Below are 54,880 nucleotides of genomic sequence, written 5' to 3'. Positions count from 1 at the left end.
TCACCTGCCTGGCTCCAAGGGCTAGCTACAAGTTGGTTAGTTAGACCTTGTCTTGACCGGACTCTCACCGGCTAGAACATATGCCATTTCCCGGCCGCACTACACAAATAACCGCGCACTCCCCATTGCCACACACAAAACAGTCTTTGTAGCCACCCATTTTTCCCATAATGGTGGAGTCATGCACCAAGAATTAGAGAACATCCTTACCCCGGCGGGATTCTGTGTGACAACCTTACCCGGTATACTTTGCCTTGTATGTGATTTCTGTCCGTCAGACCAGAGATTTGCCTCCGACTTCCTTCACATTCCACCTCGCGATGAACACCCTTGTCTTCAGCTATACACTTCGTACAGCAGGGCGTGTCAGGAACTTGCACCCGCTAGACTATACCCATGCAGCGCACACCACAGGTTACGGACGGTAAATACTAACCGTCCGTAACTTGAAGACTCTTAATCACCTACTGGTTCAACTAACAGCCACTTCGTCTGACCCATCTGCATCTGGAAAACATATTCGGTTGCCTTCTCTGCTAGAGTAATACCGGTGAACGCATCCTTAACCGTACTCCATAGGGGCAGCTTAAGAATCTTCTCGCCGCTGCTTGATGCATGAATCGTGAAGAACCTACCATCTGTATGTAGTACGTCATCGCTATCCATGTAGACAAAAACTCCAAGTTCTGTGGCTATGGCCCGGATGATTTCACTGGGTAACTCCAAGGAACCGTAAAAGACTGAAGTCCAATCGGTGAACTTCTTTAGCGCAAAGCCAATCTCCGATGTGCCCCGGTAGTACCCTCGCACCTGCAGGTCCGGTTCATCCTCTACGGCAAATACAGGGATCCCCCGTAAATCCTTACCACAAAGAGTCCCCGCAAGCTCCCCGTCGGATATCTCCAACTGGGCGCGGGTCCGCCTATTACTAACTGGGGTTAGCCCAAAACCGGTCAATTCCTTGGTACTTGTCCCGCTTAGGAAATCCGCACCATACACCCAAAGGAGAACATTATCGTCTTTTTGCAGGTTCCGAAGTCCCGATGTTTTGCTCTTCATTGTTACCAGTAGCAAATTTTCTTCCGGCCTCAAATAAATTATCCCAGGTCCACTCACTACTAGGATAGCCAACTCCCGCCTCATTGAAGACTCGTTCATTGTAATACAGTGCAATTACCGACATGTCAAAGGGCAAACCGTGTAGATTACCATCCAGTGACATTGCCTCGATCTGGGCCGGCCACAGATCATGTCGTTCGATACCGCTTTCGGCAATAAAGGGCTCCAGATCAAGAGTGTATCCCCGGTAATGGTAGGGAGCTGCCTTAGAATCGTGAAGGTAAAAGACATCGGGCCCAGCAGATCCAGCCATACTCATCGCTAAGCGATCATAGTATATAGATGGATCGATAGTATTCAGATTAATTTTGATGTAAGGATTTCTCGCCTCAAACACCTCAATCACCTGGCAAAATCCGTCTCAAAAGTCGGGGGTATGATCATCCCACCACCACTTCCGTGGCCGATGCCACCGAAAGGCAGATTAGAAACAGACTAGTCACGACAAGACCAACAGATCGCACTTTCTTTTCGCCTCCTTATTATGACGTGTCTGGAATGCTAAATCCATCACCATTTCTAGAAAATACTACGTTCACATCACCGTTACCCCAATGACACAGGAAGAAGGTCTTTGACTCCATGAGACGAATTGACTTTAATAAGGATTATTTTGACCTCGAACCATAGTTCAAGCACTATCTTGAGGTGACTAACAGTGGCAAAGGAGCTTGTTGTTAAGTCCACCGGCTATATCCCGGATCACTCCCATTACTGGCGGTGTAATGACCACAGTAACCCCCATTGGGAACTAGTGTTGGTCCAAGGTAACAGTTTGCATTTTCAACGGGGTAATCAGTATCTTCTTCTCGATGAAGGACACTTCTTGTTGCTCTGGCCCAATGAGGTACACCGTTCCTACGGCGATACGCCAAGTTCCGGGGGTTTTTACTTTGCGCAGTTTGCAGCCAATATGGAGACCATCGGGAGTAGAGTCCATTGCCGCATTGCAGATGAAAGCATTGCTTTGCCAGCCCATGGACTTGCCCATTCTCATAGGGTACTAAAGCTTTTTGAGCTCATCGTCCAAGAAGCCGCAGAGCGTAAACAACACTATAGACTACAGGTGACAACACTGTTTGTTGAGATTCTTATCGACCTAACCCGGCAACACAAGCCCTTCGATGATCAGGCAGAGACCATTCATGTCACCTCTCCGAAAAAGGCCGAAGTGGTACATCGTATTCGCCGCTTCATTGAGACAAACTATCGCAAGAGACTATCTGCAAAAGACATCAGCCAAGGTGTCAATCTAAGCTATGAATACGCCTGTCGGACCTTCCGTCAGGCCATGGAAATGACGATTGTAGAGTACACTAACTACCTACGGATCGAAGAGGCCCGCATTCTCCTTCTGGAGCTGAAAGAAGGTCAAACCATAGCACAAATCTCGGAGATCCTAGGGTACAACGATCCATCGTACTTTTCGCGGGTCTTCCGCCAAATGGTGGGTTCCTCCCCAAGCGAATATATTAGGCATGCCTATGGGGGGACGATGCAAAGAGATTCTGGGAAACAAAGGTCAAAAAACACAGACAGGACGAAGCAATGATGGAAACGGGGCCACCACCTTTACTTCGTCCTGTCTGTATAGTCTCACTGACCTTCACTAATTTCAGTTATCTGCCTTTGCACTCGATAGACTAATTAACGCAAAGACTCCGCCCACAGCTAATAAGATACCTGGCCACAGGAAGGAACCTTTTGCAATAATCCAACCGATAATAGCTGCAATAAGCATTATAATACCAGACCACTTCGGAGAAGACATAGCAAGACATGCGCCTACAAAGCCTGCTATGGAAATAAGAACAAGCAGCCATCTCAGTGTCTCAACCTGCACAAACATACCCCAAATAGAACCAACCAAGCCTAAAAGAAGTCCTGCAACTCCCATTCTGGCACCTCCTTTCCTAAATGTCCCCTTCCTGGAAACACCGGCCCCGGGTGCCCGCCTAGGACATCAAAAGTATCGATCCCCTTCCAATTCCCACCTTACACCTTACTGCGCATTTTGTCAACCGTTCGGTCGGCATCGAACAAGCTTGTTCCAAATAACCTGTTCCGGTTATAAATCATATATTAACCTCATTGCGTTAACTGCTCCGGGAGGGTACCTAGCAGGAAATACCCGGTGAAAGGGCGAAGTTAACGTCATAATGTTAAACTTATATTCTCAACCTAATACGGTTAACCGACAAGAGAGGAGAACCCATCGTGCCTTCACAGGTAATGCCGACATTGCTTCTGATTACCCTTTGTGTGTGGACTGAATACGGCCTCAAGCAATGGTTTGAGCCAGTATTCGCCTCTAGAACCGTAGGATACGCTCACTATGTCTGCTATCGTATGGCCCATGCTGCGGTGCTCGCCATGCTGTTGTTCTTTGTGTATCAGCCAAGTTTGTGGTTCCTCCCGATAATTCTTCTCGCCTTTGCACTCGGCAGCATAGAACTAGTAATAAGTCCTGTGCAACAGCTGTTCCAGAGCCAATATGGTATTCGCTGTCGCTGGTTGTATCTGCTGCCGATGATCTGGATTGTCCTCCTGGCATTAAGCATGGCACAGGTGGCGCAACTTCGCCTGTCTCCCACCATGGAGCAACTCCATGCTTGGCCGGGATCTGCCCCCATGATCTATCTATGTACATATATTCTGCTATCCCAACCTACGAATTTTGTGATTCGCTGGCTTGTGGATAAGGACGATGACCTGTTGTTATCCGAGATGATCCATAGACCTTTGGACTGGCAAGTAGGACAAAGGGAAATGGCCGCTGCCTCTGAACCTGCGGGGATTAGCACATTACAGGCCGGAAGGGTCATTGGTATTTTGGAGCGCTGGATTATTTTCACCTTGGTCGTCATCTCCCAGTACAGTCTCATCGGGCTTGTCTTAACTGCCAAGTCCGTAGCCCGGTTCAAACAGATCCAGGATGATGCCACCTTTGCGGAGTATTTCCTGCTAGGAACACTATACAGCACTCTCATCGCCCTTGTTGCCGGTATCCTAGTATCAGGTCTTCTTGGAGGGTGAATACATTGACTTGCTTTATTGCCATTAAACTAGACTTAGTGGGGTCCCGCCGATTGCCCAACAGAGGTCAAACCCAGGAAAAGCTCATCGCCGGAGTGGCCCAAGTTAACCGGATGTTTACTTCATCCATAGCGGCAGAGTTCATCGTCACCCACGGGGATGAAATTCAAGGACTTCTGTTCCCCACTGCCTACAAAGCTTCTTTTGCCATCGTGGAGTACTTTATAGATTTTCTTTTGCCCATTGATGTCAGATTCGGTATTGGCTATGGCGCTTTAAGTACCAAGCTTCAAGAACAAGCCATCGGTATGGACGGCCCAGTCTGGTACAACGCGCAACGGGCAATGGTGAATGCCAAGAAAAAACGCAACACCATTGAGCTAATAGGGTTTGGCAAGCCCTGGGATGAGATAGCCACAGCATTGGGCAACTTACTTTGCCGATTACGGACAGGTTGGACCGCTCAACAACGCCGGGTTGTCAATCTGCAAGAAGACTATAGCACCCAAAGTGAAGTGGCACAGATCCTTGGTATTTCAGATGCCGCAGTCTCAAAACACCTTTCTGCAGCCGGGTGGCGTCATTACGAAGAGGGGCGGGAGGCGCTCTTGCTCCTTTTAGCACAGAGCATTAGCGGAAAATCAGGGGGTATACACACACCCCCTGATGACTAGTTGACCACTAGAACCGTGCACTAAGATCCGCCGTGATTGCCCCCACCAGTAGTTGGACACAGGCATCAAAGTCATTTAGATCAATCATCTCCGAAGCCGAGTGTACATAACGACAGGGAACGGAGATGGCTCCGGTGGGTACACCCTCCCGCGTTAGGTGAATCGGGCCCGCATCGGTGCCTCCACCGTCTAGAATCTCAAACTGATAGGGAATGTCATTAGCCGAGGCAATCTCTGTTAGAAACGCTTTTACTTTCGGGTGCGTTACAATGGTGGAATCCTTAACCTTAATAGCGGCACCCTTACCCAAACTCACACTCATACGATGGGCCTCAGGCGTATCTCCTGTGGGAGTAACATCAATGGCAATACCAAGATCGGGATCAATTCCAAAGGCAGCTGTTTTGGCACCCCGGGTACCTACTTCCTCCTGGGTTGTAAATACGTAGTAAATCTCATTATTGGTCTTTGGTGCTTTTTGGGCGGCAGCGACTAACACCGCACAGCCTGCACGGTTATCCAACACCTTAGAGGTAAGACGACTACCTAGAAGGTCTACTCCCTCATGAATGACCGCCGTAGCACCAATAGAAACCTTTGCCTCCGCCTCTTCCTTGGTCGAACATCCAATGTCTATATACATCTTTCTCAGATTAAGATCCCTGATGTTATCTAGTTTCTCATGATGAATCACCCCGACGGTCCCGTCTGCAAACCGCACTCGCCGCGCAATGAGGCCAAAGGGGTTTAACCCACCAATATTGGAGAACCGAAGGAAACCATTCTCATCGATATGGGTTACAATAACGCCGATCTCATCCATGTGGGCAGCAAGCATAATCTTTTTGCCCCCATTGCCCCGTTTGATCCCAATTAGGTTACCTAGATTGTCGTGATGGACTTCATCTACATAGGGAGCGATCAATTCCTTCAAAACAGACGCAATATCATCTTCATACCCCGACGGTCCAAAGGCATTCACTAACTTTTCTATAAGCTCTTTCACAGTTCAAGACCACCTTCCTGCAAACTTTCAATGAAACCACGTACAAGGGCAACAGTCCGACTAAAGTCTTCCAGACTCGCAATTGAAACAGGGGAATGGATATAGCGGCAGGGCACAGAAACAACTGCCACGGACATCCCCGTTCGTGTCAACCTAATCTTCCCAGCATCGGTACCACTAGCAGTACTCCGCCTCATCTGATAAGGTATGTCCAGTTTCTTTGCCACTTCGATTAACCTGTCAACAACAGGACGGGAGGAAATAACAGAACCGTCCATAAAGGTAATCGCCGGGCCCTGACCAACGGTGGTGGCATGCAAATGGGGATCGATCCCAGCCACATCGGAGGCAGTGGTACCCTCCAGAACAATGGTAACATCAGGGACCACATCATAGGCTACAACCCCCGCCCCCCTACCACCGACCTCTTCTTGTACCGTAAACGCGCCGTATACAGGGAGGGTGAAATCATGCCGGAGCACCTCGGCGATCACCGCACAGCCTACCCGGTTATCAAAGGCCTTGCCCTTGATCAGACCTCCTTGGAAGGCTTCATACTTTGTGGCAAATCCCGCACAATCCCCGAGCTTTACCTTCTCCTTAGCAGCGGCTTCATCCTTTGCCCCAATATCAATACACATATCTTCGATTTTTATCGGATGGGTTCTTTCATCGGGCTTTTGCAGATGAATCGGTTTGGAACCGATTACCCCTGGTATCTTATCCTTGCCCACCAGCACTTTTTTTGCGACCAACACCCGGGGATCAATGCTGCCAACCGAGCGGAATTTTAACATGCCATTACTTTCAATACCGGTAATCATCAGCCCCACCTCATCCATGTGGGCTGATAACATGACCTTTGGCCCCGTTCCTTCTTTGTAGGCGATTAAATCACCTAAAGCATCAGTGCGTATTGAAGCGTATTGGCCAACTTCCTCCCGTAGAATATCCCGCACTTCATCCTCCCGGCTGGATACGCCTATGGCCTCAGTAAGTCTTTTCAGTAGCACCGCAATCCCTCCACAAATTCAGCATCCACTTCACTAATAAACAGAGCCATCAACCTGCCAGCCTTATCAATATCTGCCAGGTCCAATGTTTCAACCGGAGTGTGCATGTATCGTAAGGGGATCGAGATCAAAGCCGTCGGAATTCCCGCTGCTGTCACTTGGATGGCATAGGCATCAGTACCCCCTGGATACGGCGAAGGATCAACAGCATAATCGATTTTCCAATCGTCTGCCACAGCCTGTAGCTTGGCAAACAGTTTGGGGTGCACATGGGGTCCAATACCCACCCCTGGGCCACCACCTAGTTTTAGCGTCCCGGATACGCCAGCCATGTCTCCATGGCCAACATCAACGGCAATGCCAATTTCCGGTAATATACCAAAGGTACTAACTGTGGCACCCCGGACACCTACCTCTTCCTGAACAGTGGCCACAAAATAGACATCGGCACGATGCTGGATCTTCTTCAGGGCCAGGCAACAGGCAAAAAGGGCAGCCACTCCCGCCCGGTCATCCATGACCTTCCCGGCCAATTTGCCGTTCATCTCTGTGGGCTCCTGTCTAATGGTGATCATATCACCTACGGAGACGACTTCCTTGGCCTCATCTCCACTTAGACCTATGTCGATAAATAGGTCCTGCATTTTAACCGCTTTGTTTCGCTCATCAGGCTGTTGAACATGAGGTGGTTTGGCACCGACGACACCTAATAGCTTCTGCTTTCCATGTACAATCACCTCGGCTGCAGGAAGAATGCGCTGATCCACTCCACCCATACTAGAAACCCGCAGGAAGCCATCATCCTCGACCTTGGTGACCACAAGGCCAATCTCATCCATGTGGGCGGCTAACATGACCTTCGGTGGGGAATCCCCTGTACCCCTTTTCAGCATGATCACATTGCCTAGGGCATCTTGCCTAATCTCATCCACATGGGGCGCAAAGGCTTTTTTCACCACCTCTGCTACAGCATCTTCATATCCCGAGACCCCCGTTGCATTTGACAGCTCTATCAAGAACTCTTTTACATCCATCTCTTCCCACCCTACCATTCTGATTGTTTCTGTTACCATACTGATATATTCCCTAACGAACCGTGATACCCTGCATAAATAGCAAAAAAAGGCTATCGTAGGCAGAATGTATCCATCTTAATATTGACTTTTCCACCCAAAATATTAGTAAACATCGAAATGGGGGTCACGGCCCCGCAAGGTTGTTAGCCTAAACTAGGAAATCCCTTCATATACTTAAAGGAATGATGTGACCTGAACGGTTGGCCCTTGACTCCACAAATTCATTCTTCATGGTATACTAGGAAAGGTTAAAAAGTAATTGGGGAGGGTTACTTGTGAAACGAGTCGGTATCTTAACCGGAGGAGGAGACTCCTCGGGAATCAATAAGGCCATCGTAACTACAGTAGGTATGCTGGTCAACGCGGATATTGAGGCCGTTGGCATCCAAAATGGTTGGCAGGGACTCCTAGACGAAAAATGGGACACGCTAGAGCTAGAATCCTGTAGGCAGTGGGAGTATCAACCGGGAACCTTGCTGGGCACAGCCAGGACCAACCCCTTTGCCAGCGGACAAGAGCAACAACTATTAACCAATCTTGATCGGGCACAGCTTGATGGTTTAATTGCCATTGGCGGTGATGACACCCTCTCGGTGGCCCAAAGGCTCTCATCTTTAGGTGTTCCCATTGTGGGTATCCCCCAGACCATTGACAATGATGTCTACGGAACAGAGCGTTGTCTAGGATTTGATACAGCTTTACACGCTATTGCCCAAAGCGTCAACTCTGTTCGCAACTCAAACAATGCCCATGAACGTGATATGTTAGTGGAAGTCATGGGCCGGGAAACCGGCTGGTTAGCCATTTTGTCTGCACTGCTGATCGGTGCGGACTATGTACTATGTCCTGAGCTAAACACATCGATTGATGGACTGATCGAGAGATTCCGGCAGCGCAGCAGCCAAGGATGTCACAGCTGTGTTGCTGTTGTAGCCGAGGGATTTGACATCTCCTCCCGGAGTAACATGGAGATCGCCGATGATTTTGGCAATTTCGAACTGGAGGGTATTGCTTACTCCATTGCCCAACTTGTGGGTCAGCGAACCCGTAAAAAACCCCGGGTGCTGGTAATGGGTTACCTGCAGCGGGGGGGAAATCCTACTCCAACGGATTTGCTACTGGCCACGCGGTTTGCCGCCCGGGCAGTCTCTTCACTAGTCCAGGGAAACACCGGGACAATGACAGCCCTACGACAGGGTGCCATTGTTGACGTACCTCTTACCGAGGTCATTGGCAAAAAGCAGTATGTTACCGACCAATGGCTGCAGCTTACTTCCCTAGAACTTGACTTATAGGGTGATCAAGAAGAACCGCCTTTCTTTGTCCAAAGAAAGGCGGTTCTTAGTCTATAGACTCAAATTCTTGGCTGCATCAACGTAGGCACCCACAATCTCCCCGAAAAAGAAGGTATGAGAGGTAAGGGGCTCCGCCGAAGCGGTATGAATCACCCGACAGGCATAATGAAGATTCGCCTGTTCAATGCCCGGAGTGGCAATTCCCGGCAACTGCACCGGCACAAACCCCCGCTCGACCCACTTATCCGTGTCCCTTCCCGAACGGGTACCGCAGTAGTTGGCATCGTCATCCATAGTGGGAGGCTGGATCGATACTACAAATTCCCCGGTCTTTGTGATCAAAGGATGACTAAACCGTTCAGTGCGAACCGGTACAATAAACACCGGTTTAGACCATTGGAATCCAATAAATCCCCAGGATATGGTCATAACATTGGGGTTTTTGCCCTCCTGGTTAGATACCAGCAAAACACCCTTTTCCAGTCTTTTTACCGTGTAATCTACATACTCCATAGGTGCACATTGGCGCAGCAAGACTATCCCTCCTTGAACTAAAACTCCACCAACAACGTCTTGATCTCAAAGGGTTTCACTTCTACTTCCACCCTCTGCACATTGCTTGCTATGGCCACTGGGTTTTCCTCTACATGATTTGTGGTATAGACTTTCTTCGCCTTAGCAGGTAGTGTCAGTGATATTTGACTACGTTTTCCTACCAGCTCACCGAAACGCACGATGACTCCAGGGGAGTTCTCCGCTTTTTTCACCGCATGTAGGAAAACCTGACCCCCTTCGAGCTTTAGCATTTGGTACAGGGAGACATTTACCTCTTCGTCATCATTATGCTCGAGTGTATAGGGAACATTAAGCTCATGGGCGTGACGTACAACCTCCGCCTCCTGTAGGCTTCCTACATGGGGTAAGAAAGCATAGGTAAAGACCTGCACCCCTTGATCAGCATGCAAATCCGGCCCAATAGCTGATTTAAGCAGTGTTAGTCGCAGCTCGTTTTCAATGGTCTCATAGCCGTACTTACAGTCATTCATCAAAGCCGCCCCGTAACCCTGTTCGGCGATATCACACCACTTGTGACCACATACCTCGAATCGAGCCTGATCCCACGATGTGTTCCCGTGGCTTGGACGGGTGATATACCCATTTTGGATTTCGTAGTTGACTTCGCGGCTGAAGACATCCACCGGGAAAGCTACCTTCAGCAGTCTGTGGGTCTCATGCCAGTCAACCTTCGTCTCAAAGTCAATCCGCTTGCTTCCTGCATGAAGCACAATGTCCTGTACCCAGTTTGAGCCACTGCCAAAGGTGCGAGATACCCGAACACGGGCTTGCAGGGGTCCCTCTTCAATTAGCTCGAGGGTGCCACCTGTCACTTCCTTAACGGCTTCCCGGTAGTACAGATCAATATCCCAGGCGTCCCAGAACATCGGCAGGTCTTCCGCGAGCAGGACAACATTACCCCTTCGGCCCTTAGGTAGCACCTCACGGTTTGCTTGCTTATCATATACCGACAGTAACTGGCCACTGCGATCCACCTCTACCTTAATCAACTGGTTTTCTAAGAGTGCTTTTGTCCCATGCATCTTAACGGAGACCGGATCCTCCGGTTGAACTGGAGAGCGACCTTGCTTGATATGATAACTGCGCAGACTCATCCCTGAAACAACCGGGGCAAAGACTAACCGTTCCTGACTCCATTGGCTTGGTACTGGCTTGCCGTTTTCGTCGGTAACATACACCGGTTCATCCTTCGGGAGCACAACGTCGTTTACTACACAACTTCCAATTCGGTTGAGATCTGGATCAATCTCCTCTACGGGAATCGTCACCGGATCCTGCCGGGTCCAGTTAAGAGTGTTAACCAATACCATTTGTTTATCCTTAGCGGGCTTTGTTCCAAAATGCCGATAGATCGACTCCTTTGCCTGCTCCTTGAGTTCTAGGGCTTTACCTGCGACCTCACCATAGATTCGATGACAATCATCATAGACCCGCTCAATTGAAGAGCCGGGTAAGATATCATGGAACTGGTTCGTAAGTACGGGCTTCCAAAGCTCGGTGAGCTCTTGGGCCGGATACTTACCGGTGAGCAAATAGGCGACAGTTGCCAACATCTCCGTCTCTCTTAGTAGGAATTCGATCTTGCGGTTGTTGCGTTTGGTCCAGGCTTGGCTGGTTAGTGTCCCCCGATGCAGTTCAAGATATAGTTCACCACACCACACGGGATAATTCTCCTCGTTTTCCTCGAGCTTACTCATTAGGTCACTGATCTTCCCAAATTCAGCCTTCGGACACCCTTCCAGATCGGTGACGCGATTAGCAAACTCCAAGTTCTCCATGGTCATACCGCCACCACCGTCGCCAAAGCCTACAGCGTGCACCACTGTGTCGGTGAGCTCCTTTGGCTGAAATTCACGCCAATGGGCCCATAAGGATTTGGGATTAATCATACCATTATATGTTAGCTTAATGTAATGTGATAGGACCGCGGTGCCATCGATACCTTCCCACCTGAAAAGATCATAGGGGAAGCGGTTGACCTGGTTCCAACCGATCTTGGAGGTGATGAAATAATCGATTCCACATCCTCTAATGATCTGCGGCAGGTTACCATTATAACCAAAAACATCGGGCAACCAGAGGGTATCGGGGGTGGCATTTAGCTTTTCTTTGAAATACTGCCCGCCCACCAAAAACTGACGGATCAAAGACTCGGTACTGGGCATATTCGTATCAGCCTCTACCCACATACCCCCATTGGCTTCCCATTTACCCTTTGCCATTGCTTCCTTGATCCTGTCAAAGACCTCAGGATAATACTTCTCGGCATACTCATAGGCTTGGGGCTGACTCTGAAGAAATATATAGTTAGGGTACTCCTCCATCATCCGCAACTGGGTGGAGAAGGTGCGCCCGCACTTACGCATGGTCTCTGCCAGGGGCCATAACCAGGCAATATCGATGTGGGCATGGCCAATCATGTTCAACGTTGGTGTAGTTGGAGCGTTCTTGCAGCTAAGCAATGGTTCTAGTTTCTTTCGTGCCGCGGCAAACTGCGCATTTCTCGTTTTTACATCACTGGTATCCCATGTGATCCCATCGACGACTGCAGAAAGGGTATCTAGAATCCGGGCCCGCCGAAGACTATCCTTAGGTAGCTCCATCGCGGTTTCGAACAGGGTCATCATGTCAAAATGTAGATGCCAAGCATCCTCATTTCTTCTAACTAAGCGGCAATGCCGATATACCGGAGGATGCCACTGGCCTCTGGGAGCCTCCTGCGGTAGGGAGTCCATACTTGGTACTAGATGTCCTGCATAGGACTCAATAAGAACACTATGCTTTCCTAACGAAAGCTCAGCAGCAGACAAGGGGATCTCATGGTGCTCCCGATCAATGGCTGCCGTTGCTTTACCATCGATATATACCATGGATTCCCCACCGGTCTCCACCTGCAGAAATAGCTTACCACTATTTGCATCGGTAATCTCATAATCCGTCCTAAACCAAGCGGATCCCCATTCTTTCCCCCAAGAGGAGCCCGGGCTAATGGGCGAAAATTGCAGGTCATCAACCTGTTGGTGTCTAATATGTTCCATCGTTGTCGCTATTGTTACATCCAATTCAGCCACTGGCTCGTAGAACCCGTAGCGTAACCACCGGCACCGTTTTTCAACCTTCTTCACGTCAATCTCAGAAAACATGTCCTTATCCTACCTTTCATCATCCAGATTCAAAATGAAGGACCTTAGAACGGGATCTGCTCCACAACTGAGTCTTTGGAAAACCCCACTTTGTACTATCCAGTATTCCCAGAACCACGCTTACACTGCATATACGATTCTAATTGTTTCTATTTCATCCTGCTAAGAAAAGGCGATGCCTAGTTGACACCTTTCTTTCCTTCTTCGCGAACACCCCCTGATGCATGTTACCTGCGGCCAAAGTGCAATTCCGATCAGCTGTATGCGTATACACCATGCCACCGGCCATTGTTAATAATTATACATCGACACAAGAATTTCCTTCCGTGCCCTATGGATTCTCTCGGGTTTTGATACTCACCCCTACGGGAAAAGGAAAATACCGTTGTCCTGGAGAGAAACAACATAGTCTGCACCGCCTCTTTCAGCTCGCTCCGCCATTGTCTTACACCAAGGAGCTCGTTGGCGTTGTTTGTAGCACTCATCCGGTTCCAGCAATCCTACAACCCTGGGTTTTTTGTCTTTGGACATCTAATTGACTTAGGCTGATCTGCTTGAATATGGGTTCCGATCGATGTTAATCAACCCTTTGATATTCCACCCAGACATCGGGCATAGTCCCACGAGCAGTAGCTACGACTGATTCATCCATCCGCTTGCTCTAGTCAGCATGCACAATTAAGACCCGACATCGACAAGGTCAGGGATGACGTAATGTATGTCACCCCGTTGGATGCAAGACAAGATAGACTGTAAGCTTTACCGAGCAGTTGTTCATTCATGGGAGATTGTCATGATTGCCGAGATTTTTAGCTATTTTTGCGCTACGATACCTACCGGCTAACAACGAATCATGTTGCGCTGCCCTGTGAATGGGCAGTGCGGCCACATAATAATCGCATCGGAGCTTTGTTCCAGTTTCATGCAACTTTTGTCCTCACGACAGACACGAATGGAGATGCAGTTCTCACATACTCGCCGCTTTCCCAGTAGGCGTAGCAGTTCTCTTCTGTTTGACCGACATTCCCCCGGCACTCCATGACCCGTTGACGGACAGAATCGACGACTCTTAGCGATCAGGGGTGATTGGTTTCAACATCCTTATGGCGCCCCTTCCCGCCAGGCAGGTCGGATAGCTTTCCGTGTTCTTCTTTAGGACCGGTTTGTGGTTCTGCTCTTACCCCAGATGACCTGCAAATACCGGCGGATATGTCAGCATGCGGTCTATCACCACAGTCAGCACCAATTTTAGGCTTTTGGCCTACGCCGCGAAAGCACCTTGCTCAGTGGATTTTCCTGGATCCTGGTTCCTTTCTGTTAGAGCATAGATGATCACTATTTCGGCATATACGTCTCAAAACGTGATAACGCCTTAGCCCCACATGATTGGCGCACCACTAGCTGCGGTGTAAGGACATAGTTCAGCGGCAGCTTTCCGTCGATATGTTCGAGCAGCATCTTGACCGTTAAGCCACCAAGGTCCGCCTTAGGATGGTGTATGGTTGTCAGCGCAGTGGGCAGTAGTTCGGCGATGGCCACATCATCATAGCCGGTGATAGCCACATCATCAGGTACCCGTAGGCCATGGTCCATTGTGGCTTGCATCGCGCCCCAAGCGGACATATCGTCACACGCCACCACTGCCGTCGGCGGGTTGGGCAGGGCTAGTAACTGTTCCATGGCTTCATAGCCGCTGCGCCAGTCATAGCGGCACGGTTTCACCAGTTCTGCATCATAGGCTATTCCTGCCCCCTTAAGGGCCAGCATATACCCAGCATATCGCTCTTCGCCGTCCCTAGTGGTGCTCTCATGAAAATGGGCAATCCGAGTATGTCCTAGGGAGGCCAGATGCCTAGTGGCAACATATCCGCCGGCTTCATTATCTATGATGACGTAAGGAGTATCGATCTGGGGGTAATTGGAACACATTTGCACTATCTTGGCTCCCTGCGCAATAATCCCCCGTAGGTACCTCTTCCCTTCGTTACTAGTACAAAAATCCGCGGCCCCCGGCATATAGATAATACCGTCAACCCGCTTCCGCCTAAGTGCCTCAAAACACGCCTTCTCCTTAGCAACATCGTTGTAGGTGCTATAAAACAGGATACTATAGTTGTGTTTATCCGCTTCATCTTGAATACCTTGTACTATATCCGAAACAAAGGACACAACCAATCTGGAAACCAGCAGCCCGATTAGAAATGTGCGCTTCTTGACCAAGGCCCGGGCATTTAGGTTCGGTTCATAGTTGAGCTTCTTCATCGCCGCGTATACCTTTTTTCGTGTGGCGTCGCTTACTTTGTGCCGATAGGTATCGTTAATCACCCGTGAGACTGTACAAACTGATACACCAGCTTCCTGTGCAACGTCTTTCAATGATACAGACATCGATTAACCTCCAGACACATCTAAGTTCAACTTCGTTACGCCAGGATTAGAGGGAACCCAAACCTCTGCAAAACACAGGGACCGAGGATCACCTCGTTCGGCCAAAGACGTGGCTATGGCTTCGATAGTACGCGGCACAATACCTTCAAAGATCACATCATCGCCCCGCGTAATCCGAATTGGCCGATCAAGGTCCATCATCTGATCATGTAGCCGGATCCGTAGCCGTCTTACCGCACAACGCTCAATCCGAATCTCTTGACCTGCGTAGGAAGCCACCACTGTACCACCGGGAAAGCATTCCGCTTCTTTCGCCCCTAGCCAGTAAAACCGCGTATGGATCACGTCATCCTGTTTCCAGACCACCCGTGTCGGATAGGGATCCCGGGTGAACTGGGCCATCCAGCGTAGGGCGATCCGGTCCGCCCCATTCATCCAGTGACCATACTCAGGATAAATCTGTACCCAGTGTTCATACCCTTCGGGATCAGCCGCCTTCAGTTCGTCCAGCCACTCGCCCCACTGGGCGGCCACCATGTTCCGGTTATAGGCTGAGTCTTGACCACCCATCTGGATTGTAAAACCGATGTTTCGCAACCCATGGGGCTTGGCATCGTTAGGGTGTCCTGCCATCATCGCTGCAGCCGCGAAGCGATCGGCCATGCGAGGAGCAAGTTGGTATACCCCATCCCCTCCAGCCGAGTAACCCGTAAGGTACACGCGATTGGGGTCCACCTTCTCGAATACAATCATATTCTCAATGAGAAGATCCAGCAAGGGATCAACGTGTAGTCTGTGCCACATGTTCCAGCAATTGCTAGGAGCACGCGGCGCTAAATAGATCCCCTCTTCCAACTGATAGAGTCTCTTTTGATTCTCCCATTGCTGATCATTAGATTCAACACTAGTAGACCCACCACCGTGTAAGGAAATGTAAAGACTACGCATCCCATTCACCGGTTCACCAAAAACCCTATAGTAGAAGGGCATATCAATGCGAAGCTTTCCCGTTCCAATGTAGACGACCCGCTCATCCATCATATCCTTTCGTTCGGAAACGATCTGCTTTGTCCAGGCGTCCCATAGCAAAGCCGCGGCGGACTGAGCTTCCTCTTTGCTCAAGGGCTGCTGTGCAAAGGGCTGTTCGGCTAGTGCAGGTCGCTGTGTGGCATCTTTGTTTAGGTGTTCCCTAAGTGCCTCAATTGGACTACTGTCCTTTATTGCAGCCTGCACAGAACCTGCCATGATGAATGCGAAACAAAGAAGCATGACTGACATCCGCACATCTTGTACCCCCTTTATTTGCAGAGGTATATACGCTTATCCTTACATAGTATAGTTTCGAGGTCATTTGCACAACTCCTGCCTCGAGTGCGTGAAAAAGCAATGCGCCACTATCCACAAACGGGCGGGGTTAACCATGAAGGGTACGTACCTATCCAGCACCCGGTCTCATATAGCTTTAAGAAAGGGAAACCAATCAATTCATGGACGATTTTAGACAATCTTGATTGAGAGCCGCTCGGATCTAGAACATTAGCTTTGAGGAGGAAATGAAGATGTACTGCAGAGGATGCGGTAGTGAACTGGCATCAAGTAAGAAAGCCTGCAATGAATGCGGGGTCCACCCCCTAAACAGCAGCAATTACTGTCAGAATTGTACTAGTCCGACTAAACCCAACCAGGTAAGATGCACCCACTGTCCGGCCTTGCTAGTTGGCCAAGGTGCCCCCCTCGGTACAAGAATTGTCTCTTTATTAGTGCCTTTGTTTGGAACCTTCCTATACTTCATGTGGTACTATAAGCGTCGCCAAGCCGAAACAACCGCGGCTGTGTCGACCCTGTAGGAATAAGGACCCGGGTAGGGGAGCTGATCATAAGCCCCCGAACGGGTTCCATAGCCCGGCATTGCCTATCCAGCAATCCGCCTTTCCTTACGAAAAACGCAATTACTCAAGAACTCTTCTTTGACTGCCACTCCAACCCCCGGTCCCATAGGCACATCGATGGCACCATTCTTGAGCTTTAGCGCAGGTCTAACCAAGTCCTCAACATAGAAACGATCTGTCGGCTCCACATCCGCCGGATAGACAAAACCGGGTAATGAGGCTAAGGCCAATCCGAAACTTTGTCCTAGACCCGATTCTGGCATGGTCCCGCACCACAGGGGAATGCCTTTTCCTTTACAGTAATCATGAATAGCCAAGGCAGGTCCCAAACCACCTACCCGCTGAATCTTGATGTTGACAATGCGGCAGGCTCCGATAGCTATGGCTTGCCGAGCAGCGTCTAAAGACGTAATCGATTCATCTAGACATAGAGCAGTATTAATTTTGCTCTGTAGGTTGGCATGATCGATCAAGTCTTGCCATCCTAAGGGCTGTTCGATCATGGTCAGTTCATACTGATCCAGTGCTTGAAACACGGACACATCCTCTAGGGTATAAGCGGCATTGGCATCAACCTGAAGGGGGAAATCTCCAAATCTCTGTCGTAGATACCTGACAGGTTCCACATCCCAACCGGGTTGGATTTTGATCTTCACCCGGCTGTATCCTGCCTGTAGACATTGCTCCACCCGATCACCTAGTTTCTCGGGATCTGAGAATATGCCCAGGGCTACACCAGAGGGGATCCTCTTGCGGACTCCGCCCATCACTTGAGAGAGTGACTGTCCTCTCATCTTTGCCCAAAGATCCCAAATAGCAGTTTCTATTCCAGCCTTGGCAAAGTTGTTACCCCGGATTCCTGTAAGATGCTTATCCACTTGCCGGGGATCTTCTAGGTCCCATTTTAGGGCTGCGGGAATAATGAAATCCTTTAACATATGGGTGACAGTCTCCAGGGTCTCAGGATTATAGAATGGTCCTGGCATGGGAGCACTCTCTCCGTAACCAACCCACTGTCCTGAAGTGACCTTTACAACAACAGACTCCCGCGCCGAAAGGCTTCCTGAACTAATAACGAAGGGTTCCTGCATCCCAATCTTTACGTGATATAACTCGACAGAGTCTATTCGCACATCTCTTTCCTCTTTTCCGTTTATAGTCCGAAATTGGCTATGTGTATCCAAGGACGATATCCCTTACTATAGGGACTTTCTCATGGTAATGGCGCCATGGGGACAAAGGGCAACACATAGCCCACAATTAACACAGTGATCGTTGGGAGCAACGGATCCCCCAGATCCATCCAGCCCCCGATGGATGCAACGGGAGATACAGATTCCACAACCGGTACATCGATCCTGGTCTATGTATGGTTCGTAGCACGTAGTGCGGTCCACTTGATCCATGCCCTTAATCCGATCACATACCATTCCCCGGATCTCTTCGAGATTGCCAATCTTCTCTTTTTCCATGTACCGCTTTAGATCAGCGGTGATTTTGCTAATGATCGAATACCCCTGCAGGTAAATGGCACTGCAAACCTGCACCGTCCCTGCACCAGCAAGAATGTATTTCACTACATCCTCAAATCCGCTGACCCCACCGCTAGCACTGATCTCCACTGGAATCTGTGGTGAGATCAAGCTAATCCAGCGTAAGCCATAGTGAAGAGACCACATGCCGCCAAAGCCAGCATATCCTCCGTGCATAATGGAAGCTTTGCTGTTGATGTCTATCTCTAGCCCGGTAAATCGGTTGAAAAGGGTCACGGCTCTAGCACCCACATCATGTAGGCTTTGGACCACCTGGAGAGGTGATGTCAACTGGGGACTTAGTTTCACGATCAACGGTACTGTGGCTACATCCTGGATAGCACAAACCACTTCCACCAGCTCCGTCTCCACCGACCCTCCTAGGAAACTTAATGAACCATGGGGACAAGATACATTTACCTCAATGCCATCAATTCCCGCATCCTGCACACACCGAATATAATCGGTCCAGTTTTCCTGATCCAAACAATCGACGTTAGCAAACACCGGGATGCTTAGGCGTTCCTTCGCCCTAGCTAGCTCTTTGGCATATTCCTCCGGTCCCAAGCCCGCTGCCTGTTCATAGGAATACAAAGTGGTACTTTTCATGTTCGCCAGATTCCTCTGCAGTAGAGAAAACCGAGGTGAGGGAGATTTGCGCATAAGGGCTAGATCACTTAATCCTTTGGCGATCACGGCACCTGCGCCATGGTCTTCAGCCCGCATCATTTTATCTACTGTGTCAGTAATCCCTGCAGAACCCACGATTATGAAGGATGATAGTCTCTTACCTAAAAAGCTCACTTCCAGGTTAGCCATCTCAATCACCTACATCGCAATTCCGTATATTGTCCTTATAAAACAAAAATAAAAACTCGCTACCCGAGCATCAGCTTGTAAACCCTACGGGGCCTACCTCTCCCCGCTGGTTGCTCTTCCCCTACCACCACTGCCAGTTTGGCCTCTTCCAAAGCTGCCAAGATCCTGCGAGCTGAACGGATCGTAAGCCGCAAGCCTGTACTAACCTCATTGGCCGTTAGCGTATCCTTTCCCAACATATCCTGCAAAGCCATAAGCTTACTTATCGTCGCCACACTTAAACCCGCCTGATCTGCGGCGGCAATAACCAGTGGATCTTCGGTACGGTTAGAGTATCTCAGGGCACTGGCATCAGCTAAGGGACCGATGGTTGAACCATCCTCTAGCATCACATAGACTGTGCCATAATCTTCATGCAAGGACTTAGCCAAGGCCGCCTTGGCGTTTGTCTCGGCATCCAAAATGGTCATGCCTGTGCCTAGCCCCACAGCTAACACTACATCCACTTTACTGCGAACATCCTTAATCATGGAGACAGCCCGATCGAAGTGTTCATCCCCTAGTGCTCCCCTGGTTACATAAAGGGTATACTCCCCTGCACCATCAAAGGCTACAGAACCTTGCATGTACTCAGCATGTTGCAACAAGGCACCGTGCAACTGCAGACTCTTTCGCTTATTTAAGTAGTCAGCTACATCGTCAGTACTTTGCCAATCCACAATTTTAAAGATCCCAGTAGCAATTTGGGCAGCCTTGCTCCGTTTGGTTTCGAAGAGAATCTCCGCCGTTTGCAGGGCTTGAACGATGGAGTTATAGGTTGGCGTAATCCGGTATACATTAAGGCCTGCCCTTTTTAGATGCTCATAGGCAGAACTTAAACAGGTGATCGCCACAGAAGTCTTGCCTTCCCTATGCAAGGAGCTGTGAAACTCGAGCAACTCCTCCATGGTAGCACCATCTTGGCTGGCATGGCAGTACACTGAATCGAAGGATAAACCTAACTCCGCGTACAGAGTTTTTACCTTGTCAAAGGCTAAGGTGTCCAAGCTAATCTTGGTGATGTCCCCTTTTCCATAGTAGAGGATCTGGATTAAACAGCGCATCAGTCCCGTTCCATCGTAATTAATGTACACCGACGGTTTGGTGCTTAAGCCAAGACACAGCTGGTAGGGAATAGGTCCGGTAAAAAGCAAGATATCGGCCTGTTGATGGTTCTTGCGTACAATATCCACTGCCTCAACCTCACGGGAATAGGGCAACGGAAGCACGCTAAAGGACCATCTACTATCTAAACAAACCTTTTGCACTTTTTCTACAAGATCAAAGGGACCAATAATGGCTAACTTTCCCGGCATAGACCAAGTTCACCTCAAACATTTGACCGTAATATGGGTTTAATTCGACAAAGACAGACTCATTCCCTGCCTAATCCTCCAGGTCACAATACATTCATCAAATCCTGCAAGGTTTTATTTAACAATGCTTTCTCGGCATCATCTAGCTGATAGCCCGCTGGATCATAGACGCTCTCCGCTGGAATAATCCCTTCGAGTGATAAAATATGGAGCAATCGAATGATATATTTTTCCACTGGGTCTCCAAAAACAACCTGTGCAAAATGATCGATAGCATCAGAATTACGCATAAACCGATCAAAGTCGCCAGAGATATGATCCTTGAGCATATCCACCTGAATCCCTGTACAGACTGCGCCAAGACCAATAAGGGCAGCCGTTGCACCAAGCATGATAGAATATCCCAAGAACCGGTCTTCTCCAGTTATGACTAACTTGTCAGGGTGTCTTCGGTGCAGATGAAACACCACATTCTGATAGGTAACCACCGAGTCTAGGGTGGCCATCTTAATCCCAATTATCCTCCGGTCGGCCATAAGCTCATCTAGCAGAGCAAGACTGTAGGAGACTCCACCGGCCGTCTGATACAAGTAAAACAGAACCAAAGGTAATCCCACATCGGCAATTTCCCTGTGATAGTCAATGATCTCTTCCTTTGTCGTAGCAAAATTAGGTGGAAACACCAATAGGGCATCTGCTCCAAGCTTTTTAGCATGCGCGGCCATGGCCCGGGCCTCTGCTACCTTAGTGGTAAAGGACCCGGAGCCTGGTGAAGCACCGGCTCCACAGATGATGAGTCTATTGGGAAGGGCATCCTTCCAAGCTGCAAACACTTTCTCCCGTTGCTCCTTGGAAAGCAACAAGCCTCTCCCTGTGTGTACCCAGAGGGCCACACCACCAATATCCTGCTTACTCATCCACCTTACGTAGGACTGCTGCCCCGCCTCGTGAATGTCCCCTTGGGAAGTAAAAGGCACAGGCACCGCAGGTATAATGTGATTACTGATCATGTATCCTATCTTATTCCTTTGTTCAGTCACCCCACAAACCTCCTAAAAACATCTATGTCCTTTAATGGTCCCTTAATAGTTTCGTCACATCTGTGGCAGATTCCTGCTTGGTGGATTTCGGATATTTAGTCTACTCCCATGAGCACCGGGTATCGAAGGCTAGACTCTTGTTCTCTTAAGGGAATCGAGAAACTTGGCATCCCCGCGGCATAGGGAGCAATCTCATACAGACCAAAAAACACCACCAAGTTTCCTTCTTTCAGGTAGAAAGGCTGGGTTCTATCGAGATCCTTCGCCTTAAACTCCGTGATGAAATATCCATCGGGATGCTCGGTCAGCTCCTGAGTAATGCGCTGTGCGATGGACTCCTTAAACTCATCTGTCATGAACAGGTCTTCTAAGACTAGTATTCTACCTGTAACCAACTCAATGTTATATGCCTGTCGGTAAGTCATCCCATGGGCTCCCCCGGTATACTCATAGAACGTAAGAACCAGACTGAGAAATCCCTCTTGGTTGTGCATCACTTCATAGTCGGCCACCGCCTCGTAGGGCCAACAGGGCAAATCCGCCTGGGATGCTTCTTCATGCCATTTCTCTGCTTCATCTTTGAGGGTTACTACATACTCCCGGGACCGGGCAAACAGCCGGTTCATCGCATCGATCCAGGGGAAATCACCCACCAAAACCGGAATCTTCAAGCTGATTTCAATGGTTGGTAACTCCTCCTCAATACATTCTGTCTTGACTGTTACCCCTTGACCATGGACAGCAAATGTGGACAACAAGAGAATAATCAAAGCGGCTGCAAATATCTTACTTTTCATGGTATGCCCTCTTTCCTTACGTTAGCCGATCACAGATAGCCACAGGATGTCTTCTCCGCTAGATAGGGCAATCCCTTCGTTATTCAGTTTAAAATAACATGTCTTTGATAGGTGTGGACTCGGTGGGATAGCATATAGAACTAAGAACCGGGGAAATACGGCCACCCGGTTCGTCTTAAGACTTGCTTCTTCAAGGCTCCCATCCATTGCTTTGTTGAGCCTTTATTGATAATTGGCGCCCCGCGTTTACTAGTTGCAGTCCGCGGTAAGGGGACCAGCCAACTCCCTTAAGAAAAACAGCTTTCCCGGCAGAGTGGGCATAAATGTGGAAGGTATCCACATATCCGGGCCATACCGTAAGGTCGTCCACAGACTCATCCCTTGCCACTGCATCCCCCTAGACAATGCACCGTCACAACCACCAATAATATAATCGGCCTGTAGGAAAATGCCCGGTCCAATGGTGTTAGCTCTGCAGGGAACAAGGGTCGTTCGGCTTTTGAAACTGGTAATCGCGTTCTGTTCAATGGTGAGGGGATGAAGCTTCGCCCCCAAACGGTAGGTTTGCTCTTTCCATTGCTGCATACTGACAAAGTCCTCAGCAAAATGGGGCTCCCAGAAAGCAATGTGGCACATGCGACCAATCCCGAAGATCAGTACGACTTTGGCTTGTTCTTCCCTCAGGCGCGCTATCTTCTCCCCATACTGGGGCAGACCCTCTTGCGTGGCAAAGTTCCGTTGACTATTTGGAACTGTAAGGGCGCCTAAGGGACCATAGAAGGCCTTGTTCATTGCGTTTTGGAACGCCCCTGGGTTATCCGAAGGTAAGGTATTCCCCTGGGCATCGCTCCACTCATCCATGTTAAATCCATAGACGTGATCGCACTTCACATCCCATTCCCTAAGGAAAAAGGTAGCCCATCGATACATCCCCATAGGTCCTACTGGGAGTATAAGCACAAGCTTCCTGCCCTCCTCCCTTGCTTTTCTGATCTGCGAAGCAATCTCGTGACCCATGTAGACATTGAAGTCAGCTACGTTCTCACACGCCAAAGGGCTAAATCCTTCATGCCAGAAGGACTGTCTTTCGAAAATGCGCTCTGGATCATTGGCACAACAACGATCGATCTTGGCCATATCCCAACCCTTTGGGTAAAACCCATCCAACATAGAATTCTCGACTGTACGCATAAAATCCATTCTAAACATCCCTCCTCTTGACACTGCTAATTTTGAATATTCTCACCGGACCTACGAAGTATTGTCACTTAACCACTTACCCCTAGGGAAGCAGTCTTTTTGTTGTTAAGCGCGGCCAAGCATGGCACTGGGTGAAAGCCTCGGCATACCCCACTCCGCATTGCAGACCCCGGAATCTAGCACATGTGCGCACAAATTCAAGGAAATCAATGTTGTCGTGGACCTGCATCCATTTTATCTGACTTTCGTGGACGGCCAACATCTGTAGTTTCAGCTCGATTGTACTGGTGATATCCACGTATTCCGTGGGATTGAAGTTCACCCCTGCCAATGTATCCATGTAGTAAATTGGGGTTAGGGCGGCACTGGACTTGACCTTCGTCTGGTAATGGGAAACGCTTGCCGCAAAGGTGGCGTCAAACACTAACCTACTAACAGCTAGATGATCAGGCATGTAATCGGTGGGACTATGGGTAATAATCACGTCGGGCTGAATATTTCTTATGACATCGACTACTTTGTCCCGTTGTTCCCTTTGCCCTTCATATACCAGTAGATCACCAATATCACAGGTGATGACCTCCGCACCAATCATCGAAGCGGATACTTTAGCCTCTTTACTTCTAATACTTCTTAGCTCATCCGGTGGGATAACCGCATGCCCTAAATTGCCATTTGCCACATGACACACGAACACATCGTGACCCTGCTCTTTGTACCGAGCCAAGGTCCCTGCACACGTTAATTCTACGTCATCGGGATGACAGCTAATAGCTAGTACACGCATACGTTCAACACCTCCTTGTGAGTATCATAGGGCATATTCCTAGTAGCGTATTTAGACACAAGTACTTTTGTTTTGCACAAAAAGACACTATAATGAAGACAGACAATGTCCGATTGGACAAAAGGGGGTTATCTACGTGGCTACTAGGTATTTCAAGCAGCGACTAAGACAGGTCATATCTATTGAAGCCGTTGTGACCATACATTACTTTGAGTTCACAAAGGACTTTCACTACGAAGGTGAGTCCCATCCCTTTTGGGAGCTTGTTTATATCGATAAGGGCGAAATCGAGGTAACCGCTGGCCAGCAGATCCTGTTGCTCAAGAAAGATGAAATGATATTCCATAAACCCGATGAGTACCATAATATTGTCTGTAACGGGGTCATCGCGCCTAATGTCTTCATCACATCCTTTGATACCTCCAGCCCACAGATGAGGTTTTTCGAGAACCGCATCCTGCAGATATCCCCAGAACAGAAACTTGCATTATCCGAGCTGATGGTCGAGGGCATGCAGGCTTTCAAGGGACCCTTTGATGTGCCCTTTAAATCGAAGATGTACAAAAACAGAAAAGCACCCTTGGGGGCAGAGCAAAGGTACAAAAATCTGCTCGAGCTGTTCTTAATTGATCTAATCCGTCAGAATCTCTGTACGGCAAAATCCGAACGGGTACTCAAGTCATCTGCACAAAGTGTGGCCCACGGGACTATGCCTGAGGTTGCTCGTTTTCTCGAGGATAACCTACAGGAATCCGTAACCATCGCCCAGCTAAGTGAGATCTTCCAGATGTCAGAGAGCACCCTCAAGCAGACATTTCGAGATTACACAGGAAAACCTGTCATACAGTATCACAATGAACTCAAAATCAAAGAGGCAAAACGGTTGATCCGGGAGGAAAAGCATACCATGACCGCCATATCCCAATTGCTGGGGTTTAGCTCCGTACACTACTTCTCCCGCTGCTTCAAAAAACACACTAGCATGTCTCCTACTACGTACCGCTCAAGTCTGAAGGCCAAGCTAGACTCCTATGCTCGGTAACTCATTGTCTCGTCTCGGGAGTACTGGCCGCCACTGCATATTTTGGAGTGACTCAGATCTGCTATTCAACCCATCCATCGCAATACCAAGTGGATCCCTAACCAAAGCATGGGCCCACCGATCATATAGCCTAAGCCTACTATCCTGGCGAACCTAGTTTCCCGTTCTAGTCTCTTGGCACGCATTTGACGGCTATCGACAAAATACACCAAGGCTCCAGAGAACACCGCAATGAACATGGTCCTAAAACCATATGCTTGGGCCAACCGATTGAGCATGTTAATCCCCCTAAGTTTCATCCTTGATGCCAAATACCCAAGAGAACCCAAGCAACAACAAGGGAGTAGCAAAACAAATCGAGACCGCAAGAACCTGTTCTAGTCGGGTTAGCATTTCCGTAGCTATCTCATTGGCCGGAATCAAAGAGATGATGTACAAAAGGGGCACCAAAGCAAAGGTAAACAAGGATTGTTCTTTAAACTGCATCAGTCTGGATAGACCTAGGGATGCAAAGTAATTGTAGAGCATAGTGCTGCTGAACGCCACAGAAACCCAGATGATCATGAATGCTACCTCCAATCGGTCGAAGATCCCGCCGGGCACCTCCACAAACTTGGCTAACATACCCACAGGCCAAAGGAAATCCACGGTGTGCATCCCAAATACCCCGACAGTGGCAACTAGAATCATTAGGCGAAATACCAGGTTCAAGCCTAATCCTAAGACAGCGGCCTTAGGTGCTCGCCCAGGGATCAGCATGAAGGGCAATATTATTAGAAATACCTCATACCCTTCATAGTCACTAATACCGAGCTTCACTCCCGTCCAGACTACATCGCCTACTTTTGTGCCTAATAGAGGCAGGAAGTTTGTCCAATCGATCTCCTTAAGGGAGAATAAAAATACAGCGGTAACAAGCAAGAACGTCAATGAAAAAATGATCTCCAGTATCCGGGCAACTGGTTCGATACCGTGTTTACTGCATAGGCACTAACCAAGAGCATAGTAAGAATGATTACCTCAATAGGGGTATTGGGTAAGACAAATAACTTGAGTACGTCGGCAAAGGAACGGACAACCCGGGCTGATGTAACCAACCAAAGCAGAATGAGTAACAGGCTTAGACAAACGCCGATCCCTTTGCCTACGATACGCCCATTGTACTCCATAAACGTCTGCCCTTCAAAACGTTGACCCAATTTGATCATAATTAGAATCGGCACGAAGACAGCAAAGTGACTGACGATTAGGCTTAGCCAACCGGCCGGACCTACCTCCTGCATGAGAGTCCTCGGTAGCTTAAGTACTTCAGTGGCATTGGCTCCCAAAAACAGCATCAGGGCGACTTGCCAAGTGGAAATCCGATCATTGTCTTCTAGCATATAGAACTCCTATTCCTTTAGTCGACCACACCGATGCGGCGAATCTTGGCTTCAACTGTAACTTGAAAACTAGCCTCTGGAAAATAGACATCGTCCCACTGGTCCTTTACCTGTAAGTAGAACTCAGGTAATTGCTTGCTTAGTGCCCTCCCAAAACCTAGTACATCCACTCGAAACTCAGATTGCAGCTTCCTAATCACATCTAGCACAAGCCCCCGAAGCCTCTCGTTAACCATTTTCTCGATGGAGCTAAGCAGCTGTTGATCCATTAAGCTACCACCACCGATCTGCTCAATGATGTCCCCCTCCACTTGGATATCTAGTCTGAATATCGCTTGCCCATTTCCCTGTGAGGCTTTAATGCTTGTCTTGGCAGTCCGTAGGAAATAGGAAACCTCCCCTGTCGCTTCGGCGCGATTACCAACAATAACGGTTCCGCCCTTAATACGGTTCTGAACCAGTACAGTGGCCGCCGTCTCAACCTCGCCGAGCCATCCTACAAGCTGCCAATTCTTGATCACCGCGGAGCCACCAACTACTGCTTCATCCTCCGCTGGCCGAACCCGCGGGAGAAGAGCATTTCCAGTCTCAACCAATTCCTGCACTACCTCACCAAAGCTCTTTGTCTGAACCCTCCCTGATAAGGTTACAAACTCGATTAGATTGTCTAGATATACTCCTAGCAAAGGTTCTATCGCGGGTTTGACCTCAAGAACATCCTTTGCCTTTCCGTTGGAGATCAGAAGTTTCATTCGCCGAGAGATATCCCGATGTCGATGCAGGTAATCAATCACATCTTTGATACCTTCTCTTGCCAGTTCCTCACCGATTATCACAGCCTTCGTATGACCATAGAATGGCGATCTCCAGATCCGGTGATCCAACAATGAGCTAATCTGGCCCAAACTAGTACCAGTGGACGATAGGACCCACGTAAATCCATCGTCTCCTCCACCCCCGCCTTCTTTGCCTAGTTTCCGCAGCTTCGGGATCTCTAGGGTCATCCGATACATAATTGCTGGACCTTGAAGAAGTTTTTCCGTCTCCGATTCCATTGCTTCTGGCTCCGCAAAATCGATACCAATAGCAATAATATTTGCTCGTTTTTCAATATCTCGCATATCCCAGCAGCCACAAAGAAGCACTGCACAAAAGAGGAACAGGAGATGTAATCTGAGGTTGCTCATGGGTGATCACCAAACTGGTCAGTCCTTCTATCAGAGAGTCGATCAGGATCCTGGGGATGAAGATACCTGGGCCTAGCTTTCATGGCCAACCACGGAAAACGAATCACAGTGTCTTGAAAGGCTCTGATCCGCAAGGGACTCCATGGGGAAAGCATACTGACTCCAAAGCTCTTTAACGTAGCCAAGTGGACTAGGATCACCAGCATGCCCATAGATACGCCGAATAAGCCCAAAACCGCGGCCATGGTCATCAGGAAAAAGCGTAGATTCCTCACTGTAATGGTGAGACTATAGGTGGGAATCAAAAAGCTTGCTATGGCAGTGCTTGCCACAATGATAACCATTACAGGACTTACCAATCCCGCCCGCACAGCGGCATCGCCAATGATGATACCGCCCACAATACCAATGGTTTGACCAATTGGTCCAGGAAGACGGATACCCGCCTCCCTTAGTAGCTCCAACATCAACTCCATCACAAAGGCTTCAGTCACTGCAGGAAAGGGGATGCCGTCTCTGGCTGCGGCAATGGTCAAAGCTAGGGTAGTGGGAATCATCTCCGGGTTATAGGATACTAACGCGATGTAGACAGCTGGTAAGGTCAAGGCCAGAAAAGAACCAACGAATCGAACCATGCGAATGATGGTGCTAGCGGACCAAGATATGTAGTAGTCCTCCGGTGAGTGCATGAGTGTATTGATCGTTGTGGGCGCGAGGATGACGAAGGGAGAGTTATCGCAGATGAGTGCAAATCGACCTTCTAGAAGCCCACCTACCACCTCATCAGGACGTTCAGTTGCCTGAACTGTATCAAAGGGCGACCACCAACTATCCGAGATTAGCTGTTCTAGGTATCCACTATCCGTAAGCGAATCGATATCCACTTTGTCTAGCCGGTTTTGAGCCTCCTCTAAGATCCCAGGATCTATGATATCGGCGATGTAGACTAAAGCAACAGCGGTCCGACTTCTACGACCTAATAGGTACATTTTTATCTTAAGGCTTGGGTCCTTTAGTCTTTGTCTAACCAGCGTTATGTTCGTGGTTACACACTCACAAAAGCTATCCCTTGGACCCCGGATGACCGCTTCGGCCACCGGTTGTTCCACGCCTCGCTGTTCCCAGCCTTGGGCCCCGATAGCCAACGCCTTAAAGACAGTATCAACGAATAAGACTGCCTTACCAGCCAGAAGATAATACACTGCATCGTCGAAGGATTCAATCTCCTTTAGATCACCGATGGTAATCATGCCCTTAATCCTATCCAATAGGTCCGGTTCATCCCATTGCTTGATTTGACGGGCATCTAACATCAAAGTCTTAAGCAGTTGAGCGTTTATGACCTCATTATCCAACATACCACTAATATAGACTACAGCAGCGGAAGTACCCTTTCCCCCGACTTTGAACTCCCGTACGGTGACATCGTCAGCATCCTCGAAAAGCGTTTTGATCGTGTGTAGGTTTTTGGCAAGAACCGGAGAGATCCTTACCCCGATTCTTGAGTTGCGGACAATTGGTTCGCATTTCCTGGAAAATAGTCGTAAAATAAGACGCTTAATCATAGTACTTGCTCCGAGTCATTCTCATTGGGTTTTACTCTTAGTATGACCAGAACAACCCGGACAATTCTCTAGACTCTATTGCCATCCTTGGCACAGAACTCCGAGAATAGAGTTGTTGACATACGCTCATAATGGAAGTAGAATAAGTTATGGGCATATGTCAATAACGTGGCTCTAACACATGAGACTGTCGTAAACGCACACCAGTAACTGGATGAAGAATTCGGGAAGGGGTAAGTCCCAAGGGAGATGATGATCTTGCCCAGAGGAGACGGAACAGGTCCAGTAAGCAAAGGTCTCACCGGACGTAGGAGAGGCGGTGTCCGTGGTGGGACCGCAGGACCGGGTGGATTCTGCGTGTGTCCAAGATGTGGAGCACAGATTCCACATCAACAAGGGACACCTTGTACTTCGACTAGTTGCCCAGAGTGTGGCACTAAAATGATCAGAGGCAAATGATTGTCGGCGGTGTGCATATGCGAAAGGTAACGCCTTCCATTCAAGATTACCTCAAAGCTTTGCTGGAGCTGTCAAAAGGCGGTGAACCCGTCCGCTCCGTAGACGTTGCACGTAAGCTCAATGTGTCACGGGCCAGTGTCAACCGAGCGATGAATGTACTCAAGGATATGGCTTATATCTCCAAAAAACGATACGGCGCAATCTCTCTCACGGACGATGGTAAACAGGCTGCCAAAGAGGTGAAAAAACACAATAGGATTATTAAGGCCTTTTTGGTTGATGTACTGGGCGTTGAGGAGACTATAGCAATCAACGAAGCCTGCCATATGGAGCATACGATCAGCGCAGAGACGGCAAGAAAGCTCGAAGAGTATCTTAAGAATGTATGTAACCAAAGACATTAAGTCTCACTACAGTGTTGCTAGGCCCGGGCGTAGATCGCGATCCACCAATAGGGATTGTCTCCCTCGGTGTCGTAGTATGGATAATTGGCCGTCCACAAATCCATACCACGGCGCGCGGGTTCTATGAAGATGCGGGATTACAGCAAAGGGAGCAAATTCCACGAGTAGATAGGGAAAGCGCACACCTTAATATTTGTCCTATCTGGACTGTTTCAAGTTTGCCTGAACGATTATGTTTTCATGTACCATGATGGAAAAGCCTGTGCAGGAAACGGCAAACCCACAAACTAAGGATAAGCTGGAAGGAAGACCTCAAAACAAAGTGAGACTCGTTAGTATAACCCTTACAAGCAAACCTTGCTACCACAATGGGGGAAACGTCCTAGTGGTATTACGATAATACTTGTGGGCCATACTGATTCCAAATTCAATCGAAGGATCTAGGTGGTATGTGTGAAGGTCTACATATTAGCTGACAACATTGTAAACAAGCGAGGTCTGGTTGCCGAACATGGATTGTCCATTTTTGTTGAGCACCAAGAGTTAAAGATACTGTTTGATACCGGTCAGTCTTCAGTATACTGTCATAACGCCGGTTTGATGGGGATCGATCTCGCACAAACAGACTGCATTATCCTTAGCCATGGCCACTACGATCACTGCGACGGACTGATCCACCTCCCTCACATGGACACATTCCCTATGGTGTATGTACACCCAGCGGCCTTTGAAAAGCGTTTTAACGCTGGTTCAGGAAAATCAATCGGCATTTCGTGGAACATAGATGATTACCCCATTATTAGAAATAGACTGTTCTACAATCAGAAGGAGTTGAGTCCCTATCCGGGAGTGCATTTGCTTACCGAAATACCGATCTCAACAGACCTTGAAGACACGCCCCAAAGTTTTTCCAAGGAAAGCTCCGGACAGATAGTAGTAGACAATTTCATTGACGAACAAGCCCTCATTATTGAGACATCCAAGGGACTTGTTGTCTTTCTTGGATGCAGTCATCCTGGTATTATTAGTTGCCTTGATTACATTCAAGAAATGTTCCCCGACCAATCCATCTATGCCCTATTTGCTGGTATGCATATGGAAAAAGCAACTTCCCTCAGGGTGCAGCTCATAATCCAGTATATGCTAAACTCGAACATAAGCAAGATCGTACCCCTGCACTGTACTGGAATAGTGGCCATTAGTGAGATGAAACGAGCTTTAGAAGAACGTTGCCTGATCCTAACAACAGGGGATGTGCTAGAACTTTAGATTCTCTAGCAAAACCAATCCAGGGCAGCGCCTAAAAGGTGATGATGCCTTCAAAGAGAAGTCAGAGTACCAGACTCAGAGATATTCATGTACCAGGGGAAATAATTAAGACCCATGAAAGGACGTAGACTAATGTGAATAAGATGCCTGCCAACTTTAAATCATGCCTACAACCACGGCCTAACATACTGGTTTCGTGCAAGGGAGTCAATGGAGAGAACAATGCCTTAGCCGTTGCGTACTGCTGCAATTGCAGCTATGACCCTCCTATGGTAATGGTGGGAATAGTCCCTTCCCGTTATTCCTACCGTTTGATCAAGGATTCCGGTTGTTTCGTTGTTAATCTCGTTAGCACCCACAACAAGGCACTGTTTGACTACCTTGGCTCTCACAGTGGCAGAGATGGAGACAAACTAGAGGCCATCAACGCAAGATTAGGCGATGGTATCAGAGTCAATGCACCAATACTTGTGGATTGCCCAGTCAATATTGAATGCCGCGTCGTCAACTCTATCGTAACCGGATCCCACGAAATGTTTGTGGGTAAAGTGGAGTATGTTCATGCAGATCCACATCTAATCAAGAAAAATGGTGATTTGGATTTCAGCATGTTCGAGTTTCTCTAGCCCCTTCTGAGCATCATGCGAAGCGATCACCCCGAAATCGTTTCCGGAGCCGGCCAACTACACCGGCTCCGGGGGTTAGCTTGAAAAACCTATTGCTCAGCTTTTACTTTGGGAGCTAAAGCTTCATCAATATCCTGTTGTATAAGCTTCTGCAAATTATCTAAGACGATCCTTGGCGGTTGTTCCGTACGCCACACCGCGCCAAGTTCGTTGCGAACACGTGCACGGATCTGTTCTAACATGGGCACCGGAGGAGGAGCGTTAATCCGGTCAGCTTCGTCAAACATTGCCACGATTGGAGCTACAACCGGCAGCCCACTAATATCTAGTTCTCTGATTGCCGTCATATTCCCATTGAGATAGCCACAAGCATTAAACATCATCTGAGAAGCTTCTGCCGAGGCAAAGAACTCCATAAGGGCAAAGGATAAATCAGGACGTTGTGCTCCACTAGGAATACCATAACCCCATGGCGCGATGGCTGTAGCTTTATCGCCTGTAACGTTTGGCATCCAAGTATATCCGTACGCTGAAGGATCTACACCAAGTCCCCTAAGCTCACCCGGCAGCCAGTAACCGTTTATTTGCATAGCTAAACGTCTGCTTGCTGCTGCACCAGCCCATCCTCCGGTACCAGCCCCTATGATTAGCTCATAGCCCGGGGTATCATAGATACGTTTGATGTACTCTACGGCTGGTTCGAAACACATCATATCAACTTTGTTAGTAGTGGTGTCGTACCAATCTAAATCAAAGACTGTACTCCAAATGCTGGGAAAGTACGCGGTGCCCATGGCATCAAGGGGTTGAAGTCCCACTTGGGTTACATTGCCCTCGGCACTTAGAATGGTCATTTTCTTGTGAATTTGATAGAGTTCCTCCAGCGTCTCGGGCCCCCGATCCGCCAGTCCAGCTTCCGCAAATAGATCCTTGGAGTAAATAAGACACAGGCCGGGACCCACTTCTAAGGAGGGTAATGCATATAAGCTGCCATTGGCTGTAAAGGATTCAACTACAAGTGGAGGATAGTCGGTGGGGGATACCAATGCACTAGCTGCTAAGAACTCATCTATTGGTTGCAGAAGCCCTGCCAAAGCATACTGTACGGCAGGTGCTGGCATGGCAATCAGGTCCGGTGGAGTATTCGAAATAACTCCCAAGGTCAAACGCTCAGCGAGGCTGTTTTGATCTCCTTCAACTACAGTAACGCTTTTTACCTCAGGATGTCGTTCTGCAAATAGGTTGGCAACGTCCCTTATTCCACTAATGACCTTCTGTTGCCAGTTATTCACCCAGATAATCATCTCAACTTCATCGGCGGCATCAGCTACAAGCGGGAGCAAAAGCCCCAGTATCACAAAAGACAAAACTACAACTCTTTGGAGAACATGTCGTTTCACAATACATACCCCCTTCGCATTATACCTAATTTTCTAATGAGTATTTTATTTTACAAATCTTCCTCAACTATCAAATGGTCGCGTAAATAACTGGCTCCACATCCCATCTCTCTGCACCAAAACATAAAACTGATTCGTCATATTGACGTCAATACCAGAATACCCTAGACCGGCATCACTCCCTTTCACCTTTTACGCAACTCAAAGATGGCATAATGTAACGCGTCGTTCCACGGAATAATGATACTTTCTTTCCACAAATCCGCAGATTCTGGATGCAAGCATTATCTTCCTGTAATTTAACTTTTTTGCGCTGCGGGGCTCCTCGTCCTTCCCAGCCCCAAATCAGTACTGCAATAGCGCAAAACCCAAAGACCTTTTTTGGTGTCGATGGGGCATCTTAGACTGCACTACCACAGATTTCACACCTTAAACGCAGATTAAACCCTTGACATAGGCAACTGAATTTCTAAGGTCTTCTTTCACATCATCAGTTCCCTCATACTCAATCACCAGGGAACCTTGATACCCTACTTCCTGCAGAGCCTTTACAATATACGGTAGGTCTACATCACCTTCACCAATTGCTGTTCCCTTCACCCTTGTACCGCCAAGGCCTGTATATACGCCCTTTGTTTCGTCGCTATCTACATACCTGAAGTCTTTAAAATGGACATGCCCGACCCGTTTTGCCAATCGATTAATGGCCTCTTTGGGGTTCTCCATACAAAGCATGAAATTACCTGTATCAAAGGTAGCGGTCAAAGCTGGTGAACCGACCTCATCTAGGATTCGTTCGATCTGTGCACTAGTCCCAGCAAAGGTACCATGGTTCTCTAAGCAAAGCATGATCTCTTTGGTCTCTGCATATTCTGCGGCCTCGCTTAAACCCTCTACGATCCAAGTAAACCCAGTTTCAAAATCTATGTTTTGCTTGGCGTTACCGGAAAACACCCTGACAACTGGCGCACCAACATCCGCAGCCAAGTCTATCTCTCTTCGAACATGATCTTGCATCTTATGTCTAATGGCGGAATCAGCGTTAACAAAATCATTATCAATCGCATAGCTTAGAATATCCAGACTGCACTCTTTAGCTAGTTGAACTATCTGTTGGGGCTGAGTTGTCTTATCCGCCCAAAAATAGTCAAGCAGTTCCACCCCATCGACGCCTAACTCTGAGGCAAGCCTTACGAAGTCCTCCACAGTAAACCCTTGACGGTGTAGACTGACAACACTCCACATGCTTAATCCGAGCTTCATTCGCCCAAAGCCCCTTTCTATGCAATAACCACGATATGTATCGATACCAGTGTCCGAATTGGCACCCTACTTCTGTAAACCCTTATTCAACCAATCCCAAAAACTTAGGATATACGCTTGGCTTCATGAGTAATTACTTCGACACACACATCGCAATTCCTTTCCTTTCGCGGCAGAAACCAGTTAAATTTGGATTAATAATCCGGAATGTGGATCATGCCGGACCTTCTGTCACCAATCTCGGGTCAGCCTATAGCGTTGTTCATGAATCGTTGGTAGAGGTGTCTAGAGGTTTGGTAATTTTAGTAACCGTGTCTTCGCCGCATGTAACGCTTTTCTGACAAAGCAGCATAGATGAACCTGAATGGCGTAAGTTGGGCGTGTTTGGTAGATAGCCTTAACCATGGCCCAAGGTCCATTGTCGGTCTTCAAAGTGGGAATCTTATCGCCATAAAAGAAGTCCTCGCATCTTTTCGAGATTGCCCGCTAATCCAGCATACCGATTAGGGGCACTTGTCACAAAAAACAATCTTCACCGCCAATATACCTGTGTTTTCGAGCCAACTAGCAGAACTAATTCGGCTCCTGCATAGGTACTTCTTTAGCTTTTTGCTCTTGATAATAGCATAACGCCCTCCAAAACAGTAGCTATTGACGTGTCGAGTGCTGTTTTGAGGGCGTTTGTATTGATGCGCTGCTCCTTAGTGCTACCTCCCCCAAGATCTTAAGCGTCTCCTCCCGAAACCACTCGTGTCTGCCCAGTCTACTAAAGCCCAGTAGGACTCGTTCATCTGAACACTGGGTCAGCAGGTCCCACGTTATTGAATATTCGTGCACTTGCTTAGTGGTCTGCAATCGCCAGCCCCTTGAAGAAGCTCTCAGTAGCTAGTTACGCGTCATACGTAACGTAACAGTGCAGTTGGACGGGTCTTACACCCGTCCAACCAATTACTTCCGGCAATCAATATCCTAGTGGTCTACTTAGCAAGAACACTCCATACGCGTGCCGCTTCTGCCAATCCGTTATCTACGTCCTTTCTGCCTGCCATAACCTCTGTATACTGCTCAAACCACGCCTCTCTCATCTCCATGGAGTCAGCAGCTATCGGAAATGCGCGCATGTAGTCCATTGATTCGTAGATGTACCGACTAGCCGGCATCACTTGCACGAAGTCTTCAACCACTGACCGTCTTGGAGCAAGGAGTCCGGTATACAAATGCATACCGACAAGAGTCTCCGCAGAAGTCAGAGCCTGAATGAACCGCCAGGCTAGCTCCTTGTTCGGGCTCGCAGAGTGGATGCCCAGCCAATCGCTGAATACTACACTGTACGCGCCGCCTTTTCCTTCCAGCTTGTAGAACCCACCGACATCGTCTAGTTGATCAGGGAATACATCCCTCACTTCCGCTGGCACCCATGGTCCGGCAAGGTAAATCGCTGATTTACTTTGCACAAATGCCCCCCCTGCTCCTCTAACCGCAGCCAACGTCATTCCTGGTGGTAAGACCGTTTCCTTTAGATCGACCATAAACTGAAGTGCCTCGCGACCTGCGTTTGTATTAAACAAGGGTTGGCGCGTCGTCTCATCAACTAGCTTGCCACCAGCCTGCCACAAATACACGATATAATCCTGAATGGCCGAATGCATATCGCCCGGATACATTCTCGACAGGTCATATCCTTGTCTTAGAACTCTATCTGCCCCATCAGTCTCAGTAAGTCGCTTTACAGTGTTCAGTAGCTCAGTCCAATTCGTCGGAGGACGCGAACTATCGAGTCCACTTTCATCGAAGACATTCTTACGGTACCACCAAAGCCGGGGAGCAGTATAAATAGGTACACCGTACCGTTGTCCGTCGAAAGTAGAGCTTCCCAGGGTCGCCGGAAAAAAGTCGTCCTTATCCTCCCACGCCTCCCACTCTTTGTCGATCGGGTAGATGAGACCGAGATCAACCAGTTCCTTAATGTGCTCTGCCCCGCTCATATAGATGTCAGGGGGAATACCCCCAGCGGTCGATATAATCAGTTCATCATTACGTGTATTCCAGTCCACTTTTACAAGTGAGACTTCGACATTATACTTGCTTTCAAACTCGGGAATCACGTTCTCATTGATGTACTTGATCGCATTTGGATGCAACGAGACAAGGTGAATTGTGAGCCTTTCCTTTGCCAAGCAGTTGCTCGTCCATGCAAAGAGAAGCACCATACACACGAGTAGGATCCTCAGGGTCATTGAATTTCTTACTTTCATTAGTAGTCTCCTTTCTTAATTGACTTACTCACTTGAACTACAGCCCCTACTAGCTTCCAACCAAAGACAATATCCAATCATCCTCGCCCACGGCATCACTCCCCGTCCCGATAAGTGTAGATACCAAAAGTCCTATCGCATTCCCCCATTAACCTCGACCCGATGCTGGTCTATCGCAGTAACTCTGTGTCCACCCAACACTTAAGGAGCTTTCCCAGCAACTATTTGGATTGCGTTCCCAAACCCTTCCGCCTACATACTGATTTCATGGGTATACTATAAGTCTTCGGAATCTACTAGTATCTATGCACTTGTTTGGATTCCCAGCAAATTACTATATACCCACAACAATTCACAGGTTCGGATAGGGCGTAGTGGTCCTTCCGAGCAATAATGTGTGGTCTAGGTCACAGAACGGGACCACTACGCTATGTATTGGGTGCCCAAAACAACCCTGATTACCTGTCCTAACCGTACTTCTATCGCAGCCCCAACTGGGTCCACATCACCGTCATCAGTCGATGAATGTCTGCAACAAGCTCCAGTAACCGATCCCCGGGACATTTTGGAGCTTTCCAGGTACCATTTACATCAGAAGTAAGCTAACAACTAGCTTCATCTGAGATCTGCCCAATCCACTCGCTAGCTCCTGCAAAGATACCCATGGCTTTCCACAGAAACAATGCTTCATTCTGCTATAACTCCCAACAAACCACAAAGTTAAGTTACCTTGTCAACCCCAAGTCCATTGACACATCAATCCACAACTTCGCCAAATCTTCAAAATGCAAGGTAACCCGCATACTCTATTCGGGCTTCACGCATTGAAAGTCCCTCTCTTGTCCTGCATGCCAAGTCGCTAGCTTCTAAGAAACTCACAGTTCCTAAAACTGGCAAAACACCAGAACACGATGATAGCAAGCTTCTCCTGCTTTTTCACTCCAGGCATCTTGTCTTGAGAAACCCTAGCCGCATTACTCGATACCCAACTCAGTTTGGGTATATACGTTTATCCCTCTACCTAGTATTTCGACAAGACCAACTTAATTCCTTTCTCTTGCACCACAAAAAATTTGCTATTTTTGTATGAACGATTCGAAACGTGGCAACAACTTAGCCCCGCACGATTGACGTACGATTAGCTCCGGCTTAAGAACATAGTTCAGTGGTGGCTTTCCATCAATATGTCTGAGTAACATCTTAAAGGTTAGAGCACCAAGGTCCTCCTTGGGATGGTGTATCGTTGTTAAAGCAGCAGGAAGCAGTTCAGCAACGGTCACATCATCGTAGCCAACAATGGCTACATCATCTGGCACCTTAAGACCGTAATCAAGTGTCGCTTGCATGGCACCCCACGCCGACATATCATCACACGCCACAACGGCTGTTGGTGGATTAGATAGGGCCAGTAATTGCTGCATCGCTTCATATCCACTACGCCAATCATAGCGGCAAGGTCTAACTAACTCGGTATCACAGGGTATTCCAGCCCCCTCGAGAGCCAGTACATAACCATGATATCGTTCCTGCCCGTCTCGAGTGGCACTCTCATGGAAATGGGCAATCCGAGTATGGCCTAGGGAAGCTAAGTGCCTAGTGGCAACATATCCGCCAGCTTCATTATCTACTACGACATAGGGAGTATCGATCTGGGGATAGTTGGAGCACATTTGAACAATCCTAGCCCCTTCAGATATAACGGTCTGCAAGTATCGTTTCCCTTCGTTGCTGGTACAAAAATCAGCGGCCCCTGGCATATAGATAATCCCGTCAACTCGTTTCCGCTGCAAGGCCTCAAAACATGCCTTTTCCTTAACAACATCGTTATACGTACTATAGAACAGAATACTGCAGTTATGCTTATCTGCTTCATCTTGGATACCTTGCACAATATCCGAAACGAAGGACACTACCAGCCTTGATACTAGTAACCCGATGAGGAATGTACGCTTCTTAACTAAAGCCCGCGCATTTAAGTTCGGCTCATAGTTGAGCTTTCTCATCGCCGCATATACCTTTTTCCGCGTGGCGTCGCTGACTTTATGCCGATAGGTGTTGTTAATCACCCGTGAAACCGTACAAACTGATACACCAGCCTCCTGTGCGACGTCTTTCAATGACACAGACATCTGTTAACCCCCAGACACATCTAAGTTCAACCATGGACTAAATCGCAAGCCAGATCTCAGCAAAGCATAGGGACTCCGGATCACCTCGTTCCTCTAAAGATGCGGCGATGGCTTCAATCGTACGGGGTATGGTACCCTCAAAGATCACCTCATCACCCCAGGTAACCCGGATTGGTTGATCTAGATCCATCATTCGATCATGGAGCCTTAGTCGCAGCAGTCTTACAGCGCAGCGTTCGAGATGAATCTCTTGACCTTCATAATGCGCAATCACCGTTCTACCCTGGCGACATTCCCCCTGGCTGGTACCTAGCCAGTAAAACCGCGTATGGGTCACATCATCCTGTTTCCAGACCACCCGAGACGGATAAGGATCCCGAGTAAACTGAGCCATCCAGCGTAAGGCGATTCTGTCGGCACCACTCATCCAATGACCATACTCGGGGTAAATCTGTACCCAATGCTTATACCCATCGGGATCTGCCGTTTGTAATTGATCAAGCCATTCACTCCATTCCGCCGCAACTCTATTGCGATTGTATGCCGAATCTTGACCACCCATCTGAATCGTAAAACCAATGTTCCGCAATCCATAGGGTTCAGCATCATTAGGATGGCCAGCCATCATCGCCGCCGCGGCAAAACGGTCGGCCATACGGGGAGCCAACTGGTAAACCCCATCTCCTCCCGCAGAATAGCCCATTAGATATACACGGTTGGGATCTACTTTCTCGAACACAATCATATTCTCGATCAACCGATCTAACAACACATCGACGTGCGGTCGGTGCCACATGTCCCAGCTATTGGCGGGAGCGCGAGGAGCGAGATAGATGCCCTCTTCCAGTTGATAAAGCTTCTTCTGGTTCTCCCACTGTTGGTCGTTGGCTGCAACACTTGTCGATCCACCACCATGTAATGAAATGTAGAGACTGCGCATTCCATTCACTGGTTCGCCAAACACTTCATAGAAGAAGGGCATCTCAAGACGGACTTTCCCTGTCCCTACGTAGACGACCTGTTTCTCCATCATATCCTTCCGCTCAACACTGATCTGCTTTCTGTAGGAAGCCCATAGCAAAGCAGCTGCCGACTCGGCTTCCTCTCTGTTTAAAGGCTGCTTTGCAAAAGACTGTTCAGATAATGGAGGTCGCTTGGTGGCATCCATGTCTAGATACCCTCTAAGTGCCTCAATTGGATCGGCACTCGTTGTTGCCCCAATAGGACTAAGGATGATTAGCATAAGACAAAGAATCACTATTAATTCTCGCACAACCCTTCCCCCCCTGTGGAAAAATTCCCCTAAACTCACGGTACGTGCTTCTACACCATAGCAAACTCAATTTAGTATATACGTTTATCCCTTACGCAGTATAAATTCGAGACCGTCTGCATAATTCCTGCCTCGAATTGGTGTTTTTGTCAAAATTATGTTCGGAAGCGAAAGAATTGGTGGAATTTCGGTATTGACTGTGGTGTCCCGCCCATATACGGGCGGGACTGGCCTATTTCCGGAGGAAGTTATTGAGAAAATGTGCAGCATCTTGGAAGTAAATCTCGTGTCCACCAGCGAACACTTCCATATGGGTACGTTCGGAAATACCTAGTTTCAGGTATAAACGACGGGCCTTGGCATACTCAAAGGAGACCCAGTCATCGGTACCGCAAGCATCATCGGTACCCCGCTCCACCATGAAGGGGCGCGGCGCAATCAGATAGGCCATCTCCGCGTGGTTGAAGGTATGCCCTAAGTCAAACTCAAACACTTCATACTCCCCGGTAAACATATAACTGGAGAAGAATTCTGTGGAGACGGTTTTCATGATCCATTCATTGAAATCCCCGGAACAGATCGAAAGGGCGTAGCCGGGCAATAGCGCGGGGACGCGCATCGCCGTTTTGCCACCATAGGATAGCCCATAGAAGGCTATTCTCTGATCATCCACAAAGGGCAGGTGACCTAGGAACCTCAACCATTGTTGGTGGATCGCCACTATAAAGGAAAAGAGGGACCAGCCTAAGGGGTTGGCCTTCCGTTCCAACACTCGAAAACGATCACCCGCCGGGCCAATGGACGGATTCTGGGGGGATAAAGTCACATAACCCTGCTCTGCCAAGGTGCGTGCCAATGCCTTATACCCACTTTCCTGTAACAGTGCCCGGGGATGACCGCCTAGGCCGTGCTGACAGACAACTACTGGTCTTTTTTCACCGGTCTTTATACCCTTTGGCACCAGAAGATAGGCAAATGCCGGTACACCATCCCATACATTAACAAACACTTCGTAAACATCGTAGGTTGGGTTTTCCTCGATTCTTCGGCTTCTAGGAACAAGAGAGTCCGTAGGAGGCGGACACTTACCGATCACTTCCTCCCAGAAATAGTCCCGATACCCTTTGGTGGTATCTTCCCAAGTTTCAACCGATGTTGCATCGGCCCGATCCCAGAAACGCTCCCGTACCTTTGCCGAGCGTCTCCAGAGCAATTGGGTGTACTCACACAACTGCCCAAACTGACGCTTCCTTTGCTCCCTATGATAGACTGCCCCCAAGCTATGGGTCACAGTGGCTGGTGCATCTTGTCTACTAGAAGGATTCAGACCACTGCTTTGCAGAAGCTGAACTAAGGCCTCATCGGTACCTGGGCCCCGATCTCCCTCCATCGGAACAACTAAGGTAAGCTTATCTACCGCATCATATACAGCATAGGTGTGACTTGCCAGGGCCAATTCTTCCTGAACCTCATCCATACTGGGGGTTGTTATTGTGCCTGGAGCAGCTCCTTGACGTGTCTTTGAAGGTGCGGGCGGCCCAGGGATGCACGGGGCACAACTTGTCTCAATGACTAGTGCCCTAGGAGCAACCATGGTCGCCAATTCTGCATCACTAAACCCACAGAGAAGCCGCCAGACATTGCGATAGATTGGCTCCTGCCAAACCCGGAACCGATTTCCAAAGTACCCACTAACACCAACCCCGGTAATCCGCTCATCTAAGGCAGCACTGTTTAATGCCAACAGACCACCTTCTCCATAGCCAAACACAATCACTGGTTTACCCCCTGGATTCTGAGAAAACCAATCAACTAGGGCCAGGATCTTCTGCACCTCATAACCAATGATATGCCGCCCCATTTGGTAGGCCATCCGATAAACGAACTCCCGGTGGGGTTGGTTTGTCATGCGCACAGCCGGGTTTCCAGACCAAGTGCAATCTCGATCAATCAGAACCGGTACTACCACCTCACAGCCCATCTGTACTAAGTGACGGGCAAACTGAGCGTTAGCGGACAGATCAGATTCCAGGCCGACCAAATCATGGGGGATCCAGTCCGCATCCCCAAGGGCAATCGCAAAAGCTATGGGTGTCTCTTGGGGTTTGAGGTATAGTCCCTCCCCAAAGACACCTTCTAGAACCGGCCACCTGACATTGTACACATCATAATCTGTGCCTTGGGCAATCTTGGCCGGTTGTTTGGTAGAACACACAAATTCAAGGCTTTCCACCGGAAGACGGGAATCGACCACCCCAAGATAGCGGGCCAGTTCCCTACGTTTTTGCTGCAGAGCATCAACCAGCTGGTCTTTATTAGGTGGTTTGAGCAGAACCTCATTCCTATACTTTTTCTTGGTGGTAAGAGCCTGGTCGAGGAACCTGTTTAATCCGTCTAGTAGTAGTTCAGTATGATCCAGGGGATCCTTAAGGCAATCGGTTCCGGGTAGAGGCACATTAGTCTCCATAACACATCCCTCACAGTTTTACTAAGATAATTACCAGGAAGTCTCTCGTATAGACTAGGTGTTAGCTCATTCTTACCAGGTAGCTCAATTGAGAGCAATGCTCCAGTGCCGCTTCCCATTCGGCTTCAGATACATCACCAGGAATGAAATCCATCTGTGCTTTAGCGCGGAAGGAATACCCTACACAATCTCCTGCAAATAAGCCACGCACCTTGCAGTTCTTTCCTTTAGGAGGTCCTCACTGCCTGTAACCTGTCGTGGATCCCCCAAACCCTCATACTCACTCAAGAAAGGTCCTTGGTAGCCTGCAACCTTGAGTTCTCCAACGATCCCAAGTAGATCCACAAGGCCCTCCCCGAGGGAGACAAATTGCACGGATCCGTCGGGCTTATAGACAAAATCCTTTAAGTGGACATTGGCAGCATAAGGGCAAAGCATCTTAGCGAACCGATGTCCTTCTTCTAAGGAATGCCCGGCCCAAAAGAAATTGCCCGTATCCAGAGTGACTCGCAAATAAGGGGAGTTAACCTCTTCAAGCAGCCTGAGGATTAACTCACCATTATTGAAAGGATGGCCATGGTTCTCCAGGGCTAACACCACATCATACTCTTCGGCCGCCTCAATGGCCTGTTGGAAACCATCCTTCACGTAGTCAAACAAAGCAGGGTCAGCTGTGTCACCGGCGAATACACGCACCAACTGGCAGTCGAATTCCCGCGCCAACTCTAGATAATAGGTCAACTGTGCTACCTCTGTTTTCCGTTTCGCTGGTAGGGATGAAGAAAAATCGTTGTAGCCTGCCACCGATAGAACCTTAAGTCCCGCATCCTCTATTTGCCGTTTTACCTCAGTACGTTTAGTTGTGTTGGTCAAATCAAGGGTTCCCCTATGGGCCCCGGGGATCGTACACAGTTCAAAACCATCACAACCTAATTCCTGGGCTATCTTTAGAAAAAGCGGAAAGTCTACACTGGTAAAGCCAAGACCAACTACACCAAGCATGCCACCTGCCTCCTTCAATGTTTGGCCAAAAATTTCAGCGCTGCATCGCTGTCTAAATACAATGTCGCTGTTTCGTGTTTTCGGATGACCGATGCTGGACATACCTCATCGATTGGCCCTAGTAATGTCCTTTGAACGGCCTCCTGCTTAGTCTTACCGGGCACAACACAGACAACCTTCTGCGCCTGCATGATGGCAGGAATCGTTAAGGTAATAGCATGGGTAGGGGTGTCATCCAAGGAGGGAAAACATCCATCATGCACCTGCTGCATCCGACAAGCCCGGTCTAGCTCCACAACCTTTACTAGTTTTGGATCATGGAAATCTGCTACGGGGGGATCGTTAAAGGCGATGTGTCCGTTCTCACCAATCCCAATACACGCGAGATCCGGTGGAAAGTCCCGAAGCAGTGCGGCATACCGCTGACATTCTGCGTCCGGGTCATTGGCTGGGTTAATGCAGTAGCTTCTCTTAAGGGTAACGCGGCTTGCTACATGCGTGTCCAAATACCTGGCAAATAGCTGAGAAGCCTCCCTTGGCAAACCGATATACTCATCTAGCTGAAACGCGTTGACGCTATGCCAAGGCACACCGGGAATCGAGGTCAAAGCAGCCAAAAACTCATCTTGTGATGGAGCCGCGGCAAATAGGATGTTCACTTCTTGCTTGCGCCGGGATACCTGCTGAATGTACCCAGCCGCTTCTTTGGCGGCAGCAGCCCCCATTAGTCTCCTGGTTGGATATATCTCTACCTTCAGCCGATCAATATTATAGTTCAACTGAACCACCTCCACTGATTGTGCTGTTAGCACCATTTTCGGTCAGACTCTGCGACATGTATTCATCTTGACGCGTCTTGATCACGAAACGACTAACAACCCAAGTCGCAATCAAAGCCATGGCAAACCTAATACCGAGAATCAAAAATCCGTTGGCCCCTACGGCCACAAATACCAAGGTATCTTCAAACATGGAATGACATAGTAAAAGAAACAAGACGGTAATGTGCATATCCGCTTTCGTTATTTCCCCTGACTTAGCCTCATGGATAATCACTCCCGAACCATAGAACAAGCCAAAGACAAGTCCCACCAAAAGTGGCACGGTGCTACGCTCTGAGATTCGTAGGAATCGGGCTAGAGGACGTAACCATTTACTTGCCTGATCCAGCAAATGGCTTTCTGAAGCAAACTGGAGGACGATAAAGATCGGCAAAATAACTAGGGAGATGTGCCCAATTAGCATTAACCCACCGGTTAACCCTTTCAGGATCAAAGCCATTAACCTCTGTCCTTTCAGATCAATCTACTAACCAAAAACCCAGCAAAAAGAGAAGCCCCCAGACGTATCAAACAGGCCCTGGTCGCCGATATACCCATTTTCTTGGCCACTGCCGTCTCCAAAATCAGTGAATGACCAATACTAAGCATTACCGCAAGAATCGTGATCTCCCTAATGGACAACCCTAATGAGGCAATGGCACCAATTGCTGCATAGTAGTCTAAAACATAGCCCAAAAGCAATACCATTGCGCAGGAACCAGATAGACTAAATAATCCCATCAACGGTTCACAGCGTTCTCCAATCCACCCAAGAACCAGACTCGCCTCCAAAACCGTAAGCACCACATAAACCGGTAGGACTACTTTGCTTAGCTCCCATATGGTCTCCAGACCATTCCGAAGTCCCCGTCCTAGGGTCCCCCAACCTATGTTCTCCCTTTGCATCCTACACCCACCTCTACGCACCTATCTGAACCGAACCGTCCACCCATACCCCATGGCGATACACTTTCTCGATATCCAAACCCTGATCACCCATCTCAAAAACAATAATGTTCGCTGTAGCGCCTACCTGGAGTCCTTGCCTCTTCCCCCCTAGTAATCTTAGGGGGGTTACAGAGGCCATGTCTATGGCATCCTCCAATCGGCAACCCGCCAGATTCACCGCGTTGAAAACACCCACAGGCAGCAAGCTTGCTGCACCAGCGAGGTATTTCGTGCCCGCCAGAACGACTTTGTTTCCCTTCACTTCCACCCGCTGCCCCCATAATGTATATTCACCATCGGGCATGCCGGTGAGGGAAACGGCATCGCTAATCAAGATCGAGCGTTTTACACCCTTAGCACGAATGAAAGATTTAAGTACATTAGCTGGCAAATGATGACCATCGGCAATTAGACTAGCGGTTAGACTATCGTTTCCCAATTGCTCGTAGATATAATTGGCGTGTCGGGGTAATACTGCATGACACCCATTACCTAAGTGGGTGGAAAGACTGGCACCACAAGCTACCGCAGCCGCAATTTGCTTGGCTGTTGCATTAGTATGTCCGATGCCTACTACAACGCCACTTGCCACCGCTTTCTGGATAAACTCTAAGGCGTGAGGTCTTTCCGGAGCCAAGGTGACAATTCTGATGGCGCCCTGGGCTAGTTCCTGTAGTTGACAGAATTCCTCCCAATTGGGGCAGCACACGAACTCACGGGGATGTGCCCCCCGGGGACCATCATCCGGCGAAATATACGGACCTTCCAGGTGGACGCCGATTAGTGTCTCGGCTACAATACGCGAGCTTCTTCGTGCAACGGCGATGGAGCTTAGAATGTCACCAATGAATCGTGGATCGCTGGTCACAAGGGTGGCACAAAAGTTGGTCACTCCATGCAGAAGTAATTTATTAACCACTTCTTCCCATTGCTCTACCGTTAAAACGTCGGAGCTGAAGTCCCATCCAAAACACCCATTGATCTGGATGTCCACTAATCCCGGAGCGATAAATGGTAGATCGGCAGTCTGATCTTGGATCTCCATTACGGATTCAATCAGACCATTTGCCGTCTTGACACATATCGCTTTCTTCGTTCGATAGTGTCGTCCAAGAATCTCTTGCACATTCATTCATCCTTAACCAAGTCTTTTTCTCTACTCACTTGCTAAACACCACTGGTTTACCCTCTTGGGCAGACCGGTAAACCGCAGTAACTAGTTCAACAGCGTTGCGACCTTGCCGTCCATCAATAAGGGGTTGTGTTCCCCTTTGGATCGCGGAAACAACATCGGTCAACTGTAGGAGATGTCCGTCGGCCTTAAGGGCAGTGGGGTCACTAGCTACGCCGCTTGCCTTGTCCGTATCCGGGACTACAGATACCGTGCCCTTTGGATCGATCAACTCTAGTCGGTCATCCCGGAGAACTAGGGTACCCCCCTCACCATGAATCTCAATTGTTCGCGGTACTCCTGGGTTACAACAGGTGGATGCTTGCAGAACGCCAACTGCACCGTTTGTGTACTCAAGGAGGCCGTAGGCCACATCCTCAACCTCAATCTCATGGTAGAGAGTATAGGTCTTTCCAACCACTTGGGCTACTGACCCCACCAACCAAAGAAGCAAATCCACTCCATGGATACCTTGATTCATCAAGGCTCCGCCCCCATCAAACTGCCAGGTACCTCGCCAACCCCCGGTTCGGTAGTATTCCGGGCTGCGGTAGAATTTCATGTACAGATCCGCCATCAAGATTCGGCCCAGACTACCCTCGCCCAGTATTTTCCTTGCGGCTTGGGCAGCATCCGAAAATCTCAGTTGACTGATCGTTGAAATAATCCTTCCTTGCTTCTCGGCAACGGCAATGAGGTGGTCAGCATCCTGCACCGTCAAGGCCAGAGGCTTTTCCACAACCACATGGGCCCCTGACTCCAAGGCCAGAAGTCCCACAGAGTAATGGGTGCCACTGGGCGTACAGATACACACCACATCGAGCCCTGGGTGGTTTAGGAACTCTTCAAGATCCACTGTCCATGCTACATCTGCTGCCCTACCCATAGATTCGGCCCGATCCCTTTGCTGATCGCAAACAGCAATTAGCTGTGCTTCAGGTATCCTTGCTAGAGCAGCCTGGTGCCATTTAGCCGCAACGCCACAACCGACAATGCCAAAGCCTAACGTTTTCACATGATTGCACCTCATCATTCCTTACTGGAAATTGGGTCCCATGGACGTCTCCTTCGTCCTCGCGGTTCTTGCTATAGATACATTTTCTTAGCATTGGCCGCGTAGTTCTCTGCAAAGGCATAACCGTCATAACCTGGGTCGTCAAGGGGAATACTATCTAGCGGTACCAGCTTGCCCCCTTGTTCTTTGGAAATCCGGCCAGCTAACATGATCATGATTGATTCTTTGATGGCTTCCCACGGGGCTAGGGTGTTTTTGCCTGTTTCAAGAAAATCACAGATGCGGTCAAGAAGCGCACCGTAGATCTTGCTCGTGTCCACATGAAAATGGTAAGTAGTCTTTGTGGTCATGACTACAATGGCAAAGGGTTGCCAGATCCCACGCCACAGGTTATAGATTGCTGTGGTCCCGTCCTTGAATCGAATATAGTACGTCTCGCACACCTGATCATTAAGCTGACCACTACCGACATACTGGGTACTTACCGCCCCGGTGCCCATCAGACCACCAATACCTTCAACAATATGAACACCATAGTTGAACTCATCGGTTCCCGATGTACCGAAAACATTGAGAATCTTGCCCCTTTCCGTTTCCGGTGTTTGGGCAAATCCGACAATCTCCTCAGCATAGCGCACCGAGGAGCTCCCTAGGATAACAGCGCCCTGCTTGATCCATTCATCTAAGGTCACTAGGTCTTTCATTTTTCCGACGATCGGCTTATCGATAAACACCGGCTTACCCCGGTTAATAAAGGGCTTTACATATTGCAGGTGCTTATCCCAGTTACACCCTTGAATAAAGCCAATATCCACACATTCGGCCAGCTCATCCACTGTGGCACAACGTTTCTCCAGGCCATGGTTTCTAATGAAGGCTGCTACTTCATCATCACCGCGAAATCCATCGTTATACACCGCAACATAACGGGCTCGATTGCCTTTCCGTAGATATTCAGAGAATGCCAAGGGGTGGGATACATCAATATTGATACAGCCAATTCTAATCATTGCTCAAAGATCTCCTCTCAGAAACAATAGTCCTTTTCTTCTATTTGTATTGAAACACCCTTCTCCATGGACTCATTAACCATAAAGCTAATTACCGCGGCACGGGCTGCCTTTGTGATGTCATTGGGCGGTGTGGTATCTTTAACGATCGCATCAGCGAGCAAATCGATTTCAATAGCCTGCCCTTTGTCCACGGTACCAAACTCCACACTGATCTTTTTGTGTCCTTGGAAGCCGTAGTACTCCATCCGGTAGAAATCCAAAATGTAGATCGCCCGGTGATCACAGTAAATCTCCGTTGCTTCCTTAGGGAAGTCCGGACAACCAGCACTGGAAATCAACGTGGTTCCCACAGAGCCATCTGCAAAAGTAATGGTGACAATGCCACTATCCGGGATGTGGACCTTATGCGGATCGAGAAAGGTACCACCTGATGCGTATACCGAGATTGGTGGTGCTTGTACTAACTCACAAAGCAGGTCAAAGATGTGACAGCCTTCACCGATGAAACGTCCACCACCCACCTTGGGATCATGGGTCCAATGGTCTGCCGGAAAGGGAGCCTGAATGCGATGATAGATCATCTTCTTCCCTTCTATTTCCTGGAGTAGATCCCGGGCCTGGGTGACTAGGGGAGCCATCCCCCGATTGTACCCAACCGTATACTTTACATTGATTTTCTTAACAGCCTCGGCCACCTTCCGGCATTCTTCCCGGTTTAGTCCCATCGGCTTTTCGCAAAGAATATGTTTTCCTGCATTGGCCGCTTGAACTGATAGACTAGCATGGGAATCATGCCGAGTTGTAATGAAGACAACATCGATCTCGGGATCGTCTAGTAAACGATGCACATCAGTGGTGGAGTAAGCCGCCCCAGTTTTTCCTTGGGCACTTTGGGCAACTTGCTCATTGATATCCATGGTGGCATAAATCTTGTACTTGGAATTTTTCATTAGATTTGGTACGTGCATACCCATCGCAAATGAACCACAGCCAATCAATCCTACTTTCAACATTTGAACGCTTCCTCCCATGTCTAAACTTGTTATAGAGACTCTACTTCCACCAAAATGAAGACTTTCCCAAAGCCCATCGGGCATCTTGATCACGTCAACCTTATCTCCGGTTTTGGGGAAATCCCCATATGTAGTACAGAACTATAACTTGTAAGCCCTTTCTTACAAGCCTACCAGACCGCGATAGTGGGCACTGGACAGAAAAATGCCGCCGCTTTGTTGATAGAAGTCATCATCTAGCATGAACAGTCCCTGCATATTATCTATCCAAGAGGAACCAAAACAGGGATGGTAACTCTTGAGTTTGTCCCAATCACGGTAATTCCAGGGGCCGTTTGACTCCAACACCCCGATCTTTACACCGGGCAAAGGAGCCAACCGTGCGGCTACGTTTTTGTTCCAGTCAACCATCAGAGGATTCACCGTCAGGTCAGCGCAAAAGCAGGGTACACCATGTCTGTGGGCTATTTCGGTCATCTTCAAACTCATACTTAAGGTCTTCGCAATGGGTTTTAGGGCAATGGCCCGGTAACCTAGTTGAATCCTTTCTTCCACGTCCTGATCTGAATGGGCGCTTTCATCAGCCGCTAACCGGACTGGCACATCTGCTACATCAACCTTGTACTCCTCTGGAAAGGGCTCTTCAAAGAGCACAATCCGTTCGAGGGCCCCAATCTCCTCAGCATAGTCAAGCAACTGTAACAGACGTTCCTTATTGTCATATCGTCCATTGGCGTCAAGATAGTACACTGGATATCCACAGTCTGTATAGGGGGTCTGGTGATCCTTCACCGCATTGTGAATCTCATAGAGCCGGTTCTTGTCCCACTCTAGCATTTTCTTCCGATCCCCATCCTTTGCCGGGTCAGAGCCAACCTTAATCTTCAAGAAAAAGTGGCCCCCTTGAACCAGCTGACAGACTTCCTTAATGGTCGTACCATAGGTAATGAGAGGAATACAGGCAAGACAGGAGTGCCTTTCCGCCAGCGCTGGCCTTACGTCCTTGGGGATTAGGTCTGTAAAAAGGGTAATCCCCCCCTCCTGGGCATACAATAACCACGCGGCGTTATCCACCGGTACTAGGGCATTTAAGGCAAAGGTGATGGGCAGATGGGGGGTTCCGGTGAGCTGGCATCCAAAGGCATGGGTCTTTGGCAACAGCTGCTCAAGGAGCCCAATTGGTGTCTCAAAGGTAGTTGCCTTGGCTGCTTCGAGGGCATAGGCAGTCATCAGAAACATCATTCCATTACCCACCGACTCCGGGTACCGGGCGAAGGTCTGTGCATCGGACCATAGCACACTTTGCACCCCTAGTCCAATACCCGAAGTGCCCGCATCACTCTCGAGAAGGGCCACCACTTGCCATAGCTCTGTTAAGGCATTTCCTTTGAACCCAAAGGGACTGGACATGGCTTCCCTTTCAAAATTGAGATCGATTCTGCTGACCTTAGGCATTTTGTCACAACCTTATATGTTGGTTTACACTATATGTTCATTAAAGTCCTTAATAATGTATTTCTACAACCCCACAGAAGTTCCTTCTTATACAGAAAGATTATTTTTGTTAGCCTATTCGCGCCCTAAGCTCCCTTGGTTTACTATAGATTTCATCTAGGACCAGAGCGCATCCGCCAAGAACACAAGCATTCTCAACCAGTTCACCGGGCACTATTCGCAAGGGAGATGACTGCGAGGGAAATACCTGTTCATTTATGATCTGACGCATCTGCTGCCACATCACCGTGCCACTTTTTAGATACCCGGTAATCACAATCAGCTCTGGGTTAATTAGCTTTACACAATTTGCCAATGCAACCCCTAGGTAATATCCTGCCTCTTTGCAGACCAAAGCTGCAGACTTGTCGGTCTCAGCAAGGTCCACTACCTTTTGCCCAGTTAGCTCAGAGGGACAATTGCCCTCACAAACCTGTCTGTACTTCGTCACCAAGGCTTCTTCCGATGCGATAGCCTCCAGGCATCCTTCCAACCCACACCTACACTTTGGACCGTGGGGCCACACCACCATATGTCCTAGTTCACCTAAACTGCCATTGCTCCCCTGATACACTAGATCATCAATGACGAAGGCAGCACCAATTCCTCGGCCAATCCGGATAAAGATCATATTGCTGGCATTTGCTGCTGCACCGAATCTGCTTTCAGCAAGGGCAATAACCCGCACGCTATGATCGACTTCTGTAGGCAAGTTGGTCTGTTGTTCAATCCACTCCTTTATGTGTACATTCTGCCATCCTAGCCGGGTACTATTAACACAAATGCCCCGGTAACTATCTACCAAGCCCGGCACAGCCATCCCTACACCTAGAATCCTTGCTCTTTCGACCCCAGCCTGTTCGATCAGACTCTCAATGCCTTTAGACACTGACGCCAGCACCTTCTCAGGAACGAGGCTTTCGTTGGGAATACGCATTTTTGCTCTAATTCTCACACTCAAATCCGCCAGGCACAACCGGTTAAAGTCATCGTCTATTTCCACCCCAATAACGTACCCGCCATCGGGATTAAGCTGCAACATCCGTGGTCTTCGTCCACCCGATGATTCACCAAGCTCCATCTCTCTGACTAGACCCAGGTCAATCAGATCAGCCACAATATGCAAGACCGTTGGGGGTGTAAGCCCGGTAAGTCGTGCTAACTCATTACGCGTAATCTGATCGTTTTTGCGCATTTCCTCCATAATTAAGGAAGTGTTGATCTCTTTTATCAATCGGGCATTACCCGTTCTAATCGCCATCTGATGAATCACCCTTCTATTTCCATGTTACCACAGCTCAATGGGATCTGTGCATACATTTATCAAGCTTTTTAATTAAGTTTCGCCAAGAAACCCTAAACTCCTGCTAATGTGCAAGATCTAAGGATTCAGTTGAATACCTAGCAACACCAAGGTCCTTCCATCACACGATAAGGGAGAAGGCGTGTACCTAGATCCCCTAGCTAGCACAGTACAGTCCCGGATAGGCTCTGCACATACAAGTACTCCGTTCCCTGCACTAGCTCCTTCGGTTGCCTTGGCAACGCCGTCCTTCTCCACGAACTGCAATGGCCCCATAGCGTTCGTGCTACGGGTATCCTCTCCTGCGGGTCACAACCATATCTAGTTGGTTCCCTACTCACCCAACATGCAACCCACCCTAAAGTCTAGGCTGGTAACCAAAACCGTGCGGTCTCCACCAACAGGAGTATCAGTACTGGGTGCAAAGACCAAAGGTAAATCGCTCAACTCCAGGATCAGTCAGACTACGGGCGTACTTGGCCTCCAAAACAAAACCAACGGGTGAGATCCATCGCAAGGCTATGCCACCGCTACTGCGTAGCTGATCGAAGGTTATGGGCTCGGAAGCATCCCATACACTACCCCCATCGGCTAGCAAGACCAGACTAATATTATTGGACCCACAAAAACGCAACTGGGCGCCCATGGTGACATAACGGTTGCAGGCTAAGATGGGATTGTACGCTTCAAGACTACCCGTTCCCCCTTGGAAAAACAGATGGGCAAAGGGAGTATCCGCTGCCCGGTAACCAGCACTTCCCCGCAGGGTAATGATAGTACCATCACTTAATGGTTTGTCTTTTGCCACGTGACAAGCGGCGTAGGGATAGTAATCTGACTCTCCCTTTAATATCCCCACACAAACCGATGTCCGCCCGCCATAGGAAGTACGCACTAGACCCGCAAGCCCATAGTGTAAGGTAAGACTATTATCAAAATATGGTTCCACCCCATCTAACAGATAAGTACTGGCTAAGCTTAGATATAGATCCGGACGTACCACCGCTGTAGCGTTTATCTTAGTCTGGGTCCTTTTCCCATCCCAGCTTTGGCCAGCGTAGGGCCCTAAGGTCACCTGTCGGGATACATTGTAAGTACCAGCCGTAAGTGTTACCTCAAGGCCACTGGTCACCGGCAATTCCACGCCGAGTAACCTTTCCTTAGTAGGTCCCAAGCCCCAAACCCCGCTAAGGTTTACCATCCGGCCTCCTACGTTCAGATAACGGAGGGTCACCCGTTGGGTCGCTAGATCGTTGACAAGACGATACCCCAACTCCCAAGGGCTTTGCATAAACCAAGTACCTTCATCTACATATACCACGATATTAACGGTCTTATCCCCTGCTGGACGGGGCACAACAGTAATACTCCGCTGGGTTTCATTGTGGTTTAGCCTGGCCTGGAGCAACTGCAAGTCCTCGGTAGTAAAAAGATCCCCCCGCTTGTAACCAACTAAGCGACGGAGTAATCCCTCGTTGGTCGTGAAAGCTCCATAGACCAACACTTCGTTAATCCCGAATCAGGCAAGCCTCCGAAACAGAAGGTATTTTCCAGTTTGTTGACTGCCCCAAATGAGGTATACCGTCAAAGTAAATGGGAGATGATGGCAGTATCCCGGTGATTAATGTGAATTT

At 48.7% G+C, this 54,880-nt stretch carries 45 protein-coding genes and 1 pseudogene; 8 read left to right on the top strand and 38 right to left on the bottom strand.

Features of this window, described 5'->3' with window-relative positions; translation table 11 throughout:
- Window positions 1-456: 456 nt before the first annotated feature.
- Together M0Q40_05945 and M0Q40_05940 are read right to left on the bottom strand one after the other, a co-directional pair.
- Window positions 457-1,074: a hypothetical protein gene (locus M0Q40_05945; protein ID MCK9222152.1), complete on the bottom strand. Its 618-nt coding sequence runs from the start codon at window positions 1,072-1,074 to the stop codon at window positions 457-459.
- The gene (locus M0Q40_05940; GenBank protein MCK9222151.1) at window positions 1,013-1,465 is read right to left on the bottom strand and encodes an extracellular solute-binding protein; all 453 of its coding nucleotides are present in this window, start codon (window positions 1,463-1,465) and stop codon (window positions 1,013-1,015) included. The genes M0Q40_05945 and M0Q40_05940 overlap by 62 nt, the downstream gene beginning before the upstream one ends.
- Window positions 1,466-1,777: 312 nt before the next feature.
- On the opposite strand from M0Q40_05940, the gene M0Q40_05935 reads away from it, so the two are divergent.
- A complete protein-coding gene (locus tag M0Q40_05935) occupies window positions 1,778-2,671 on the top strand; it encodes an AraC family transcriptional regulator (GenBank protein ID MCK9222150.1) in 894 nt (297 codons plus the stop codon).
- 63 nt (window positions 2,672-2,734) lie between these two features.
- Here M0Q40_05935 and M0Q40_05930 read toward each other — a convergent pair whose 3' ends face one another.
- On the bottom strand, window positions 2,735-3,016 hold the full coding sequence (locus tag M0Q40_05930) for a hypothetical protein (protein ID MCK9222149.1): 282 nt from the start codon (window positions 3,014-3,016) through the stop codon (window positions 2,735-2,737).
- 320 nt (window positions 3,017-3,336) lie between these two features.
- On the opposite strand from M0Q40_05930, the gene M0Q40_05925 reads away from it, so the two are divergent.
- Together M0Q40_05925 and M0Q40_05920 are read left to right on the top strand one after the other, a co-directional pair.
- Entirely contained in the window at window positions 3,337-4,155 is an 819-nt protein-coding gene (locus tag M0Q40_05925) for a hypothetical protein (protein MCK9222148.1), read from the top strand.
- Window positions 4,156-4,160: 5 nt separating this feature from the next.
- A complete protein-coding gene (locus tag M0Q40_05920) occupies window positions 4,161-4,829 on the top strand; it encodes a SatD family protein (protein ID MCK9222147.1) in 669 nt (222 codons plus the stop codon).
- Window positions 4,830-4,836: 7 nt separating this feature from the next.
- On the opposite strand, the gene M0Q40_05915 is transcribed toward M0Q40_05920, so the two are convergent.
- From M0Q40_05915 to M0Q40_05905, 3 genes are read right to left on the bottom strand one after another with little or no spacing between them, the layout of a single operon-like run.
- A complete protein-coding gene (locus M0Q40_05915) occupies window positions 4,837-5,835 on the bottom strand; it encodes a M42 family metallopeptidase (GenBank protein MCK9222146.1) in 999 nt (332 codons plus the stop codon).
- Complete coding sequence (locus M0Q40_05910) at window positions 5,832-6,848, bottom strand: M42 family metallopeptidase (protein MCK9222145.1); 1,017 nt, start codon at window positions 6,846-6,848, stop codon at window positions 5,832-5,834. Before M0Q40_05910 ends, M0Q40_05915 begins: the two co-directional genes overlap by 4 nt.
- Entirely contained in the window at window positions 6,839-7,882 is a 1,044-nt protein-coding gene (locus M0Q40_05905; GenBank protein ID MCK9222144.1) for a M20/M25/M40 family metallo-hydrolase, read from the bottom strand. Before M0Q40_05905 ends, M0Q40_05910 begins: the two co-directional genes overlap by 10 nt.
- 317 nt (window positions 7,883-8,199) lie before the next feature.
- Here M0Q40_05905 and M0Q40_05900 point away from each other — a divergent pair, with 317 nt between their 5' ends.
- On the top strand, window positions 8,200-9,219 hold the full coding sequence (locus M0Q40_05900; GenBank protein ID MCK9222143.1) for an ATP-dependent 6-phosphofructokinase: 1,020 nt from the start codon (window positions 8,200-8,202) through the stop codon (window positions 9,217-9,219).
- 51 nt (window positions 9,220-9,270) lie between these two features.
- Here the strand turns inward: M0Q40_05900 and M0Q40_05895 are convergent, their stop codons facing one another.
- The 11 genes from M0Q40_05895 to M0Q40_05845 all read right to left on the bottom strand — a co-directional run bounded on the left by M0Q40_05895 (window position 9,271) and on the right by M0Q40_05845 (window position 24,745).
- The gene (locus M0Q40_05895; protein MCK9222142.1) at window positions 9,271-9,753 is read right to left on the bottom strand and encodes a flavin reductase family protein; all 483 of its coding nucleotides are present in this window, start codon (window positions 9,751-9,753) and stop codon (window positions 9,271-9,273) included.
- Between the two features lie 17 nt (window positions 9,754-9,770).
- Window positions 9,771-12,938 (bottom strand): glycosyl hydrolase-related protein, encoded by a 3,168-nt coding sequence (locus M0Q40_05890; GenBank protein ID MCK9222141.1) that lies wholly within the window; start codon window positions 12,936-12,938, stop codon window positions 9,771-9,773.
- 1,335 nt (window positions 12,939-14,273) lie between these two features.
- On the bottom strand, window positions 14,274-15,326 hold the full coding sequence (locus M0Q40_05885; protein MCK9222140.1) for a LacI family transcriptional regulator: 1,053 nt from the start codon (window positions 15,324-15,326) through the stop codon (window positions 14,274-14,276).
- A gap of 3 nt (window positions 15,327-15,329) precedes the next feature.
- On the bottom strand, window positions 15,330-16,610 hold the full coding sequence (locus M0Q40_05880; GenBank protein MCK9222139.1) for an alpha/beta hydrolase: 1,281 nt from the start codon (window positions 16,608-16,610) through the stop codon (window positions 15,330-15,332).
- Window positions 16,611-17,238: 628 nt separating this feature from the next.
- A complete protein-coding gene (gene menC / locus M0Q40_05875) occupies window positions 17,239-18,348 on the bottom strand; it encodes an o-succinylbenzoate synthase (GenBank protein ID MCK9222138.1) in 1,110 nt (369 codons plus the stop codon).
- Between the two features lie 66 nt (window positions 18,349-18,414).
- Window positions 18,415-19,566 (bottom strand): 4Fe-4S binding protein, encoded by a 1,152-nt coding sequence (locus M0Q40_05870; protein MCK9222137.1) that lies wholly within the window; start codon window positions 19,564-19,566, stop codon window positions 18,415-18,417.
- A 59-nt stretch (window positions 19,567-19,625) separates the two neighbouring features.
- Complete coding sequence (locus tag M0Q40_05865; protein ID MCK9222136.1) at window positions 19,626-20,921, bottom strand: hypothetical protein; 1,296 nt, start codon at window positions 20,919-20,921, stop codon at window positions 19,626-19,628.
- 83 nt (window positions 20,922-21,004) lie between these two features.
- Window positions 21,005-21,961, bottom strand: coding sequence for a dihydrodipicolinate synthase family protein (locus M0Q40_05860; GenBank protein ID MCK9222135.1), 957 nt, complete (start codon window positions 21,959-21,961; stop codon window positions 21,005-21,007).
- A gap of 95 nt (window positions 21,962-22,056) precedes the next feature.
- Entirely contained in the window at window positions 22,057-22,758 is a 702-nt protein-coding gene (locus M0Q40_05855; GenBank protein MCK9222134.1) for a DUF3298 and DUF4163 domain-containing protein, read from the bottom strand.
- 249 nt (window positions 22,759-23,007) lie between these two features.
- Window positions 23,008-23,958 (bottom strand): glucosamine-6-phosphate isomerase, encoded by a 951-nt coding sequence (locus M0Q40_05850; protein MCK9222133.1) that lies wholly within the window; start codon window positions 23,956-23,958, stop codon window positions 23,008-23,010.
- Window positions 23,959-24,040: 82 nt separating this feature from the next.
- Complete coding sequence (locus M0Q40_05845) at window positions 24,041-24,745, bottom strand: PIG-L family deacetylase (protein MCK9222132.1); 705 nt, start codon at window positions 24,743-24,745, stop codon at window positions 24,041-24,043.
- A gap of 136 nt (window positions 24,746-24,881) precedes the next feature.
- Here M0Q40_05845 and M0Q40_05840 point away from each other — a divergent pair, with 136 nt between their 5' ends.
- The gene (locus tag M0Q40_05840; protein MCK9222131.1) at window positions 24,882-25,787 is read left to right on the top strand and encodes an AraC family transcriptional regulator; all 906 of its coding nucleotides are present in this window, start codon (window positions 24,882-24,884) and stop codon (window positions 25,785-25,787) included.
- 65 nt (window positions 25,788-25,852) lie between these two features.
- Here M0Q40_05840 and M0Q40_05835 read toward each other — a convergent pair whose 3' ends face one another.
- From M0Q40_05835 to M0Q40_05820, 4 genes and pseudogenes are all read right to left on the bottom strand, one after another.
- Window positions 25,853-26,065: a hypothetical protein gene (locus M0Q40_05835; protein ID MCK9222130.1), complete on the bottom strand. Its 213-nt coding sequence runs from the start codon at window positions 26,063-26,065 to the stop codon at window positions 25,853-25,855.
- Between the two features lie 10 nt (window positions 26,066-26,075).
- Window positions 26,076-27,124: pseudogene (locus M0Q40_05830) on the bottom strand (spore germination protein).
- Window positions 27,125-27,186: 62 nt separating this feature from the next.
- The gene (locus tag M0Q40_05825; GenBank protein ID MCK9222129.1) at window positions 27,187-28,290 is read right to left on the bottom strand and encodes a Ger(x)C family spore germination protein; all 1,104 of its coding nucleotides are present in this window, start codon (window positions 28,288-28,290) and stop codon (window positions 27,187-27,189) included.
- A 62-nt stretch (window positions 28,291-28,352) separates the two neighbouring features.
- Complete coding sequence (locus M0Q40_05820) at window positions 28,353-29,921, bottom strand: spore germination protein (protein MCK9222128.1); 1,569 nt, start codon at window positions 29,919-29,921, stop codon at window positions 28,353-28,355.
- 476 nt (window positions 29,922-30,397) lie between these two features.
- Between M0Q40_05820 and M0Q40_05815 the strand changes: the two genes are divergently transcribed.
- The 3 genes from M0Q40_05815 to M0Q40_05805 all read left to right on the top strand — a co-directional run bounded on the left by M0Q40_05815 (window position 30,398) and on the right by M0Q40_05805 (window position 32,679).
- On the top strand, window positions 30,398-30,784 hold the full coding sequence (locus M0Q40_05815) for a metal-dependent transcriptional regulator (protein MCK9222127.1): 387 nt from the start codon (window positions 30,398-30,400) through the stop codon (window positions 30,782-30,784).
- A gap of 453 nt (window positions 30,785-31,237) precedes the next feature.
- Window positions 31,238-32,053 (top strand): MBL fold metallo-hydrolase, encoded by an 816-nt coding sequence (locus tag M0Q40_05810; GenBank protein ID MCK9222126.1) that lies wholly within the window; start codon window positions 31,238-31,240, stop codon window positions 32,051-32,053.
- 134 nt (window positions 32,054-32,187) lie between these two features.
- Complete coding sequence (locus M0Q40_05805) at window positions 32,188-32,679, top strand: flavin reductase family protein (protein ID MCK9222125.1); 492 nt, start codon at window positions 32,188-32,190, stop codon at window positions 32,677-32,679.
- An 89-nt stretch (window positions 32,680-32,768) separates the two neighbouring features.
- Here the strand turns inward: M0Q40_05805 and M0Q40_05800 are convergent, their stop codons facing one another.
- The 17 genes from M0Q40_05800 to M0Q40_05720 all read right to left on the bottom strand — a co-directional run bounded on the left by M0Q40_05800 (window position 32,769) and on the right by M0Q40_05720 (window position 54,750).
- Window positions 32,769-34,079, bottom strand: coding sequence for an extracellular solute-binding protein (locus M0Q40_05800; GenBank protein ID MCK9222124.1), 1,311 nt, complete (start codon window positions 34,077-34,079; stop codon window positions 32,769-32,771).
- A 429-nt stretch (window positions 34,080-34,508) separates the two neighbouring features.
- Window positions 34,509-35,342, bottom strand: a complete 834-nt coding sequence (locus M0Q40_05795; GenBank protein ID MCK9222123.1) for a sugar phosphate isomerase/epimerase — start codon at window positions 35,340-35,342, stop codon at window positions 34,509-34,511.
- A gap of 977 nt (window positions 35,343-36,319) precedes the next feature.
- Window positions 36,320-37,597 carry an extracellular solute-binding protein gene (locus tag M0Q40_05790; protein ID MCK9222122.1) on the bottom strand — a complete coding sequence of 426 codons (1,278 nt, stop codon included), beginning with the start codon at window positions 37,595-37,597 and terminating at the stop codon, window positions 36,320-36,322.
- A gap of 1,076 nt (window positions 37,598-38,673) precedes the next feature.
- The gene (locus M0Q40_05785) at window positions 38,674-39,726 is read right to left on the bottom strand and encodes a LacI family transcriptional regulator (protein MCK9222121.1); all 1,053 of its coding nucleotides are present in this window, start codon (window positions 39,724-39,726) and stop codon (window positions 38,674-38,676) included.
- Between the two features lie 37 nt (window positions 39,727-39,763).
- Entirely contained in the window at window positions 39,764-40,999 is a 1,236-nt protein-coding gene (locus M0Q40_05780) for an alpha/beta hydrolase (protein ID MCK9222120.1), read from the bottom strand.
- Window positions 41,000-41,231: 232 nt separating this feature from the next.
- Window positions 41,232-43,466 (bottom strand): alpha/beta hydrolase, encoded by a 2,235-nt coding sequence (locus M0Q40_05775; protein MCK9222119.1) that lies wholly within the window; start codon window positions 43,464-43,466, stop codon window positions 41,232-41,234.
- A gap of 180 nt (window positions 43,467-43,646) precedes the next feature.
- Window positions 43,647-44,468, bottom strand: coding sequence for a sugar phosphate isomerase/epimerase (locus M0Q40_05770; GenBank protein ID MCK9222118.1), 822 nt, complete (start codon window positions 44,466-44,468; stop codon window positions 43,647-43,649).
- A gap of 14 nt (window positions 44,469-44,482) precedes the next feature.
- Window positions 44,483-45,247 carry a 6-phosphogluconolactonase gene (locus M0Q40_05765; protein ID MCK9222117.1) on the bottom strand — a complete coding sequence of 255 codons (765 nt, stop codon included), beginning with the start codon at window positions 45,245-45,247 and terminating at the stop codon, window positions 44,483-44,485.
- Window positions 45,237-45,749 (bottom strand): nucleoside recognition protein, encoded by a 513-nt coding sequence (locus M0Q40_05760; protein ID MCK9222116.1) that lies wholly within the window; start codon window positions 45,747-45,749, stop codon window positions 45,237-45,239. Before M0Q40_05760 ends, M0Q40_05765 begins: the two co-directional genes overlap by 11 nt.
- A 14-nt stretch (window positions 45,750-45,763) precedes the next feature.
- The gene (locus M0Q40_05755; protein MCK9222115.1) at window positions 45,764-46,195 is read right to left on the bottom strand and encodes a nucleoside recognition protein; all 432 of its coding nucleotides are present in this window, start codon (window positions 46,193-46,195) and stop codon (window positions 45,764-45,766) included.
- Window positions 46,196-46,208: 13 nt separating this feature from the next.
- On the bottom strand, window positions 46,209-47,363 hold the full coding sequence (locus tag M0Q40_05750; GenBank protein MCK9222114.1) for an amidohydrolase family protein: 1,155 nt from the start codon (window positions 47,361-47,363) through the stop codon (window positions 46,209-46,211).
- A 34-nt stretch (window positions 47,364-47,397) separates the two neighbouring features.
- Window positions 47,398-48,423, bottom strand: a complete 1,026-nt coding sequence (locus tag M0Q40_05745; protein MCK9222113.1) for a Gfo/Idh/MocA family oxidoreductase — start codon at window positions 48,421-48,423, stop codon at window positions 47,398-47,400.
- A gap of 71 nt (window positions 48,424-48,494) precedes the next feature.
- Window positions 48,495-49,433: a hypothetical protein gene (locus M0Q40_05740; protein MCK9222112.1), complete on the bottom strand. Its 939-nt coding sequence runs from the start codon at window positions 49,431-49,433 to the stop codon at window positions 48,495-48,497.
- A 17-nt stretch (window positions 49,434-49,450) separates the two neighbouring features.
- Window positions 49,451-50,449, bottom strand: a complete 999-nt coding sequence (locus M0Q40_05735; GenBank protein MCK9222111.1) for a Gfo/Idh/MocA family oxidoreductase — start codon at window positions 50,447-50,449, stop codon at window positions 49,451-49,453.
- Between the two features lie 162 nt (window positions 50,450-50,611).
- The gene (locus M0Q40_05730) at window positions 50,612-51,904 is read right to left on the bottom strand and encodes an L-alanine-DL-glutamate epimerase (GenBank protein MCK9222110.1); all 1,293 of its coding nucleotides are present in this window, start codon (window positions 51,902-51,904) and stop codon (window positions 50,612-50,614) included.
- Between the two features lie 109 nt (window positions 51,905-52,013).
- The gene (locus tag M0Q40_05725; protein ID MCK9222109.1) at window positions 52,014-53,204 is read right to left on the bottom strand and encodes an ROK family transcriptional regulator; all 1,191 of its coding nucleotides are present in this window, start codon (window positions 53,202-53,204) and stop codon (window positions 52,014-52,016) included.
- Between the two features lie 451 nt (window positions 53,205-53,655).
- Entirely contained in the window at window positions 53,656-54,750 is a 1,095-nt protein-coding gene (locus M0Q40_05720) for a BamA/TamA family outer membrane protein (protein ID MCK9222108.1), read from the bottom strand.
- Window positions 54,751-54,880 lie beyond the last annotated feature (130 nt).

The organism is Limnochordia bacterium (genome assembly GCA_023230925.1).
Classification (GTDB): Bacteria; Bacillota; Limnochordia; order DUMW01; family DUMW01; genus JALNWK01.
Note: the sequence above shows the minus strand (reverse complement) of the source record. Positions and strands in the feature narration are given on the sequence as shown.

Coding starts and splice junctions, on each gene's coding strand:
- M0Q40_05930 (MCK9222149.1), bottom strand. CDS start 3,016: ATGGGAGTTGCAGGACTTCTTTTAGGCTTGGTTGGTTCTATTTGGGGT.
- M0Q40_05905 (MCK9222144.1), bottom strand. CDS start 7,882: ATGGATGTAAAAGAGTTCTTGATAGAGCTGTCAAATGCAACGGGGGTC.
- M0Q40_05890 (MCK9222141.1), bottom strand. CDS start 12,938: ATGTTTTCTGAGATTGACGTGAAGAAGGTTGAAAAACGGTGCCGGTGG.
- M0Q40_05885 (MCK9222140.1), bottom strand. CDS start 15,326: ATGTCTGTATCATTGAAAGACGTTGCACAGGAAGCTGGTGTATCAGTT.
- M0Q40_05870 (MCK9222137.1), bottom strand. CDS start 19,566: ATGGCTAACCTGGAAGTGAGCTTTTTAGGTAAGAGACTATCATCCTTC.
- M0Q40_05865 (MCK9222136.1), bottom strand. CDS start 20,921: ATGCCGGGAAAGTTAGCCATTATTGGTCCCTTTGATCTTGTAGAAAAA.
- M0Q40_05855 (MCK9222134.1), bottom strand. CDS start 22,758: ATGAAAAGTAAGATATTTGCAGCCGCTTTGATTATTCTCTTGTTGTCC.
- M0Q40_05850 (MCK9222133.1), bottom strand. CDS start 23,958: ATGGATTTTATGCGTACAGTCGAGAATTCTATGTTGGATGGGTTTTAC.
- M0Q40_05845 (MCK9222132.1), bottom strand. CDS start 24,745: ATGCGTGTACTAGCTATTAGCTGTCATCCCGATGACGTAGAATTAACG.
- M0Q40_05835 (MCK9222130.1), bottom strand. CDS start 26,065: ATGCTCAATCGGTTGGCCCAAGCATATGGTTTTAGGACCATGTTCATT.
- M0Q40_05825 (MCK9222129.1), bottom strand. CDS start 28,290: ATGCGAGATATTGAAAAACGAGCAAATATTATTGCTATTGGTATCGAT.
- M0Q40_05820 (MCK9222128.1), bottom strand. CDS start 29,921: ATGATTAAGCGTCTTATTTTACGACTATTTTCCAGGAAATGCGAACCA.
- M0Q40_05815 (MCK9222127.1), top strand. CDS start 30,398: ATGCGAAAGGTAACGCCTTCCATTCAAGATTACCTCAAAGCTTTGCTG.
- M0Q40_05795 (MCK9222123.1), bottom strand. CDS start 35,342: ATGAAGCTCGGATTAAGCATGTGGAGTGTTGTCAGTCTACACCGTCAA.
- M0Q40_05790 (MCK9222122.1), bottom strand. CDS start 37,597: ATGAAAGTAAGAAATTCAATGACCCTGAGGATCCTACTCGTGTGTATG.
- M0Q40_05785 (MCK9222121.1), bottom strand. CDS start 39,726: ATGTCTGTGTCATTGAAAGACGTCGCACAGGAGGCTGGTGTATCAGTT.
- M0Q40_05775 (MCK9222119.1), bottom strand. CDS start 43,466: ATGGAGACTAATGTGCCTCTACCCGGAACCGATTGCCTTAAGGATCCC.
- M0Q40_05770 (MCK9222118.1), bottom strand. CDS start 44,468: ATGCTTGGTGTAGTTGGTCTTGGCTTTACCAGTGTAGACTTTCCGCTT.
- M0Q40_05760 (MCK9222116.1), bottom strand. CDS start 45,749: ATGGCTTTGATCCTGAAAGGGTTAACCGGTGGGTTAATGCTAATTGGG.
- M0Q40_05755 (MCK9222115.1), bottom strand. CDS start 46,195: ATGCAAAGGGAGAACATAGGTTGGGGGACCCTAGGACGGGGACTTCGG.
- M0Q40_05740 (MCK9222112.1), bottom strand. CDS start 49,433: ATGATTAGAATTGGCTGTATCAATATTGATGTATCCCACCCCTTGGCA.
- M0Q40_05735 (MCK9222111.1), bottom strand. CDS start 50,449: ATGTTGAAAGTAGGATTGATTGGCTGTGGTTCATTTGCGATGGGTATG.
- M0Q40_05730 (MCK9222110.1), bottom strand. CDS start 51,904: ATGCCTAAGGTCAGCAGAATCGATCTCAATTTTGAAAGGGAAGCCATG.
- M0Q40_05725 (MCK9222109.1), bottom strand. CDS start 53,204: ATGGCGATTAGAACGGGTAATGCCCGATTGATAAAAGAGATCAACACT.